This window comes from Mesorhizobium sp. B264B1B (assembly GCF_020165765.1).
Taxonomy (GTDB): Bacteria; Pseudomonadota; Alphaproteobacteria; order Rhizobiales; family Rhizobiaceae; genus Mesorhizobium.
Window position 1 is genome coordinate 1 of the sequence record NZ_JAIUIS010000012.1, and the last position, 56,635, is coordinate 56,635.

53 protein-coding genes and 9 pseudogenes (1 of these 62 cut by a window edge) are annotated in these 56,635 nt (G+C 60.5%); 52 read left to right on the plus strand and 10 right to left on the minus strand.

Annotated elements, in window-relative coordinates:
- Positions 1–149: 149 nt before the first annotated feature.
- The 3 genes and pseudogenes from LB547_RS22645 to LB547_RS22655 form a co-directional block, all read left to right on the plus strand.
- Positions 150–401 carry a type II toxin-antitoxin system Phd/YefM family antitoxin gene (locus LB547_RS22645; protein WP_140522731.1) on the plus strand — a complete coding sequence of 84 codons (252 nt, stop codon included), beginning with the start codon at positions 150–152 and terminating at the stop codon, positions 399–401.
- Between the two features lie 2 nt (positions 402–403).
- The gene (locus LB547_RS22650) at positions 404–847 is read left to right on the plus strand and encodes a type II toxin-antitoxin system VapC family toxin (RefSeq protein ID WP_140522733.1); all 444 of its coding nucleotides are present in this window, start codon (positions 404–406) and stop codon (positions 845–847) included.
- Positions 848–1,018: 171 nt separating this feature from the next.
- Positions 1,019–1,642, plus strand: a pseudogene (locus tag LB547_RS22655) (ISNCY family transposase); the annotation flags it as partial.
- A 361-nt stretch (positions 1,643–2,003) separates the two neighbouring features.
- Here the strand turns inward: LB547_RS22655 and LB547_RS22660 are convergent.
- On the minus strand, positions 2,004–4,628 hold the full coding sequence (locus LB547_RS22660; RefSeq protein ID WP_140523374.1) for an EAL domain-containing protein: 2,625 nt from the start codon (positions 4,626–4,628) through the stop codon (positions 2,004–2,006).
- 211 nt (positions 4,629–4,839) lie between these two features.
- On the opposite strand from LB547_RS22660, the pseudogene LB547_RS22665 reads away from it, so the two are divergent.
- From LB547_RS22665 to LB547_RS22705, 9 genes and pseudogenes are all read left to right on the plus strand, one after another.
- Positions 4,840–4,982 (plus strand): annotated as a pseudogene (locus LB547_RS22665) (IS630 family transposase); the annotation flags it as partial.
- Positions 4,983–5,385: 403 nt separating this feature from the next.
- Entirely contained in the window at positions 5,386–5,541 is a 156-nt protein-coding gene (locus LB547_RS22670; protein WP_181165398.1) for a hypothetical protein, read from the plus strand.
- Between the two features lie 21 nt (positions 5,542–5,562).
- Positions 5,563–6,459 (plus strand): LysR family transcriptional regulator, encoded by an 897-nt coding sequence (locus LB547_RS22675; protein WP_140501511.1) that lies wholly within the window; start codon positions 5,563–5,565, stop codon positions 6,457–6,459.
- 185 nt (positions 6,460–6,644) lie between these two features.
- Positions 6,645–7,243, plus strand: a pseudogene (wrbA, locus tag LB547_RS22680) (NAD(P)H:quinone oxidoreductase).
- A complete protein-coding gene (locus LB547_RS22685; RefSeq protein WP_224647543.1) occupies positions 7,195–7,869 on the plus strand; it encodes a DUF1003 domain-containing protein in 675 nt (224 codons plus the stop codon). The pseudogene wrbA and the gene LB547_RS22685 overlap by 49 nt, the downstream one beginning before the upstream one ends.
- Before the next feature lie 149 nt (positions 7,870–8,018).
- On the plus strand, positions 8,019–8,624 hold the full coding sequence (locus tag LB547_RS22690) for a sulfite oxidase-like oxidoreductase (RefSeq protein ID WP_140501506.1): 606 nt from the start codon (positions 8,019–8,021) through the stop codon (positions 8,622–8,624).
- Positions 8,617–9,363, plus strand: a complete 747-nt coding sequence (locus LB547_RS22695; protein WP_181165397.1) for a ferredoxin reductase — start codon at positions 8,617–8,619, stop codon at positions 9,361–9,363. The genes LB547_RS22690 and LB547_RS22695 overlap by 8 nt, the downstream gene beginning before the upstream one ends.
- Before the next feature lie 250 nt (positions 9,364–9,613).
- Positions 9,614–10,300, plus strand: coding sequence for an antibiotic biosynthesis monooxygenase family protein (locus LB547_RS22700; protein WP_140522735.1), 687 nt, complete (start codon positions 9,614–9,616; stop codon positions 10,298–10,300).
- A gap of 161 nt (positions 10,301–10,461) precedes the next feature.
- Positions 10,462–10,956, plus strand: coding sequence for an OsmC family protein (locus LB547_RS22705; protein ID WP_140522737.1), 495 nt, complete (start codon positions 10,462–10,464; stop codon positions 10,954–10,956).
- 183 nt (positions 10,957–11,139) lie between these two features.
- On the opposite strand, the gene LB547_RS22710 is transcribed toward LB547_RS22705, so the two are convergent.
- Positions 11,140–11,685, minus strand: coding sequence for a carboxymuconolactone decarboxylase family protein (locus LB547_RS22710; RefSeq protein ID WP_140501500.1), 546 nt, complete (start codon positions 11,683–11,685; stop codon positions 11,140–11,142).
- A gap of 113 nt (positions 11,686–11,798) precedes the next feature.
- On the opposite strand from LB547_RS22710, the gene LB547_RS22715 reads away from it, so the two are divergent.
- The 6 genes from LB547_RS22715 to msrA (LB547_RS22740) all read left to right on the plus strand — a co-directional run bounded on the left by LB547_RS22715 (position 11,799) and on the right by msrA (LB547_RS22740) (position 16,582).
- Entirely contained in the window at positions 11,799–12,746 is a 948-nt protein-coding gene (locus LB547_RS22715; protein ID WP_140501498.1) for a LysR family transcriptional regulator, read from the plus strand.
- A 192-nt stretch (positions 12,747–12,938) separates the two neighbouring features.
- Positions 12,939–13,529 (plus strand): peroxiredoxin-like family protein, encoded by a 591-nt coding sequence (locus tag LB547_RS22720; RefSeq protein WP_281405129.1) that lies wholly within the window; start codon positions 12,939–12,941, stop codon positions 13,527–13,529.
- A gap of 171 nt (positions 13,530–13,700) precedes the next feature.
- Positions 13,701–14,636: a LysR family transcriptional regulator gene (locus tag LB547_RS22725; protein WP_140522739.1), complete on the plus strand. Its 936-nt coding sequence runs from the start codon at positions 13,701–13,703 to the stop codon at positions 14,634–14,636.
- A complete protein-coding gene (locus LB547_RS22730; RefSeq protein WP_140522741.1) occupies positions 14,633–15,364 on the plus strand; it encodes a peroxiredoxin family protein in 732 nt (243 codons plus the stop codon). The genes LB547_RS22725 and LB547_RS22730 overlap by 4 nt, the downstream gene beginning before the upstream one ends.
- Before the next feature lie 250 nt (positions 15,365–15,614).
- Positions 15,615–16,067, plus strand: coding sequence for a peptide-methionine (R)-S-oxide reductase MsrB (gene msrB, locus LB547_RS22735; RefSeq protein WP_140501490.1), 453 nt, complete (start codon positions 15,615–15,617; stop codon positions 16,065–16,067).
- A 2-nt stretch (positions 16,068–16,069) separates the two neighbouring features.
- A complete protein-coding gene (gene msrA / locus LB547_RS22740) occupies positions 16,070–16,582 on the plus strand; it encodes a peptide-methionine (S)-S-oxide reductase MsrA (protein WP_140522743.1) in 513 nt (170 codons plus the stop codon).
- 630 nt (positions 16,583–17,212) lie between these two features.
- Here the strand turns inward: msrA (LB547_RS22740) and LB547_RS22750 are convergent.
- On the minus strand, positions 17,213–18,166 hold the full coding sequence (locus LB547_RS22750; protein ID WP_210239479.1) for an AraC family transcriptional regulator: 954 nt from the start codon (positions 18,164–18,166) through the stop codon (positions 17,213–17,215).
- A 672-nt stretch (positions 18,167–18,838) separates the two neighbouring features.
- On the opposite strand from LB547_RS22750, the gene LB547_RS32675 reads away from it, so the two are divergent.
- The 4 genes from LB547_RS32675 to LB547_RS22765 all read left to right on the plus strand — a co-directional run bounded on the left by LB547_RS32675 (position 18,839) and on the right by LB547_RS22765 (position 22,146).
- Positions 18,839–19,468, plus strand: a complete 630-nt coding sequence (locus tag LB547_RS32675; RefSeq protein ID WP_411908935.1) for a zinc-binding dehydrogenase — start codon at positions 18,839–18,841, stop codon at positions 19,466–19,468.
- A 65-nt stretch (positions 19,469–19,533) separates the two neighbouring features.
- Positions 19,534–20,451, plus strand: coding sequence for an NADP-dependent oxidoreductase (locus tag LB547_RS22760; RefSeq protein ID WP_140501484.1), 918 nt, complete (start codon positions 19,534–19,536; stop codon positions 20,449–20,451).
- Between the two features lie 523 nt (positions 20,452–20,974).
- Entirely contained in the window at positions 20,975–21,127 is a 153-nt protein-coding gene (locus LB547_RS32680; protein ID WP_411909456.1) for an N-acetyltransferase, read from the plus strand.
- A gap of 485 nt (positions 21,128–21,612) precedes the next feature.
- Positions 21,613–22,146, plus strand: a complete 534-nt coding sequence (locus tag LB547_RS22765) for a DUF1993 family protein (RefSeq protein WP_181165396.1) — start codon at positions 21,613–21,615, stop codon at positions 22,144–22,146.
- Between the two features lie 212 nt (positions 22,147–22,358).
- On the opposite strand, the pseudogene msrA (LB547_RS22770) reads toward LB547_RS22765, so the two are convergent.
- Positions 22,359–22,888, minus strand: a pseudogene (gene msrA / locus LB547_RS22770) (peptide-methionine (S)-S-oxide reductase MsrA).
- A 257-nt stretch (positions 22,889–23,145) separates the two neighbouring features.
- Here msrA (LB547_RS22770) and LB547_RS32520 point away from each other — a divergent pair.
- From LB547_RS32520 to LB547_RS22800, 6 genes are all read left to right on the plus strand, one after another.
- Positions 23,146–23,628: a hypothetical protein gene (locus LB547_RS32520; RefSeq protein ID WP_318013163.1), complete on the plus strand. Its 483-nt coding sequence runs from the start codon at positions 23,146–23,148 to the stop codon at positions 23,626–23,628.
- A gap of 350 nt (positions 23,629–23,978) precedes the next feature.
- On the plus strand, positions 23,979–24,485 hold the full coding sequence (locus LB547_RS22780) for a Dps family protein (RefSeq protein WP_140501480.1): 507 nt from the start codon (positions 23,979–23,981) through the stop codon (positions 24,483–24,485).
- A 562-nt stretch (positions 24,486–25,047) separates the two neighbouring features.
- Positions 25,048–25,755, plus strand: coding sequence for a glutathione S-transferase family protein (locus LB547_RS22785; RefSeq protein ID WP_140522747.1), 708 nt, complete (start codon positions 25,048–25,050; stop codon positions 25,753–25,755).
- A 1,108-nt stretch (positions 25,756–26,863) separates the two neighbouring features.
- Positions 26,864–27,046, plus strand: coding sequence for a hypothetical protein (locus LB547_RS22790; protein ID WP_224656240.1), 183 nt, complete (start codon positions 26,864–26,866; stop codon positions 27,044–27,046).
- Positions 27,047–27,437: 391 nt separating this feature from the next.
- Entirely contained in the window at positions 27,438–27,839 is a 402-nt protein-coding gene (locus LB547_RS22795; protein WP_140522749.1) for a hypothetical protein, read from the plus strand.
- Between the two features lie 153 nt (positions 27,840–27,992).
- Complete coding sequence (locus LB547_RS22800; protein WP_224656239.1) at positions 27,993–29,267, plus strand: MFS transporter; 1,275 nt, start codon at positions 27,993–27,995, stop codon at positions 29,265–29,267.
- 71 nt (positions 29,268–29,338) lie between these two features.
- Here the strand turns inward: LB547_RS22800 and LB547_RS22805 are convergent, their stop codons facing one another.
- Positions 29,339–29,752: a hypothetical protein gene (locus LB547_RS22805; protein WP_140501470.1), complete on the minus strand. Its 414-nt coding sequence runs from the start codon at positions 29,750–29,752 to the stop codon at positions 29,339–29,341.
- A gap of 341 nt (positions 29,753–30,093) precedes the next feature.
- On the opposite strand from LB547_RS22805, the gene LB547_RS22810 reads away from it, so the two are divergent.
- From LB547_RS22810 to LB547_RS22850, 9 genes and pseudogenes are all read left to right on the plus strand, one after another.
- Positions 30,094–30,336: a hypothetical protein gene (locus LB547_RS22810; protein ID WP_140522750.1), complete on the plus strand. Its 243-nt coding sequence runs from the start codon at positions 30,094–30,096 to the stop codon at positions 30,334–30,336.
- A gap of 269 nt (positions 30,337–30,605) precedes the next feature.
- A pseudogene (locus LB547_RS22815) lies at positions 30,606–31,211 on the plus strand (molybdopterin-dependent oxidoreductase); the annotation flags it as partial.
- 179 nt (positions 31,212–31,390) lie between these two features.
- Positions 31,391–31,861: pseudogene (locus LB547_RS22820) on the plus strand (cupin domain-containing protein).
- A gap of 461 nt (positions 31,862–32,322) precedes the next feature.
- On the plus strand, positions 32,323–35,256 hold the full coding sequence (locus LB547_RS22825; protein WP_140565795.1) for a lysozyme inhibitor LprI family protein: 2,934 nt from the start codon (positions 32,323–32,325) through the stop codon (positions 35,254–35,256).
- Between the two features lie 47 nt (positions 35,257–35,303).
- Complete coding sequence (locus tag LB547_RS22830; protein WP_140522756.1) at positions 35,304–35,996, plus strand: hypothetical protein; 693 nt, start codon at positions 35,304–35,306, stop codon at positions 35,994–35,996.
- Between the two features lie 796 nt (positions 35,997–36,792).
- On the plus strand, positions 36,793–37,143 hold the full coding sequence (locus LB547_RS22835; RefSeq protein ID WP_140522758.1) for a DUF2200 domain-containing protein: 351 nt from the start codon (positions 36,793–36,795) through the stop codon (positions 37,141–37,143).
- Positions 37,144–37,284: 141 nt separating this feature from the next.
- Positions 37,285–37,548 (plus strand): annotated as a pseudogene (locus LB547_RS32685) (Rid family hydrolase); the annotation flags it as partial.
- 12 nt (positions 37,549–37,560) lie between these two features.
- Positions 37,561–37,797, plus strand: coding sequence for a hypothetical protein (locus tag LB547_RS22845; protein ID WP_224656245.1), 237 nt, complete (start codon positions 37,561–37,563; stop codon positions 37,795–37,797).
- Positions 37,787–37,903, plus strand: a pseudogene (locus LB547_RS22850) (DUF4158 domain-containing protein); the annotation flags it as partial. The gene LB547_RS22845 and the pseudogene LB547_RS22850, both read left to right, overlap by 11 nt.
- Before the next feature lie 169 nt (positions 37,904–38,072).
- Here the strand turns inward: LB547_RS22850 and gcvA are convergent.
- The gene (gene gcvA, locus LB547_RS22855) at positions 38,073–38,987 is read right to left on the minus strand and encodes a transcriptional regulator GcvA (RefSeq protein WP_140522762.1); all 915 of its coding nucleotides are present in this window, start codon (positions 38,985–38,987) and stop codon (positions 38,073–38,075) included.
- 251 nt (positions 38,988–39,238) lie between these two features.
- Here gcvA and leuC point away from each other — a divergent pair.
- The 7 genes and pseudogenes from leuC to LB547_RS22890 form a co-directional block, all read left to right on the plus strand.
- Positions 39,239–40,645, plus strand: a pseudogene (gene leuC / locus LB547_RS22860) (3-isopropylmalate dehydratase large subunit); the annotation flags it as partial.
- Positions 40,642–41,280, plus strand: coding sequence for a 3-isopropylmalate dehydratase small subunit (leuD, locus tag LB547_RS22865; protein WP_140522766.1), 639 nt, complete (start codon positions 40,642–40,644; stop codon positions 41,278–41,280). The pseudogene leuC and the gene leuD, both read left to right, overlap by 4 nt.
- On the plus strand, positions 41,277–42,155 hold the full coding sequence (locus tag LB547_RS22870; protein WP_181165395.1) for an isocitrate lyase/PEP mutase family protein: 879 nt from the start codon (positions 41,277–41,279) through the stop codon (positions 42,153–42,155). Before leuD ends, LB547_RS22870 begins: the two co-directional genes overlap by 4 nt.
- Positions 42,156–42,269: 114 nt before the next feature.
- Positions 42,270–43,262 (plus strand): ABC transporter substrate-binding protein, encoded by a 993-nt coding sequence (locus LB547_RS22875; protein ID WP_181167710.1) that lies wholly within the window; start codon positions 42,270–42,272, stop codon positions 43,260–43,262.
- Positions 43,259–44,077, plus strand: coding sequence for an ABC transporter ATP-binding protein (locus LB547_RS22880; RefSeq protein ID WP_140522772.1), 819 nt, complete (start codon positions 43,259–43,261; stop codon positions 44,075–44,077). Before LB547_RS22875 ends, LB547_RS22880 begins: the two co-directional genes overlap by 4 nt.
- Complete coding sequence (locus tag LB547_RS22885; RefSeq protein ID WP_140522773.1) at positions 44,074–44,826, plus strand: ABC transporter permease; 753 nt, start codon at positions 44,074–44,076, stop codon at positions 44,824–44,826. Before LB547_RS22880 ends, LB547_RS22885 begins: the two co-directional genes overlap by 4 nt.
- Complete coding sequence (locus LB547_RS22890; protein WP_140522775.1) at positions 44,823–45,653, plus strand: ABC transporter permease; 831 nt, start codon at positions 44,823–44,825, stop codon at positions 45,651–45,653. Before LB547_RS22885 ends, LB547_RS22890 begins: the two co-directional genes overlap by 4 nt.
- 661 nt (positions 45,654–46,314) lie before the next feature.
- On the opposite strand, the gene LB547_RS22895 is transcribed toward LB547_RS22890, so the two are convergent.
- Positions 46,315–46,758: a hypothetical protein gene (locus LB547_RS22895; RefSeq protein WP_140522777.1), complete on the minus strand. Its 444-nt coding sequence runs from the start codon at positions 46,756–46,758 to the stop codon at positions 46,315–46,317.
- Between the two features lie 68 nt (positions 46,759–46,826).
- Positions 46,827–47,291 (minus strand): metalloregulator ArsR/SmtB family transcription factor, encoded by a 465-nt coding sequence (locus tag LB547_RS22900; protein WP_210239480.1) that lies wholly within the window; start codon positions 47,289–47,291, stop codon positions 46,827–46,829.
- Positions 47,292–47,452: 161 nt separating this feature from the next.
- Between LB547_RS22900 and LB547_RS22905 the strand changes: the two genes are divergently transcribed.
- From LB547_RS22905 to LB547_RS22930, 6 genes are all read left to right on the plus strand, one after another.
- Positions 47,453–47,962, plus strand: a complete 510-nt coding sequence (locus LB547_RS22905; RefSeq protein ID WP_140522779.1) for a hypothetical protein — start codon at positions 47,453–47,455, stop codon at positions 47,960–47,962.
- 10 nt (positions 47,963–47,972) lie between these two features.
- The gene (locus LB547_RS22910) at positions 47,973–48,512 is read left to right on the plus strand and encodes a hypothetical protein (protein WP_140522781.1); all 540 of its coding nucleotides are present in this window, start codon (positions 47,973–47,975) and stop codon (positions 48,510–48,512) included.
- Between the two features lie 470 nt (positions 48,513–48,982).
- Entirely contained in the window at positions 48,983–49,267 is a 285-nt protein-coding gene (locus LB547_RS32690) for a hypothetical protein (protein WP_264297145.1), read from the plus strand.
- A 47-nt stretch (positions 49,268–49,314) separates the two neighbouring features.
- Positions 49,315–50,283: a GAF domain-containing protein gene (locus LB547_RS22920; protein ID WP_140522783.1), complete on the plus strand. Its 969-nt coding sequence runs from the start codon at positions 49,315–49,317 to the stop codon at positions 50,281–50,283.
- Between the two features lie 142 nt (positions 50,284–50,425).
- Positions 50,426–51,943, plus strand: a complete 1,518-nt coding sequence (adh, locus tag LB547_RS22925; RefSeq protein ID WP_140522785.1) for an aldehyde dehydrogenase — start codon at positions 50,426–50,428, stop codon at positions 51,941–51,943.
- A gap of 41 nt (positions 51,944–51,984) precedes the next feature.
- Complete coding sequence (locus tag LB547_RS22930) at positions 51,985–52,344, plus strand: DUF779 domain-containing protein (protein WP_140675469.1); 360 nt, start codon at positions 51,985–51,987, stop codon at positions 52,342–52,344.
- Between the two features lie 46 nt (positions 52,345–52,390).
- Here LB547_RS22930 and hemN read toward each other — a convergent pair whose 3' ends face one another.
- The gene (gene hemN, locus LB547_RS22935; RefSeq protein ID WP_140675466.1) at positions 52,391–53,740 is read right to left on the minus strand and encodes an oxygen-independent coproporphyrinogen III oxidase; all 1,350 of its coding nucleotides are present in this window, start codon (positions 53,738–53,740) and stop codon (positions 52,391–52,393) included.
- 160 nt (positions 53,741–53,900) lie between these two features.
- Between hemN and LB547_RS22940 the strand changes: the two genes are divergently transcribed.
- A complete protein-coding gene (locus LB547_RS22940; protein WP_140522791.1) occupies positions 53,901–54,629 on the plus strand; it encodes a Crp/Fnr family transcriptional regulator in 729 nt (242 codons plus the stop codon).
- 2 nt (positions 54,630–54,631) lie between these two features.
- On the opposite strand, the gene LB547_RS32695 is transcribed toward LB547_RS22940, so the two are convergent.
- The gene (locus LB547_RS32695; protein WP_140523385.1) at positions 54,632–55,042 is read right to left on the minus strand and encodes a hemerythrin domain-containing protein; all 411 of its coding nucleotides are present in this window, start codon (positions 55,040–55,042) and stop codon (positions 54,632–54,634) included.
- Between the two features lie 231 nt (positions 55,043–55,273).
- On the opposite strand from LB547_RS32695, the gene ccoN reads away from it, so the two are divergent.
- Positions 55,274–56,635 carry the 5' portion of a cytochrome-c oxidase, cbb3-type subunit I gene (gene ccoN, locus LB547_RS22950; protein WP_140522793.1) on the plus strand. It continues 249 nt past the right edge of the window, so the window shows 1,362 of its 1,611 coding nt (coding positions 1–1,362); it begins with the start codon at positions 55,274–55,276; the stop codon falls past the right edge of the window.

Sequence of the window (56,635 nt, forward strand, 5' to 3'; positions counted from 1 at the left end):
CCCAGCCTCCATCCGCTGGCGATAAAACCGGACAACTCACGTGCTACCTAATCCGGACAACTCATCTGCTTACGACAGTTGGGCTACGGCCTTCTTGTCAAGGCTCGCTCCATAAGCTATATGACTACTTTGGTCACAGGGCTGTCAAGATGAAAGAGATTCAGCTTAAAGACGTGAAGGCGACGTTCTCGCATGTGGTCGACGAAGCGGTTGCAGGCGCACCGACGGTTGTCACCCGTCACGGCAAAAGAGAGGCTGTCGTAATCAGCTATGCGGACTACGAGCGCCTTTCCCGTGTGCCATCGCTGGGTTGGTTGCTTACAAACTCGCCCTTGGAGGACGGCGACCTGCCAGCGCGAAGCCGAAAGCCCGCACGGGCTCTGCGTGACCCGGCGTTTTGACGTTGTACCTTCTGGATACGAATGTCGTCAGTTTGCTCGCCCCCTCGAGACGCAGGACACCCTCCGATGAAAGACTAGTTGCCTGGATCGTCGACAGATCCTCCGACCTTTGGCTGTCCGTCATCACCTCGGCTGAGATCGAGGACGGTATTGCGAACGCCAAGCGAACCGGTGCCACCAAAAAAGCGGCCGCGCTCGCTGAGTGGTGGGGAGAAATTCGTCACTACTACGGTAGCCGCATTCTGCCTCTTGATCTCGAGACGGCAACGATAACCGGGCAACTTATGGCAGTCGCCCGCGGAGCTGGCATCTCTCCCGGTTTCGAGGATATCGCGATTGCTGCCACAGCCACGCAACACGATCTAATCGTGCTCACGGACAATGAAAAGGATTTCAGACCGCTCGGAGTTCGGTATCAGAATCCGTTCATCGGGCTTCCCGGTTAGCTTGTCCAATCGAAATATTGAAGTTCACATAAGTATATGAATAGTAATCACAAATGTTAGTTCCATAATACATGTTATGCGACTTATGGGTATTGCCGCAAAATAGAAATGTCTTGATTCCGCAAAGTAGGAATGTCGCCCTGCTCGCCGATGAGCGAGGGAGACGGCGGGTTGGGACTGATCTTAATGAGCGAGCGCGAGCTGCAACGCATCGAGGTGCTGTCGAAGGTTTTGGAGCGGCGCATGACGGTTGTCTCGGCGGCGCATGTCCTGGATATGACAACGCGCCAGGTCCAGCATCTGCTGAAGGCGTTCCGGACTGAAGGCGCCGCGGCACTTCGGCACAAGGCTCGAGGACGACCGTCGAACCATCGATATGTCGCCGGCATCGGTGAGTTGGCGGTTCGGCTGGTTCGGGAACACTATCTCGACTTCGGGCCGACCTTGGCGGCCGAGAAGTTGGCGGCGAACCACGGCCTGATCGTGTCGCGAGAGACGTTGCGCAAATGGATGGCGGAAGCCGGAATCTGGCTGTCGCGCAAGCAGCGCCGGACATTCCATCAGCCTCGTTTGCGTCGAGAATCTTATGGCGAGCTGGTGCAGATCGACGGCAGTGATCACCGTTGGTTCGAGGAGCGGGGCGATCCATGCACCCTGCTCGTCTTCATCGACGACGCCACGAGCAAGCTCCAGCAGCTTCGCTTTGTGAAGTCGGAGAGCACCTTCAGCTCCTTCGAGGCGCTGGAACTCTATCTGAAGGCACACGGCTGCCCAGTCGCATTCTACTCCGATAAGCCCCAGTCCCCTGGTCGATCATGAGAACCTGAAAGAACCTACCCGGCCTGTCGTATCCGAAGTGAGCCGCGAGCCTTCGGTTCTGCTTCCTTCCCTTCGAGAAGCTTAAGGATGTGACCAATCTCCAAAAGCTTGCCAGTGACGCCAGCGGCTATCGCCTGCGTCATGCGGCGCGAGGCATCAATGCGTCGCTCAATTGTAATACCTGGAATGGAGGCCACCGGGCTGGCGTGAGCCTCTGCCTTGTTAGAAAAGCCATTGGTCTGGCGCGTGAAATGGCGCTAGTACATCCGCTTGGTCATGCGCAGGGGCCGCAAACGGGGGTTGGCGGGCGCCGATGCTCGTCGCGCGCGCGCTGATCTCATGATGCTGCGAGCATTCGCCGGTTGTTTAACAACTTCGTGATGCCGTGTGCGGTCATTGGTCGGCTCAGCGCATAGCCTTGCAAGATGTCACAGCCTAAATTCTTGAGGACCTTGGCCTGCTGCATCGTCTCGACACCTTCGGCGATGACCTCCACGCCCAAGGACCGGCCAATCTGCACAATCGATTGTACGACCTCTCGCTGCTGGGCTGACCTGGCGATTGGACCAACTAGCTGGCGTGCAATTTTCAACCGTCGCGGTTGAAGCTTGAGCAAGCTGACAATCGACGCATGGCCGGTGCCGAAATCGTCAATTTCGATGTCGATTCCGAGTTCCTTGATCTGGTTGACGTTCCAGATCATAAGCTCATCGTTGTCGTCGAGGAAGATTGATTCTAGAAGTTCGAACGAAACGGTTCCTGGTTTTATCGAAAGTGACGTCAGGCTGGTGATCAGCTCCTCGTCCTGAAGCCGTCTCGCGGAGACGTTCACCGAAGCGCGCGGAACCAGGAGGCCGGCCCTCTGCCAGCGATCAAGGTCGTGGAGGGTTTGTTCCAGTACTAGTCGGTCAATAATTGAAACGACATTCAACTCTTCAGCAATCTTGAGGAACCCGGCTGGCGTCTGAAGTCCGTCGGCGGGATGGTTCCAGCGCGCCAGCGCCTCAACGCCCGCAACCTCCAGCGTTTTGGCATCGAACTGTAGCTGGTAATGTGGAACAAACTCGTTGCGTTCCAACCCTGCGAGGATCTCGTCGGCTACCCGTTTGGTCCGGATGATCTCAGAGTGGAGGTCCTGGGTGAAGAACTCATATCGATTGCGTCCCCGACTCTTGGCCCGGTAAAGGGCTATATCCGCGTTGACCATCAGGCGTGGGCCGTCGATGGGACCGTCCGCATCGACTGCGATCCCGATGCTAACGCCGATACGGCATTGATGGTCCTTGTAGGGAATCGGCTGCCGCAATCTATGTATGATGCGGTCGGCCAGCTGTTTAAGCTGATCAGTTGAGATATCGCGTCTGCAGACTACCACAAACTCATCGCCTCCGACTCGGGCAACGAAGTCTGATGAGCGAACAGTTGATGTCAGCTCCTTTGCGGTATGGATCAGCACGGCGTCGCCGATGGCATGGCCGAGCGTGCCATTTATCTGTTTGAAACGATCGAGATCAAGATGCAGAAGCGCGGCGCCGCTGCCAGGCGTTGAGCCTGTGACGGCGTAGCTATCGAGCATCGTGTCAAGGTGGCGGCGATTCGGAAGGCCGGTCAGTGAGTCGTGAAGCGCCGTATGCTCATTGCGCGCTGTCGCCGCCTCAAGCTCAGCACTCCTCGTTTCGGCGAGATCCTTTGCCCGTTCCAGTTCCCGTGTCTGGATCACATCCGCCGTCACGTCCCATTCCGCGCCAACCATTTTGTGATCGGTGCCGTCCCTGTAAGTCTTGGCACGCACGCGGACGTGTCGGACAACTCCATTGGGAAGCACCACACGATATTGCGAAGAGTATATGCCGGTTGCGATCCCTTGCGCGAAATCCCGCTTAGCCTCGTCGAGATCGTCAGGGTGGATCGATCTTGACCACTCTTCGAAGGTTCTTGGTTCGCCATCTGCTGACTTGCCATAGATTTCGTTCAGGCGGTCGTCCCAGAATATAATGTCCGAGTCGAGATCCTGCTCCCAGACGCCAATTTGCGAGGCGTCAAGCGCAAGCTCCAGCCTCTCTGAAAGCTGTGCCAGTCGTCGTTCGCCGCGGCGCAGATCGGCGTAATGCTTATACCGCTGATTGAGAAGCCGCCCCGCAAAGACGATCGGAACCACGACCAGGGCGCCGCCGATGAGCATTGTTAGTCGCAAAATCCAGGCGTTGCGGGGCGTGGTGTTCCAGCCACCCTTGGGAATGGCGGAAATTTGCCAAGATCCTGTCGGCAACCGCACCTCGGAAGTGACGGGATCTTGTTCCGTCACGTACGCGGGACCGTAAAATCGCGCCCCGCTTCTCCCGAGAGCGTCCTTACCTGTCAGAGCGATTTCGATTGGCAGGTTCTTGTCTAAAAGACCGCTGTCCGCGTACAGCTTCGGAACGTCGATCACGGCGGCCACTATGCCCCAGAACGTCTCGCGAGGGCCGTCACGGTCAAGGAAGACAGGAAATCGCCCGATGAATGCCTGACCTCCTTGTTTGAGTTCTACCGGCCCGGCTAACACCAGTTGCTTGTTATCGCGTGCCCGAAGTACTGCTTCGCGCAGCTTTTCGTCTTCGCGGAAGTCCAGCCCTATCGCTTTTTCATTGCCTTCCCTCGGATACATCAACGAGACGACCAGGTCAGGGGCGCCGGCAATGTTTCTGATCTGTGTCTTCTCGCGAAAGAGGCTCTTTGCCAGTTTGGCAAAGCGAGCTTGGCTCATGTTCGGTTCAGTAACGATCGTCGCGACCAGACCACGCGCCAGTTGAAGGTCTCCGTTGACATTACCCTCAAGTTTGGCGCGAACGAGGTTCATCTCCTTCGCAACGTCAACGCGCAATGCCTGCTCGGTTACAATGCTGTTTTGATGGTCCGCAAAAATTCCGGCAGTTAACAGCACCGCAAGGGCGATCACTGCCGGAAGACTGGTCCAGGTCATCAAGGTGCGGAAGCGCTGATGAATAGCAAATGGCAAGATGGAATCTCGGTCGCCCTGATTTCCAGTTGGCGCAGGATATCGGAGCCGACTTAATCGAATCTCTTCGCCTCTACTCAAAATTTATAAAAGACACCTGGAAGACTAACGCGTATCTGGCGTGCGCTGATCTCGCCAGCAGGCGCTTGCGTTTGGATCCTCGCAGACCGGGCCCGATCCCCAGTGCCTGTTCGATGAGCCGTGGATCAAGGCCAACATGGCTCGCTGTCATGTTGGCGGCCGAAGTGGAAGCGGCTGTGCGCCCTGGCTCCGCGCGGCCATTGGCGCACCCTGACCTTCCGTGGCGCGCTGCGCTGTATGGGTGCGCGGCTGCTCCACGAATATAAGGCGATCAGCGCGGCCGGCATGGACTAAGCGGCGCCCCGCGGCAAAAAGATAATCAGCGGCCAGAGCTAACGACCGCACCTGAGCGACGAGCGGTTGAATGATACCGGCGTTTCGCGGTTTGACACCAACTGCGCTGCGCGCTGAATGAAGAGGCGCGCTGAGATCAGAAGCGTGGGGGCGGCTCGTAGCGAGGGACCGTGACTTCCTAATCGCAGGGGATATTGCCGCCGACATCCCATAGCGCCGCCAGGAGCACGCAAACTACCTACTCTCATATGCCGAGAGGCGGTGTCTCACAGATAGACGATTATGTTGAGAGTCGATAGGCACTACTTCCCAGGTGTTGCAGAGCATGGTGCCGCTGAGGAGACCGATGAATGCCTGGAAAGCCGCACTCGCGACCGCAGTCGGCCTTTTTCGCTTCCAACGAGCACGGGGGTTTGGGGTCGCCGCCGTCTGCGCTGCGGTGGCGGTGGCCGCCGCGCTCGATACGATCCTGGCCCTCGTGCTGGATCCGACCTCCGTGTAGCCCGCCGCGAGCCACCAAGTGATGAACGACCGACTCTCAGCACTCAGACTGTTTGCTCGCGCCGCGCGCGTCGGCAACTTCTCCCGTGCCGGGCGCGAACTTGGCCTGTCGCAGCCGTCCGCATCCAGGCTGATCGCTGCGCTCGAGGAGGAGGTCGGCGCGACGCTTTTTAGCCGCACCACGCGAGCAGTGACGCTGACCGAGGCCGGCGCGACGTACTTGATGCGCGTCGAAACGATCCTCGCAGCGCTCGACGATGCCGACCACGAGGCGCGCGGAACAGGAGAGTTGCGCGGCTCGCTTCGCGTCGGCACGCCGACAAGTTTCGCGCTCAGGGAGATCATCCCGCGGCTTGGCGCGTTTACGAAGCAGCATCCGGCGCTGAAAATCGAGCTCCGAGTGACGGACCGCTACCCAGACCTCGTGACTGAGGGCCTCGACGTGTCGTTGCAGTTCGGCGCCCTCCCCGACTCCAGCGCGATGGCGCGCAAACTCATCCACCAGCCAAGGGTACTCACGGCCTCGGCAGGCTACTTACAGGAGCGCGGCACACCCACGATGCCGTCGGATCTCGTGCACCACTCGGTGATCATCAGTCCAGCGCATCCCTCGCCGACTTTCTCCTTCCGCAAGGGCGGCCGCATCACCTCCGTGCGCGTTGATAGCGCGCTCTCGATCACCACCAACGAAGTAGCCACGGCAAGCGCTGTCGCCGGGTTGGGGGTCGCCGCATCGAGCGAAAACAGCGCGCGGGCAGAGCTCGACGCCGGGAAACTTGTTCGGGTGCTGCCCGACTGGGATTTCGGCTCGATGGAACTGAATGCGCTCTTTGTCAGCGCAAAGACCATAAAGCCCGCCGCCCGTGCGTTTACCGACTTCCTTCTCAGGGAACTCCGCGCTGCAGACGATCGACCATAGGATTGCAGCGATAGCGCGGCATTCCCGGCAGTTATTGATACGATACGTTTACCCTTCCTGCCCCGAAACTTAATGCTAGCAAAGCAAGCACCCGACCGGACGCCCTCGCGCCGGAGGTTTTCTGCATGCTTCGAAATAGCCGAAGACGCGTAAGCGGGCGGCGGTCAATACGATGAACGGCTCCCATGGCCAAAGTGCTAGTACTCTACTGCTCCTCCTACGGGCACATCGAAAAGCTCGCACACGAAATCACCGCGGGCGCGCGCGAGGCGGGCGCGTCCGCCGACGTGAAGCGAGTGCCTGAACTTCTATTTCCGGAGGCGCGAAGGCAGCCAACGACAACCTCGACCAGACCGCTCCAGTCGCGTGCATCGACAACCTCGCCGTGTAGGACGCGATCGTCTTGGGCGCAAGCAGGCGCTGCGGCAGGATGTCGTCCCAAATGGCAAGTTTCCTCGACCAGGCTGGCGGCCTATGGGCGAAGGGAACCCTCAATCGCAAGGTCGGCGGCTCCTTCGCGTCATCGACGACGCAGGATGGCGGCCAGCAGACGACGCTGTTCACCATCATCACCAATCTGCCCCACTTCGGCATGACGGTGGTCGGAATGAACTGCGGGTTTGCCGGCCAAAGGAAAGTCGATGAGATCGCCGGCGGTACGCCTTACGGCGCCACGACAATTGCCGGCCCCGACGCGCAGCGGCCGCCGACCGAGAACGAGCTTGCCGGCGCCCGGTGCCGGCGACGAGCCATCGCGGATATCGCCACGAAATTTCACGGCTAAACGACGCGATCAAAAACGCGGTGGGGCGCTGGCGCGTCGACCGTGCAATCAAGCGGAACGGTGCTGGCAACGTGGAAGAGAAGGTGGAAGACCAGGACGGCATGGAACAAGCCGAGCATGACCTGCTCGCCGACCTCAGGCGAGCGCGTCGCTCATTTCGTCTCCAGGACATGGATGAGTCCGCGGCGGCTGCGTGCCTGACGCCCGGGCAAAGGATAGCTGACGCCGTCGCCAGCGTCATGGGATCGTGGAGTTTCATCATCGTGCAAAGTGCGATCCTGGTCGTCTGGATAGGGGCCAACCTAGTCAGCGCGATCAGGGGCTGGGACCCCTACCCGTTCATCCTTCTCAATCTCGCGCTTTCTTTCCAAGCGGCCTACGCCGCGCCAGTCATCATGATGAGCCAGAACCGGCAGCAGGACATCGATCGCAAGGCCGCGGAGAATGACTACCGCATCAACGTGAAGGCGGAGCTCGAGATAGAGTTGCTGCATGAAAAGATCGACCAACTACGTGAGCGCGAAGTCCTGAAGCTGACGGAGGCCGTCAGGATGCTGACCGAGCTGCTGGAGCAGTCGGCGTCGGGCGCACGCGAGGCCGATGCGGAAGGCGGACGGCGATCATAACGCCCGGCTATCGACTTCATGGCGTGACGTCATTTCCCATTCGCGGCGCGGAATACTATGTTACGCCGGTACCTTGCTCATCCGGCGCACTACGGCTTGGCGTTGCGCGGGACGACGCTCTTTTTACCTGCCGAGGAAGGATGTCCGCCATGGTTACTCGCGGTTTTACCGGCCGCCAATCCGGATCGGAACTATCGGATCGGATTCCCCCGGGACAGCACCTCGTCGACAATTTCCCGGTGCTTACGGCCGGTCCCACGCCGAGGATCGAGCCCGCGGACTGGACATTCACGCTAAAGGTCGGACCTCGTCCGGTCAAAGCTTGGAGCTGGTCGGAGTTCAACGCCCTCCCACGAACCAAGATGACGCGAGACATCCACTGCGTGACCTCCTGGTCGAAGCTCAACACCGCGTGGCAGGGCGTGGCCGTCGACGATATCCTCGCCGACGCCGGCCTCAGCGCACCCACTCCGTTTGCGCTCGCCCATTGCTACGACGGCTACTCCACGAACGTGCCACTGGCGGACCTCGCGACGGGCAAGGCGATGATCGCACTCGAGTACGAAGGCCAGCCACTGCCGCGCGACCACGGGGGGCCGGCGCGGCTCTTCGTGCCGCATCTCTACTTCTGGAAGTCGGCGAAGTGGGTAAACGGGCTTCAGTTCACCGAGCGCGACGAGGCCGGCTTCTGGGAGCTGCGCGGGTACCACATATACGGGGATCCGTGGCGCGAGCAGCGATACACGAATGACTGAAGCGATTGGCACAACCGCGCGATGGCAGAGCTGCGCGATTGTCGAGATCGCGACGAGAACGCCGGCTATAAAGAGCTTCTTTCTTCGCCTATCCGAACCGTTCGAGTATACGGCCGGACAGCACGTTGACGTGCGGCTGACTGCACCCAACGGCTACACTGCCATGCGCAGCTACTCGATCGCGTCGGCCCCGGGCAATTCCAAAGTGATCGAGCTGGCGATCGAGCGCCTCGCGGACGGCGAGGTCTCCCCGTTCTTCCACGACGTCGCTCGAGCAGGAGATATGATCGAGCTTCGCGGGCCGCTTGGCGGTCACTTCCTCTGGCCGGGACCGACAGCGAAACCGCTGCTCTTGATCGGCGCGGGCTCCGGCGTCGTGCCGCTGATGGCAATGATCCGGCATCGGAAGGCCAGCGGCGAGCCAGTGCCTGTCGCGCTGTTGCTCTCCTCCAGGACCTGGCGTGACGTGCTTTTCAGGGACGAGCTCCTCGAGCTCGAGAGGTCGCTTCCCGATTTCGCACTCGCCCTGGCCTTGACGCGCGAGCCGGCGATGCGCAGCAGCGACTTCAGCAGGCGGATCGACGCGGCGATGGTCGCCGACGTCGCGGCACGTCAGCCTGTCTCTCCCGGCAGCGTCTTCGTGTGCGGGTCGACTGCTTTCGTTGACATCGCGGCGGACGCGGCGCTCGCATTGGGACTGGAAGCGAGAGCGATCAAGGCCGAACGCTACGGCGCTTGAGGGACCGTTCCTTTCGTTTTGCGAGAGCATAATTTTCGCAAACGCCAGATTATCCGTGCGGCCTGCAGCGACTTTAGTGGTTGAATGCGAGGACCCGCGCAGTGAATGAACGGGAGCCACTGGGGTGCTGTCCAAGGCGACCGATGTCGACGGCTGGAACGTCTTCTGCCGTCAAGAATATGTGCCTTTGTCGGGCCATTTCGACATTGGGACTGACTGCGTCGAAGCACTCTAGAGACGGGATACGAACATGTTTTCAGTGATTTTCGAAGTCCTCCCCAATAAAGAGAACTGGGATGACTACCTCGACAGCGCCAAGATGCTGCGCCCCGAGCTGGAGCAGGAAGAGGGCTTCGTCGACAACATCCGCTACAAGAGCCTGATCCGCGAGGGCTGGATCCTTTCGCTTTCGAACTGGCGGGACGAGAAGTCGCTCGTGCGCTGGCGCACCCGCAGGCATCATCACGAACTCCAGCAGAAAGGCCGCGACGAAATCCTCGCCGACTACCACCTGCGCGTGGGTCAGATCACTGCCGACAATCAGCTGCCGACGGGGTACGCCCTCACGGAGCAAAGGCTCGATGAGACTGAATTTGGGGAGGGCACGACGGTTACGCTGATCAACGCGACTCGCCCCGCGCAGTGGAAGCAAACCAACAACCCGTACGATTGTGCCGAGTGGCTTGGCCTGAATCCGTGGGCCGCCGACAGCACGTTCTGGGACATCTTTGACGCCGTACTCACGCCCGGCGACCTGATTCTCCTCATATCGTGGAAGAACGCCGCTGCCGCGCAGGCTTATGAGGACGCTTCTGCGCCGAATAACAAGGCCAGGATCCGAAGAGTGCGGATCGTGCGCGACTACGGAAAGTATGACCGTCGCGAGGCGCCTCAGTACTACGCGGATGCCGAAGGTGGCGAGACCCTCCACGCCTGATACCCACTGTCGGGAACCGTCGACCCGCAGCGTGATAAACCCTACGTTCGCAAAAGTGCGGGCCGCGGGGGAGCCAGGTCGCGCTCGCGAGGCCGTAGCTACGATACCTGGTCAAGGCGGGCCTGCCAAAAGGCCCTGTCGAAACCTGAAAGGAAAGCACGATGACGAACTCGAATGATGGCGCTCCCCACCCGCAGGCCGTGGTAGGCGGCGATCTTGACGGCGCCGGCGCGCTCAACGGCCGCGCCGGCGCATCGGAATTCTCCATTGGCGGCCTCAATGGGAGGGGCGGCATCACGGCCGGGGCAAACCCCTACGAGCTGCTCAGCGCTTCGCTCGCCGCGTGCACAGCGATGACGATACGGCTGCAGGCGCGAAGGCGGAAATTCCCGCTTTCTCATGTCGAGGTGGCTGTTTCATATCACCACGGCATCGAGGGCAGCCGCGACTCCTTCGAGCGTTCCATCCGGCTCGAAGGAAACCTGAGCGACGAGGAACGTGCCCAACTGATGCAGGCCGCGGACATGTGTCCGGTGGGGCGGACGCTTGGCCTCAGCGCCGACATCCGCACGAACGACAACGTCAGCGTCGGGCGAGCGGCTAGCTATGACGACGACTTGCGCAAGCTTCCGATCCCGAACATCGACCCCGACTAGAGGCATAATGCCGAAGAATGTGAAGCGGTTTTCGGGCAACACCATGCTCAACTTCTCCGATTTAGAGACGAATTCAGATTTCAGGTCGATTCGACCTGAAATCATCTGCTAGCGGGCCGCGAGGTAGACGGCGAACGCATCGGCATCGTCGCGTCGAGCGCCGGAGAGCGGCGTCACCTGGCGTTAGACTGCCTTCGCGGGCCTCACCTCCGGAAAATCAATCGGGGTCCGCACTGCATTGTTCACGAAGTTGGTCAACAGGAACTGAGCAGTCAGCGCGATCATTTCGAGGGTACTAGCATCCGTCCAGCCCGCATCCTTGACCGCCGCAAACTGGGCGTCGGAGAGTTTGCCGCGCGTCTCGATAAGCGCCTTCGCGAAGGCGACCGCAGCTTGGCGCTTGGAGTCGCTCGATCGGCCCTGCCGGTTTAGATCGATTTCCTCCGGAGGGATCTTCGCGAGGTTCGTTGAGACATAGCTGTGCGCTGCAAGGCAATAGTCGCAGCCATTTGCCTCCGAAACCGCGAGCGCGATGCCCTCCCGGGTCTTCAGATCGAGGGCCTTGGACAGCGACCCCATCAGACCGGCCCAGCCGCCCAGAACGTTCGGACTGATGGACATGAGGCGATAGTGGTTCGGTACGAAGCCGAGCATCTTGTTGATGTTGTCGAGGATTGGCTGGGATTCGGCAGGCGCGTCGTCGCGACCCGGGATAGCGATGCGGGACATTTCTTCTCCGTTGGACTCTGGCCGGCTCGGTTTTTGAATTGCTGTGGTAGCCTCTGCCGTTCGGCGCCATAATTGCCTAATCGTGAGAAATGGCCTCTCGGAGGGTGAGAGAAATGGACCGGTTTGAAGCAATGTCGCTTTTGGTAAGGTCGGCGGAGGCCGGCAGTTTCTCCGCGGCAGGCCGTCAGCTCGGCGTCCCTCTACCGACCGTCAGTCGGAAGGTCGCCGAATTGGAGACCCACCTCAATACCCAGCTGCTGGTCCGATCGACGCGGAAACTGTCCCTGACCGAAGCGGGGCTCGCCTACGTCGCCGCCTGCAAACGCATCCTGGAACAGGTCGAGGAAGCCGAATCGCAGGCCTCTGGGGAGTACACAGTCCCGCGCGGTACGCTCACGATGACCGCGCCTATTGTCTTTGGGCGCTTCCACGTAGTGCCTGTCGTGAATGAATTCCTCGCGCGTTTCCCGCAGATCAGCATTCAACTGACGCTCACCGATCACACGATCAACATCGTCGACGAGCACATCGACCTGGCCGTCCGCGTCGGCATGTTGCCCGATAGCACACTCGTCGCGACGAAGGTGGGCGAGATCAGGCGTGTGGTGTGCGGCAGCCCCGACTATTTCGCCGCCCATGGCGTCCCGAAAACGCCTGACGACCTGGCCGAGCACATGTGCGTGACGTTCACGGCACTCGCAGCTGGGATGACGTGGGTTTTCAAGCCGCGCGGCAAGGCGACGAGGAGCGTGCGTCCCTACTGTCGGCTGAAGATCAACACGGCGGAGTCCGCGATCGACGCGGCGCTCGCCGGCGTCGGCGTGACGAACGTGCTCTCTTACCAAATCGCGAGGCCTGTGGCCGCGGGGAAGCTCAGGATCATCCTGGAGGACTACGAGCCTGACCCGATCCCGGTGCATCTGGTGCACACCGGACAGGCGATCCTGCCCCTCAAGCTGCGGCGCTTCATGGAGTTCGCCGCTTCTCGGCTGCGCAAGTCGCTTGCGGCCGACCTGGCCAAGCTCTCCGCGCCAAAGATATGCGCAAAAACGACGAAGTAGCCAACTCTCTCTCGGGCGATCATTCATGCATGAGAAAAATAACTCAAACTCGCGCGGCAAGACTACCGGAGCCACGCTGCACCAGCGATTATGCTAGTGGCATGCCGGGCCGCGCGCGACGAGCCGAAGATGTTACTCCAAGACGAATTGGACGCCGTTAGAGCCGAGGATTTGGCCAGGACCCCGCCGAACGTGACGCTGGTTCGGCAACGGGCGGTGGAAGCGCTTGCCACATCCGGATTGGCCGAGCGGGCCGCGCAGGCCGGGGATCAAGCCCCTCCGTTCCGGCTGCATGATGGGCATGGCCGGGCATTCTCATCATGCGAGGCGCTGCGTCGAGGCCCGATGGTTCTCTTCTTCTACAGGGGGAGATGGTGTCCCTACTGCACAGTCGACCTTCGCGCGATCGAGGCGTGCTCTCACGACATACGCAGCCTCGGCGCCTCGCTGGTTGTCATCTCACAACAGACGGCCCACAACAGCCTTGAGACGCAGAGGTGGAATGCCCTTTCATTCGCGAGCCTGGTCGACGCGGGTGGCAAGGTCGCGCACGCTTTCGGCCTACGCTGGAGGGCCTCCGACGAACTGCGTTTCGTCGAGAAGGAATGCGGCATAGATCTCGCGACCTTCAACGGCGATCCGAGCTGGACGTTGACTATGCCGGCCCGGTACGTCGTTGCGCCCGACGGAACGATCAAATACGCCGATATCAGTGTCGACTATACGCGACGCGGCGACCCGTGCGATCTGATTCCGGTCCTCGCCAACCTCGCTGCGCACTAGCCGCTTTCTGGGGCTCCAGAAAGCGTGTCCGGGCGTCCAAACGAATAGACCCGGCCATTCCAACGTGCGCCTGCAAGTGGCATCCATGCTCCGTTGTTACGGCGTGCCCCGCACGCCACCGGGTGCATAACCTCGCCATCATAATGGTCAGCCACTTGACGGAGAAAACACATGGAGCTTCATCAAGTCCGCTACTTCCTCGCCGTCGCGGCCACCCTCAACTTCACTCGCGCGGCCGAGCAGTGCAACGTAACGCAGCCCGCCCTGACAAAGGGGGTGCAGAAGCTTGAGCAGGAGCTCGGCGGCGAATTGATTTACCGTGAGCGCCAATTGACGCAGCTCACCGACCTCGGAAAGGAAGTCCTTCCGATGCTGGAACGCACATTGTCCTCGGCGGAGGCGGTGTGTCGCAGAGCCCAGGAGTTCCAGCGCAAGGAGGTCGCACCACTGAAGATCGGCCTCGCCCCCTCCATCTCGGCGTCGCTCGTGCTCGATCCGATCGCGGAGATTGCAAAGTTCGTGCCTGGACTTCACGTGGAGCTGTACGAGGGTGTAGCGCAGAGACTCGTCGATTTATTGCTTGAGGGGGAGATCAGCGCCGCAATCGTCGGTGACGTGCCCGACATGCCCGCCCGCATCGACGACTGGTTGCTATTCGAGGAGCGCTACGTCGCAGTTCTCGCGCCAACACACCGCTTGGCGAACCGTCTATCGATCGGTATCGACGACCTCCGACAGACCGTCTTGCTGGATCGCGCGGGATGCGACGTCGCCCCAAAAATCCAACAGACGTATTTTCCAAAGGGACCACCCCATCTCGGCCACTGCAGCGGTCATGAATTGCACCTGCAGCACATGGCGGCGGCTGGCTTCGGCGTGATGCTCGCACCAGAGCACATGCCGCGCCTTCCCTCACTCAAGACCATTCCGCTCGAAGGCGATCAGGTTTGGCGGGAAGTCCGGTTGCTGGCTGTGCAGGGGCGCCGCTACTCGCCGGCGCTGGACGCTTTTGTCAAGGTCGCGCGGCTTCGCGACTGGTCGATCGATGTCCCCCATCGCGGGATGCTGGACCCAACGTTTCCGAAGGCGGCGGGCGTGCCGGCATGACCGCGGCACGCACGCCGCCGGCCAACCGCTTCCAGCCAACCGATCCGCAGTTTGACGCCAAACGGATGCCAAGCCAGATCGACAAGACACTCGCCCAGATTCGTTCGGAGCTGTTGACGAGGTTCAGCGAAGCGGACTGGGCGTCATACAACCACCTCGTGGGCTGGCTTCGCGATATAGACGTGGTATCGTACGCGTTGAAGGTCGGAGATGCCGCGCCGGACTTCCTCCTTCCGGACGCGGACGGTCGTCTTCACTCCTCCGACCAGCTGCGCCGGGGCGGCCCCCTCGTCCTGAGTTTCTTCCGAGGAGACTGGTGTCCGTTCTGCACCGCCGAGCTGTGCGCCCTTCAGGCGGCGAAGGAGGAGTTTGAGAGCGTCGGCGCAACTCTCGCGGTCGTGACACCCGAGACGGGACAATTCCCGCGGCAACTCAAGCGAAGTCTGGGCCTAGACCTGAAGGTACTGTCTGACGTCGACTACGGCGTTGCGTTGTCGTATGGCATATTGTTCCGGGTGCCTGACGAAATCAAAGCGCACTATTCCGGGCTCGGTTTCGACTTCGGTGCGCGGCACGGTTCGCCAGTCTGGATGCTGCCCATTCCCGCGACTTACATCATCGACACGGAGGGCCGGATCCGCAGCGCGTCCGTCGAACCCGACTTCACGATGCGGGCGGAGCCGGCGCAAATCTTGGCCTCGCTGCGCCGTGCCGCTTCCACGTCTTAGCCGGAGGGGTCCGCCACCCAACACCACGACCTGTTGCGGACCGCGGCCGGTGGGCGCGTCGCCCCGACAGGGATCGACGGCTTTGAACAAGCATGTCGAGGACGGAATCACTCCGACCGACGGCTCGCCAAAGCAGTGCTTCTTGCCGCTTGCGCTGCGTCGATGGCATCGTTTCGATAGCCCGAGGTGATTAGACGCTCGCCAACCCGCTACCTATTCTTCCAGCCTGCGCGAGAAGGAGCTCCGCGAAATGCCGACCTATAGGAAAAACCCAGCGACGGTCTCGAAGCTGACTCCGGAGCAGCACCGCGTCACGCAGACTGACGGGACCGAGCGCCCTTTTGCCAACGAATACTGGGGCAACAAGGAGCCTGGCCTCTACGTCGACGTGGTTTCCGGCGAGCCGCTGTTCGCATCTTTCGACAAGTCCGACAGCGGCACCGGGTGGCCGAGTTTCACGCGGCCTCTCGAGGCCGCGAACGTCGTAGAGAAGGACGACAGCTCGCATGGCATGACACGGACCGAGGTCCGCTCCAAGCACGGCGACAGCCACTTGGGCCACCTCTTCCCGGACGGACCGCTCGACAAGGGCGGGTTGAGATACTGCATGAACTCGGCCTCCCTTCGTTTCATCCACCGCGATCAAATGGAGAGCGAAGGGTACGGCCAGTACGCGAAGCCCGTTGCAAAACAGGAGGTCTGACAATGGCAGCGAGTACAGAACGAGCGATCCTTGCCGGCGGTTGCTTCTGGGGAATGCAGCAGCTGATGAGGCGTTTGCCCGGCGTCGTGTCGACACGGGTCGGATATTCCGGCGGTGACGTCAAGAACGCCACCTATCGCAATCGCGGCACGCATGCAGAAGCTATCGAGATCATCTTCGATCCAAGCAAGACGAGCTTCCGCGACCTGTTGGAGTTCTTCTTCAAGATACACGACCCGACCACGCCCAACCGGCAGGGGAACGACCGCGGCACGAGCTACAGGTCTGCGATCTTCTACACCAACGACGAACAGCTACGCGTCGCGCAAGACACGATCGCCGACGTTGAAGCCTCAGGACTGTGGCCGGGCAAGGTCGTGACCGAGATTTATCCCGCTGGCGATTTCTGGCAGGCGGAGCCCGAGCACCAGGACTACTTGGAACGTTACCCGAACGGCTACACCTGTCACTTCGTCCGGCCGGGTTGGAAGTTGCCGCGAAGGAACGCCGCCTGAGGGCGGCTGCGGTACGTGTGACCTGCGGCGGGCACATCTTGACTGCATGTGCCTCACAAACCGTTTTGTTAAATATTCCCGCCGCCGCGAAGTCGCCCACACACGACAAGGCTGCGAGATTTGGACGGCCGGACACAGCTTTCAGATTCCAAGCGCGGATGCATCAGATGTTCGGCGACGCCTGGGAATGGACACGCACAGCCCGTCCTCGCCTCACCGGGGTTCCGCGCGGTCGAGGGCGCGGTCGGCGAATACAATGGCAGTTCATGTCCGGGCAGTTCGTTCTACGCGGCGGATCTTGCGTGACGCCGCCGGGATACCTCCGCGCGAGCTATCGCAATTTCTTTCCGGCACACGCGTTGGCAATTCTCAGGACTTCGCTTGGCGGCGGACAGCTCGGTCCGCCTGTTCGCGAACGACTTGAAGGCGCTCCGCCGGAGGATCGCCGAAAGCCTTCTGTGAGTTCCGCGACGTCGCCTCGGCTGAGAGAAAACGCGGAGCCGTGATGATCTTCGTGTACCACCTGAAAGCCTTGATGTCTCAAAGCGTCCCGTGGCTGCTGGGGGCGCTGGTGCGTCCAGCGCACCTTACCGCGGTCGCGCCTACGCAATCCCGGAGCGAACACCGGCGTCAGGCTGCGTCGGATTCCTCGATCGCGTCTTCGATCGGCGTAGCGCTGTTGGACCAGGCTCGCTGCGCCTTGGCGCGGTACTCTGATGGGTCGCTGCCGTAATATCTGCGGAAAGTGCGCGTGAAGCTGCTTCTACTCTGGTAGCCGGCGTTCAGGGCGACCTGATCGACAGACAGCGCATTGGCCGCGAGCAGGTCCGCCGCGTGACGCATCCTCACGCGGCGGAGCAATGACATTGGAGACTCTTCGAAGGCGGCGGAAAACCTAGCCATAAAAGCCGAGCGGCTGAGACCGACGGCATGAGACAAGCTCTGGACAGTGTGCGGCGCGGATGGGCGCGAGGCCATTTCGGCAAATGCCCGTGCGATCGGAGGATCGCTCAAGTTCGAAAACCGCTCCACCCACGCGTTCGTCGACACCAGGCTGCGCCGGAGCAATGCGAGGAGAACAAGTTTCAGCAGTGCCGCCGACATCGGCCCTCCACCAACCTCCTGGGCTGCGAGCTCGGCCATCGCGTAGGTCATCACTTGGTCGAGCTGGTCGTGCACGTCGAACCTCTCGACAATGGGCGTTGCCAAGGAGGCGAACAAGTCGAGCGCCGGACCATAAGTGGCCCGGAAGGCCCCGCACGCAAGCACCAGTGTCGGATCACCGTCTCCGACGGTGTGCCGCTGAGACGACCCCAGTGTGAAGCCGCCGTTGTTGTGTTTGCCGGCGTTCCTTAGTGCGATCGGATGCTCCGTTGCGGTGATCGTCATCGCTCGCCCAGGAGGGACGACTACCAGCGTGTGCGGTATCAGGCGTATGGGCGTTTCATGATCACGGAGAATGAACCCGGCGCCTCGAAAGCAGTAGTGGATGGTGGAGGTTGCCGCGCGGGCAACCGCCAAGTGGGCTCCCGCCGCAAGCGTGCACTCCGACAGGCTGACTAGGGTGACGTCCAAAGTGGTCATCAACTTGTCGAGGTCTTGTCGCGATATACGCCAGAACGGCTCGCCTGCCACGTCCAGAAGCCTTCTTTATGGTGCTCAGGCCCAGCTCGACTGCGAGACAGCGGGACGATGCCATCTCGCCCACGCCTTCGGCCTGCGCAACCGGGCGAAGGGCCATTCACGCTCCCACCTGATGTGGGATTGATCGGTTCGATCTTCACTGCCTTCAACTGAAGACGCTGAACAATCACTCAGTTGCAGCTGACGGAGTAGTGGCTGAAGTCGAATTAGATATATTCAGGCGCAACATGAATGATCCTGCTGAGCGTCTCAGCGACCGGCAAACTTTATAAATTCACACAAACCGATGCCCAGGCGCCTCAACAGGAAGCCCCGAGTCTCGGTCGCACGGCCGAATTCGCGACCGACCGATCGCGACGCACCAGTATCGGACGTCAGCGTCATACCTACACTGTGCGTGCCGCGCGGCCACGCGGCTCCTCGGTCTGCGACAGTATCCGGGACAGTCCGGCAATGAGCGTCCTTGCAACGGCCCTGGGCAATTGTGAGCATGGCACCTTTGGATGACGATACCTCGCGCCTATCGAAAGCATGTCCAAAGGGAATTTCTAATTTCGTCCGCCGCGTCCGATCTTTGAGTCTGGCTGGGCCGGCCGAGCACACGCGGCCGCCTTGACATCGATTGAATTTATTGCAGCGCGTCGCGCGTGGGCTGCAAAGGAGCGCTCTATGGACTCGCGATTATGCCGCGACCAAAAAGTGGTTTGCAACTTCCTGAGCAACGAACAGAGCGACAAAATTTTCCATACGTCCGTCGCGGCTTTCTCGACGTTGCCGCTCCCCGCGGGCGCTGCTTCGCTGGCGCCGGGCGTCCTGGCAGGAACGGCGGCAAAGATCGCCGCTCTCGCGGAAGCATCCCAACCCACCTCCTCCCAAGCCGTGGATGCTTCCGCGAGTACTATCGCCACCAGATTGCCATCGCCAACGCCCTTCTATCTTTCATTCGGCCGGAACGAAGCCGGCTTCGTCGAGGTAACGGCCAACGTGATGTTTCCTGCGGAAGCGCTGATACCGCGCCCGCTGACCATCGCCGGCCCGGCCGGAGCACGGCCCACCAATGGATTGGCGGTCGACTTTGTCGTCGAGTCCAATCGTGACCAACTGAATGAGATTGTCCAACGGGTGCGGGACGGACGATTGCGGACGAACATCGACAAAGTCGTAACCCTCGACGAGGCGATCGCCGCGTTCAACGTGACCGAGCGACGTAAGGGGAAGACGATCATCCGCATTCGTCCGTGAGCGAATCGCGCTCATCGATGAAGCATTTCCGCTAAGCAGACAAAAGACCCGAGGAGACAATTCCCATGAAAGCGATCGTAGTGACGGACCAGGCTGCAGGAACGGCCGGGATGAAGTTGGTGCAGCGGCCCGAGCCGCAGGCGGCGATAAACGATGTCGTCGTCGAGATCCATGCGTCGGGGTTCGTCCCGACCGAGCTGACGTGGCCCTCGACCTGGACCGATCGCGTCGACGGCGACCGGACGCCATCGATCCCCGGGCACGAACTGGCCGGAGTGGTCACCGCCCTGGGCTACGGTACGACGGGACTGTCGGTGGGCCAGCGGGTGTTCGGCCTCGCCGATTGGTATCGCGACGGCACCCTGGCGGAGTATGTAGCCATGGAAGCGCGCAACCTCGCGCCATTGCCGGGCGATATCGACTTCACGGTGGGCGCTAGCCTGCCGATCTCGGGCCTGACCGCGTGGCAGGGACTGTTTCAGCACGGCCGTCTTCAGGCGGGGCAGAGCGTCCTTGCGCATGGTGCGGCCGGCGCCGTCGGGTCGATGGTGACGCAGCTCGCACGAGAGGCCGGCGCCTACGTCATTGGCACCGGACGCTCTGCCGACCGCCAGAAGGCGCTCGACTTCGGCACAAACGAATTCGTCGACCTCGAGAACGACACCCTGGAAGACGTGCGCGCAGTCGATCTGGTGTTCGATGTCATCGGCGGCGACATCCAGAAGCGGTCCGCGGCGCTGATCCGAGCCGGAGGCACGCTGGTGACCGTCGTCGGCCCGGCCGAGACGCGGCCCGTGGAGGGCCTGGCGGTCGACTTCGTCGTCGAAGCCGATCGTGCCCAGCTGAGCGAGATCGTCCAGCGGGTGCGGGACGGACGGCTGCGGACGAACATCGGCAAAGTCGCGCCCCTCGACGAGGCGATCGCCGCCTTCAACTCGACCGAACGACGCGCGGGGAAAACGGTCATCCGCGTTCGCCCGTGAGAGACACGTGCCGATCGATGCACGCAGCCAGCCGACGCCTTAATCCTTACCGGTCATACCGTTCCTGTCGCCGTGAGTGCAGGGTGACGGTCGGGAGCCGATTCGTCCGCATGGGGGCCATACCGGACGATGCACCATTCGAGGGAGTGGCTCCAAACAATGCGGCTCCGCAAGCTTGTGGCAAGGAGTTCCTCAATGGGTCTTGATGGATAACGGCGCGATCCGAGATGTCCTAGAGCGGTCGATAGAAATTGCCTTATGAGCTGCGAAGCGTCTTCGTGGCCCGCGTTGCCAACGTCCTGACGGTGGGGCGTTGCGCCGCGTTATTCGATCGCCGTGCTTCCAGGCACACGCTTCGCTCGCCGTCTGCCGGCAGACCACCGCCTATTGGCTGCTAACTTTGTTAGGCTGATGAGCAAGGAGACAGAAGGTGAAAAGGGAGATCCGGGACAATCCGCCATGAGCCGGTTTGCATTGCCTCTAGATTCGAAGACGGCGGGGTCGTCCTGCACACATTGGTGTCATAAGAGCTGTCCGGCCTGGGTACGGATCGCGGCTGGCGCATGGCGTTTTCGAAGCATTGCAACGCGACGGCAAAAGAGCGATCGCGAAGTGCCCCTTCATGTCTTCCTACGCCGCGCCGCACCCTGAGTACGGTGCGTTCCTCGACGGCTGATCGAAGACCGACGCGACGCCGGTTGCGACCGGAGCTTTTGGACAACGATATCCCATTCCTATCAAATGCATATCCAAAAGGAATTTCTAATTTCGTCGGTTGAGTCGGATGCTGACGTCCATTCGCCCGGTCGCGATGCGTGGCCGCCTCCAAAGCGATTGAATTCGCCAGCCAAGTCATAGTGTCTTCAGCGAGCGACAAAGGAGACCTCCAATGAAGTTACCGAGGACTGTCAGCCTGGGCGTTGCCATTGCGCCGGTCGCCGGCACCGCAGTGGCGCTCGCACAGGTCAGCGGAGCGGCTCCAGCCTGCCGCACGCGTAGGCGCTCACCTGCTGCGGCGGTTTCTCCGAGCCAATGTCGAGTCCGGCAGACTGGCGTGGCTAAATCGGAAGATTGATGGGCTTATTGTGACCACTCGTTCCCGTCAGCGACCTTTCGGGTCCGACGGACGTTCAAAGTACAAACGAGCGCATGGAGATTGGCGTGTCCTTCTCGGTCTATGACATCACTGTCCCTGTCATGGTACATGGCCTGAACGTGATGGATGATTATCTCGACCACGCTCAAGCGCTCGAGCGGAGCAAGGGATTCGATCCCGGGAGGATCCTTGGCGAACGGCTCACGCCCAGCATGCTGTCTTTCGGAGGACAGTTCTCCGTAAGCTGCAACAAGGTCGACGCGCACATGGCGAAGTTGATGCAGCGCCACCCGCCGGCACCCCGCACCACGGCGATGATGTATCCAGCATTGAAGGGGCGGCTCGTTGAGACGCGCGGCTTTCTACAAAACGTGCAGCCGGAGGAAATTGCCGGCGCGCAGTCCCACACATACGAGCTGACGCCGCCTATCGTGCGCGGGTGGTACGGCGGCGACGACTATATCCGGCACCTGGTTCTGCCTGACTTCTTCTTCCACATCTCGATTGCTCACGCGATCCTCAGGCGGCTCGGTGCGGCTATTGGGAAGCGCGACTATCTCGGTAACCTCACTCAGCAGAGCGGCGGTGATTACTCGTGAGGTGGTGGCGCGACGCACGATAACAGCCGATGCCTTCAGGCCTGGAAACGAGCTCCAGGCACATCAGTAGTGAGCGAGTTGCGAGAGGTCATTGGCGCGCGACAAGGCTTAGTTGAATTTGAGGCCGATATAGCCGAGCTGGGAGCTGCGGGTATCGACCCTCTCGTTTAGGTTCGGGCACAAGGGGATATGGCAGGCTCCTGGAAGGCGCCTCAGTCCTCCGGTCCCTCGACGGTCCGCGTCGCCTGGCATGCACGAGCCGACGGCAGTCGCCAGTTTGGCCGGATAATGGCAGCTTTGGCCGCCCGGGTGCCGTTGCAGGTAGTCCTGGTGCTCGGCCTCGGCCTGCCAGAACCGCTCCTCGGAGTTGATTTCAGTCGTGACAGGACCGGGCCACAACCCAGAGACATCGATTTCTGCGGCCGTCGCGAGCGCCGTCTCCTTCTGCCGTTCGTCGGGGGTAGAAGATGGCAGCTAGCTTGGTCCAAAGTCGCTCCTGCTCGTAGGTTGTCGGGTCGTGAAACTGGAAGAAGCGTTCAAGGATGGCCCGGTAGCTTACCACCGCGGGATCGAAGATGATCTCGATTGCCTCTGCGTGCGCTTGATGGTTGCCGTAGGTCGGATTGGGGAGGTCGCCGCCAGTGTAGCCGACGCGTGTCGAGACCACGCCTCGCACTCGCCGGGACATGGCCTGCATGCCCCAGAAGCATCCACCAGCCAACACCGCCTTTTCCGTCGCCATGTTGGAGTTCCTCTGACCGGCCACACGCCGTAGTGAGAGTACCGGTCGCCGACATGGTAAGATCATAGAAAGCGGACATCCAATCGATAACCGGCCGGGATGAGGTCGTCACGGACAGTCCTGCTACCCAGCCTCCGACAGGGCGCCTCCACGACCGGCTCTGACGTGCAGCTCGCTACGTGGAAAGCGGAGAACGAACTTACAAGCGGCTTGGGCGGTTTTGAAGGCTGACCGCCGGTATCTGATGAGCGTGATCTTTGTCTGACATCATTTGCTTTTGGCGAAAGTGGAAGAATTCGTCGCCTACAATTCCCGACCGGCATGAAATCCATACAACGTTTTCATTGGCCTGGATTGGCGGCTTCGGGCGAAATCTGAGCGCGCCAGAAACAACGCAATTTTCGATCCTGGGCAAACACACATTGCAGAAGAACTCCCGCAAACCAGAAGGACACCTACTAATGAACCTGAGACCCATTCTGTTCGGAGCATTGGCTTTTTCAACGCTTGGTGGCGGGGCTTTCGCAGGCGCTCTCGACTCGCCAGCGATGATGGCGCCGTTTTTCAATGATGCAGGAATGAAAACGATGAAGCCCAAGGCCGAATTCGAGGCCGCGTGGAAAAGCATGTCGAAGAGCGATCAGGACGCGATGATGAAAGAGTGCCAAGATGAGGCAATGAGCAAGCCTTACGCGGAATTTTGTGCGAACCTAAAGCCGCTAGGCGGCGCGAACCATTAGGCCGAAGCCCTTGATCGGCGACGGGCCTCGCGCCCGTCGTGCATGACTTGGCTGCAAGCCTACATCGAACGGCAACACTCCGTCAGTGGAAGACGGCTCATCATAAGCTGCTCGAGTCGACTTGATCGAGGCGTTTGCGTCCCCCCGCCCTGGGATCGTCGCGTGCGGCGTGGCGCCTGACGAAATGCCGGACCTTCCACATCGCTCGAACAGGTCGGCGGCTATGCGCTCGAGAACGTCAATAAAGCGATCGTCGCTCTAACCGGCGGTTTGACGAGCACGCGCCCTCCCCGCTCGTTCCACGCACGCCAGGGACTCCCACGTACAAAGACAATGAAAGGGCTGCCAACATGACAACAAATGTCCAAGAGCTGCCGAACGGCGAGCGAGACGAGCCGGCGGTGCGAAACTCGATTGCGACCTTCGCGGCAAAAATCAACCAGCTCCTTGCTGACGCTCTGTCGCTCTATCTCAAAACCAAAAACTTCCACTGGCACGTGAGCGGCCCCCATTTCCGGGATTACCACCTCATGCTGGACGAGCAGGCGAGCGACATTCTCGACCTGATCGACCCACTCGCGGAGCGCGTCCGCGCGGCCGGCAGCAGGACGATCCGCTCGCTTGGGCAGGCGGCGCGGCTGCGAACCATTGCGGACAACGATGCCGATGGCGTTGCACCGGTCGCTATGCTCGCCGAGCTCATGGAGGGCAACTTGGCCTTGGCGGCTTCGATGCGGCTGGCGCACAAGCTCTGCGACGAGTTGGACGACGTTGCGACGGCAAGCCTTCTCGAAGGGTACATAGACGCCGCCGAGAAGCGCGCGTGGTTCTTGCGCGAGGCGGCGCAGCCGCACTGATCATCGACGGATGCACTGAGCCGAAAGTTCAAAACACGATGGCGCGAGTCTGAAGCGGCGGCGTGTTCGCCAGGACTCACATTCGTTCATATCCAGAGTGAGCTCTGGTCTAGGCGGAAATCGGCGTGCGCGGACAAATACGGTCAGCGCACGCATTTCGACCGCCCACAGAATGGATCGGATGCCTGAGTTGAGCGACACGGACGAATTGCAGTGACCTCCAGCCGCGTCGAGACTGGCGCCCGCCGCTTCAGCGCCTTCCGGTGAAGTGGAATTCGATGTCGACCTTGTTCGTGATCGGGGGCGGGTCAGGAGACGTCCGCGCCGCGGGCGTGGCGTCGGGACCCGGCGCGAAGGTGATGCTCGCCGAGGGCTGCAGGTCGTGGTGCCGGTCGCGATCGAGTGTAGGCGTCAGGCGGTCGGGAATGAAATCGATAATGCAGCGGCACTTCCGTAGGGACGAACGCATTGGCAATGTGGCGTCGGCGGCTTGGTCCAGTGGCTCCGTCGACCCGGCGCCCGGCCCTTGTGCGCAGTCTGTGAAATCCTGAAGGTGAGTGCGATGATCAGCTTCTATTTCCACCCTACGCCCAATCCAGCCAAGGTGGCCCTGTTCTTGGAGGAGTCTGAGCTAACGTATGAGCTGGTGCCGGTCGACACCAGCAAAGGCGAACAACACCAGCCCTCATTTCGCGCCGTCAATCCCAATGGCAAGGTCCCTGTGATCGTCGACCCAGAAGGCCCAGGCGGAAAAAAGGTGCGGGTTTTCGATTCCAGCGCAATTCTGCTGTACCTGGCCGAGAAAACAGGCCGCTTCCTTGGTCAGCCCGCCGACCGGGGTGAGCTTTTGTCATGGCTTTTCTTCCTAGCAACAGGCCTGGGGCCCTTCTCGGGACAGGCTGTGCATTTCCAGTTTGCGGCTCCCGACGGCCTGGACTACGCCGTCAACAGATATCGCCGCGAAGTGGAGCGCCACTATCGCGTACTCGACAGTCAACTCGTCGGCCGCGACTATATCGTCCGGTCCGACTACACGATCGCCGACATGTCCGCCTGGGGCTGGATAGACCGTGCCTCACGTGTGATGAAGGGCGCCGACGATCCCTTGGCGCCGTTCCCGAACGTCAAACGCTGGTTCGCCGCAATCGATGGTCGGCCCGCCGTCGCGAGGGCGCGTGCGGTCGGAACGGATCACGAGTTCAAGAAGGTGAACGACGAGGAAACGATGCGTGCGCTCTTCCCGTCGAACTACGTCGCGGCCGACGGCTAGACCAGAGGCGACCGGATCTCATCCGGCCGCAATTGCGAGAATGGAAACCAGAACAGTACTGCATTTCCCAACGTCTGTTACGAAACTTAGCGTTCGGTGCGGGGTGTCTAGGGACCACTTGTCGTGTGGTGTCGCGTTCGCGGGTCTGTTCCTGTGACCGATATATTTTGCCGCCTGAGCGGCGAAAATCTAGGAGGATGTAGATGAACCTCGACGCGAGGGACATGGTCGTGGCTGTTTCAGATCTCTTGAGACGCGGCTACGACCACAAATACCGGATAAGGATGGCCAACTCTACGACCTGACTGCCGAGAAGCCCGTAGGTGGCGGCGGCGCCCGCGTTGATGGCGCGATAAGGTTCGAGAGCCCGCCCGAAGCGGGAGACGGTTCCAACATCTATGCGATCACCGACAGGGGGGGCGGCAGCAAGGGCTTGTTGATCGATACCTTTGATGCCTTGGACCAGGAGCGCTCGCGGGGGCTTGACGAACAGCTAAACGCGAACCGCCCCACACGTCACGACAACGGAGACTAAATAGCGAGCCGATATGGCCTGCGAAAGATATTTAAGGAGGAATTCGATCGGGATCCCGAGCGGTTTGTGCTGCGCATCGGGTTTCCTGACTTCCCCCCGTGTCCGTTAGGGCAGTCATCCTCCATGCTCGGGTTCGACACGGTGAAGCAATCCTACGTCTGTCTGGTCGCCAGCATCCTACGAGATTCCAGGGTTGAGAGAATCCCTTACCAGGGGGCTGACGTTCCCGACAACGAATGAGCGCGCAGTGGTCGGGCTTGCCGACACTGTCACCACAGCGCCGGCCCGCGGCGCCTCCTTTAAAACGACGTGAGATGAATAAGCAGATCGTGAAGCAAACAATGCTGTCGCTCGAGGCGCGCGACCTCGAGAGCGCGAGAGAAAAATACCTGGAGTATGTCGCGAGCGCCCGGCTGGATAGAAGTGAGCCGATCGAATACGATGAACAAGCGCAGGCGGAGCTCGCAAGCGACCTGTCTGAAGCCTTCGACGACACTGTTCACTCGCACTCCGACAAGATCGAGAAGCTCGACGATAGACTTCGGACCAAAGAGCAAGGTCGAAGAAGGCGCAATGCTGAAGCTACACGGTCGGTTTTTCGTTGTTGCCGTGCCGACGGCCAAATTTGCGTGCGACGGCAACGAAATTATGGGCATCTCCACGCAAGCGCCGATCTATGCTGAGTTGGAAGGCAAGCGCGCCGGTGACACGGTCTCGTTCAATGGAAGGGACCTCGTGATCGAAGAGGTCGCCTGACGGCTGCGACGCCGAATGTTGAAGGCAAGCACCCCGGCATAACGCGCGGCAAGTGATCCGGCTCTTGTGGGGTGGCTAGGGAATAAGCTGATGACGTAAGGTCTGAAGCACGGTCACGTCGTGCGCCTGAAGTGCACTCCGCACTTACTGTCGGCCGACGCTCTACGCCGCATTAACGCTTCCATGGCGCGCCGGGCGACTGGAATGGAAACGATAACAACCCGGCATTTCTAATGGTCAGCCTTTCGGGATAGCTCTGTGCAATTAACCGAGCTGACCCGAGAGACGCATGGAGTGGCCGCTAGCGTAAGGCGTCGTGATCGCCCTCTTAGATGATGCGCTATCCACGTCGCAAGGACCCGCCCAAGCAAACAAGCCATAGGAGTCACCAATGTCGTTCCGCTTCATCACCAAGTCTATGCACGCCTACCTCATCGATTATCCCGTCGCTGTCGTCTTGATCGCAGCACCGTTTGTGCTGAAGCTCGGCCAGAGCGGACCGATCGCGGTGTGGCTTTCGGTTGTTGTCGGTGTCGCGGCGCTACTCTTGCCCGCCCTTACCGACCATCCCACCGGGCTCGTCCATATCATTCCCTACTGGCTGCATCTTTGGGTCGACCGGGCCGTTGGCGTCGTGTTTGTCATCGCACCGTTCGCCTTCAAGTTTGCTGGGCTCGACGCTTGGTACTACTGGGTCCTCGCTGCCGCTGTCCTACTCACCACGTCGGTCTTTAACGCGCCTGAGGAGCCAGCCGCGACGCATTTGGGAGCGGACAGGCGTAGGGCGGCTTGAGGGCGACGATTGTCGCAGCGCTCTTCTGCGCCGCTAAGAAAACCATATGCACCGGCTAGTGGAAGGTTTCGTTCCTCGCTGCAATCGATGCCTATCGCTTCCGCAGATCTTCTCGAGTGACGCGCAGCGCAGCCTGGAACGGACAAAGCTCAATTGCGTGAGGCAGAAATGCACGGCTCGGTGCAAGACGTGCCACCAGTGATCAATGAGGCTCGCCGGGGCGGAATGCGCCAGCTGGCTTTCATATCCGCCATGGTGTCCCTGGTCGCTTCCTTTGCCGTAGCGGCCGCTCCAATCCCGCTCTACAACACCTACCGGGCGGAGGACGGGTTCACCAACGCCGGCATCTCTATGGCCGTGGTGGCGTACGCCATCGGCACTATCGCCTCACTGTTGGTGCTGGGACGTCTGTCCAATCATCTGGGCCGCCGGCTCACTTCGATCGCTAGCCTCGGTCTGCTGCTGCTGGGCTGTCTGCTGTTGCTGAATGTGCGCGACATCGAAATCCTGCTGGCCGGTCGGCTCCTGGTGGGTGTCGGCACTGGGTTGGCCAGCAGCAGCCTGACTTCCTACATCGTCGACGCCGCGCCCAGCAGGCCAGAATGGTTGGCCTCCGTCGCCTCCAGCCAGGGACCGATGCTGGGCCTCACTGTCGGCGCCATCGCCTCCGGTGCTTTGGTCCAGTTCGGCCCTTGGCCACGCGACCTCATCTATCTGGTTTGCGTCGGCTTTCTATTGCTGTCTGGTGGACTCATCTCAATCAGCCCGGAAACCGCAACTCTGACCCCGGGCGCTTGGCGATCGCTGTTGCCTCGGGTGGGCGTACCGGCCCACGTTAGGCATCTGCTCCCTGTGGCGGCAGCGGTGTTCCTGGCCACCTGGGCGACCGGAGCCTTCTACCAAGCGTTCGTGCCTGCGCTGGTGGAAGATCAACTCCAGACCCGCAGCCCGCTCATTCTCGGATTGGTGTTCGCCGCCTATATGACGCCCAGCGTTCTCGGCGCTCCTATCGGCGGCCGGTTCACATCGGCGGTCGCCCAACGCGTCGGAATGGTCATCTTCCTGACCGGAATGATCGGCGTCATCACGGCGATCGCCGCCGGCACACTTGTGTTTTTCATCATCGCAACCATCCTTGCGGGCGCCGGCCAAGGCATCGCCATCAGCGCCGCGACACGCGGTCTGTTGCGCGGCAGCACGCTAGCCGACCGCGCACCGATCTTCAGCGCGATCTATCTCCTCTGCTACAGCGGCGCCGCCTTCCCCAGCCTCATCTCCGGCAAGCTGTCCAACACTTTCTCGCTGCCGCAAATAGCCGTCGGGTACGGAGGGCTTGCCCTCCTCGCCACCTTGTTCGCGGTCATCGGTGCACGCAACCCGCACGCTTACACGACCGCGAACGACGGCTCATCGCGGTCGATAAAATGACCCAGAAAGAGAACGCCAGGACGGAAGCACAGTTGGCTGTCGCGCACCATGCTCCGCGCCGGCAAGCCGCTCTAAGTCTCCCGCCAGCCGGTCGAGCAAATCGCCACGCATCGCCAATATTCGCCCTGCTGCCTCTCCTCCCATTTGCTCTCATTGGCGACCCGGTGGTCCTGCTGGATGGGACGGTCGTTACTGATCACGAAAAGCAGGTTTACCGCGAGGCTCCGGGCGTAGATGCGATAATTATCCGGCGTGATCACGACGTCGGGATTGGTGTTGCGCTCCTGGAGCCATTCGATCGTTTGATCGACCTTGCCCTCGGCGGGCTCTTCCCAATTTTCGATATCCTGGTCGAGCGTTTGCTGGACCCTATAGGTGTACTGCAGAAACTGTACCGTCGGCTGATCACTGGCGTGCTTGATCAGACTCGCCACAAACTCCGTTTCCGTGACTGGGTAGAGGACCGGTTTTCCGACGGCGGTCATCCAGGTACCTCTTTCGCAACCGCCATTCACGTCTCCCTTTAATCCAGTAGTTTCGCGCGGGCGAAGCTTTTTCTTCACCCTTGAAGAATTTGACCCGACCGACAAGGCCTGGCTTGAGCCATTCGGCCTTTTCTTTTCAGGCCCTTCGACACCGGTCCGCCTATCTGCCCCGTTGCCGATGCTCCCAATAGGCGGCGGGCTTCTGTGGACGCACCACTGGCGGCGCGGTGCGGTTTCGGCAGCGGACGAGCTTAGCGTAAAAGCCATCGCGAAATGGAAGAGCAGCCCGCCTTGACGTAATGTTTGGCATCTCGGGGATGCGCGACCGGTGGGGAAGTCCGATGAGAGTAGCAATATTTTTCGCGGCGATCGTGATCGCTGCGACTGGTGGTGCCTTTGCCAAGGAGAAGAAAGTGGTGGTCGGTGATGCTGCGGCCCTGTGTTCTACGAAGCATTCGACCAAGAAGCCGGTGAGAGATCTGGACTGCGGTTTGACTGGCACGGCCAAATTGCCGGATGGAACAACGCCGGAAAAGCCGCGCCTCGGATACGACACCGATCCGTGGATCCTAAATGGCTTTTAAAGCTGGCTTCAGATAGCCGCCAACTTGCAGCGTGGCCGGATGGAAGCGTTTTCAGGTACTTGGAACGACACTCGCATGAAATTCCAACACAACCACACGAGTATCCCCTTTTACGCGAAATGCGGGGTCCGATTCCACGGTCATTGCCGTTCAATCGTATCCGTCCTGTCCATTTCGCCTGTGGCGGAGCTTGTTGAACCGCAAACCGAGTGTAAGGCGTGATGCGGAAGATTCCGAGCCGCAACCCTCGCCACGACAACAAATGGGGCGCCCGCAGCATGTCGCTGGCCGACGCCATGGATCCCAAAAACATCCTTTGTTACGAGATGAACGGGACTCCCTTGCCGCCTGATAATGGCTTCCCGTTGCGGCTTATAGCGCCTGGCTGGTATGGGATCGCGAATGCGAAATGGCTACAGCGTATCGATGTGCGCGACCAGCGCTTCGAGAACCGTTTCATGGGACGCGACTACGTCACACGGCGCGAGGAGGACCACAACGGCGAGACTGTATGGGTGGAGACTTCTGTCGGGCGGGCGCGGCTGAAATCGGCACCGGCCCGGGTCACTCATATCGGCAATGACTATCGCATTGTCGGGGCCGCCTGGGGCGCGCCGATCGACCGGGTTGAGGTGAAAGTCGACGATGGGCCGTGGATGCTGGCGGCCATCGATGAGACGGACAAGGCGGACTTTGCTTGGAAGATATGGTCGGTCAACTGGCCCAAGCCCTCCGCCGGGGAGCACAGCGTCACCTCGCGGGCGGTCAGTACAGAGGGGCAAGTTCAACCGGCTATGGACGATCCTTTGATTGCAAAAAAGCACACATACTGGGAGAGCAATGGCCAGGTAACGCGGCACGTCAATATCGTTTGAGAAGCGTGCTCGAAAATTCCCTTGGGTGAAGCGCATGCGCGAGACTCGCATGCGCTTTCGCCAAGGGCAGCGGTTATACTGAGCCGACAAATCGCTTGCCTAGGTGTGACGCGCGGACCTTGGCGAGCCCAACCCGGCACGCCGCCGGAATGGGTAGCCCGCCTAGACGGGAGGCTACCATGAAAGTTGCATCGCTACTTGCAGTCGGCTGGATCATATCCTGCGCAATCGCCCCCTTTGCTTCGGCCGAGGACGCGCACACTGTGACCACTCCCAGCGAGGTTAAGTGGGGTCCGGGCCCCAAAACGCTTCCTGCTGGAGCAGAGTTGGCAATCCTGTACGGCGATCCGGCCAAGGAAGGTCCGTTTGCCCTTCGGCTCAAATAGCCGGCTGGGTATGCGATCGCGCCCCATACGCATCCGGGGCTTGAAGTTGACACAGTAATATCGGGAACCATTAATCTTGGCATGGGCGAGACCGCCAACCGTAGCGCCGTCAAAGCAATTCCTGCGGGCAGCTACTTCGCTTTGCCGCCAGGCATGGCGCATTTTGCATATTTCGACGAAGAGACGGTGCTCCAGCTCACCACTAACGGCCCGTGGGGCATAAAGTACATCAATCCGGCCGACGATCCTCGAAAGACGAAATAGCTACGAAGGCTCGAAAACGACAGGGTGGTGTGGACCCAGACGAGGTCGCCGCCGGCACTGACGAGACTAGCCAAGATAGTCTCAAGTGCACAACTTGCGCGCGCTGGGCAAGCGGGCATTTTTGGCAATGAGACGAGAACTCGCGCGGCTGCGGAGAAGTCAAGACTAGCTGCAAGAGAGCAGGGTTTCCGAACGCAGATCAAAACCAAGACAAGGGAGCTTGCCTCGCTCGTCGGACAGAGTCGCTCTCCGAAAGGCGTACTTGTGTCGATACGTGAGATGACCGAGGCTATCCTGCCTTGCCTATAATCGGATTTGTACGTCGATACTGCGGGATTCTGGGTATCAGGTGGCGCGGAGGTTTGGGCGGGAGCATCCTTCTGCAGGCAACCGATCCCGATCTGCGGCATGGCGGTTGCGGCAGTGGTTGTGCTGGAACGACACTTTTCCGGAGGGCGGCTATGCGAATTTTTATGACGCTCTGCGTCGCAGCCGCCGCTCTCCTTTTGGATGCGCCACAAAAGGCTGCAGGAGCAAGCTTTGATTGTTCTCGTGCGAGACTTTCCGTCGAGCGCATGATCTGTGCTGATGCATTGCTCTCCGATCTGGACGAGAAACTGTACGCGGCTTTTCAAGCGATTGACGGCCGGAAGGCACCGGAACTCGTGGCTGCTCAGAAACGTTGGATCAAGCAGAGAAACAAATGCACCGCTCCGACATGCGTTTCCACTTTGTACAGGGAGCGGATTTTCGAACTGTCCCAACTGGGTGCCACCGCGCAGGCAGTTCCAGGCAGCACAGCGGCATCTGCGTCTACGACACCTGCTGCAAGACTGGCGGGGGACGCTCGCAAGCAGGTTCTGAAGCTTCCGAGCCAAAACGATATTTACGTTCAGAACGCCGACGTGCTTGTTCAATTGATTCAAAAATTGCCAAGGGACATTCGTGATCTCCGATTTTTCCAGAATTACGACATAAGGTTAAGATCGTATTTTCAATTCCTTACCGCAGATCAGCAGCAAAGATATTCCAAGGTAATGGACGATTGGTGGCAGACAACCTTGAAAGAAATCGGCGGGCATCCCATTGCTGTTAGCGACATCACTCTCCTACAACTTATCGCGCCCAATTTCCCTCCTGAGCGTCAGGCGCAATTGCGCGAACTAGTGGGCAGTGCTCTTTCCTCTGGTCCCGGTCCCGCCCTTACGAACGCGGACACGCTATCGATCGAGGACGGAGTTGCTGTCGAGCCTACGGATCGGGAGATTTGGGAAGGCACTGCGCCGTGCGCGCCGAAGAATACGACGTATGACTTCGTTGTCCTTGGGTCGATCGATAAGGCGAATTCCGCCTATGTGATGTCGCGGGGAGATCAGCAGACGATCGTGCGATACGCAGCAAAATACGACCTGACCATCGGCACCATCGATCTCTCCGAAATGAGCATCATCCGCAACAATGATTTCGTCACGCTTCCCAAATCCGCGAACGTGGAACTTGAGGATGGCGGATCCACGCTGGCGATGCATCTTGCGCCATCCTGTGAGGTGCGTTTGCAGAGAAAGAAGTTTCCTGAGGCGGTCCTGCAGGCGATCTCGCACGCTAAAGCCGATCCGGCATATGTACCGGCGCAAGGCCTTCCGTTCTGCGTGAGCATGTTGGCGTGGTCGCATCAGATTCAAACTGGCGCGCCTAAACTCGACCTGACCAAGAACATTACGACAGACCCCCCCATGAAGCTGCTGATCGCCAGCGCATTCCACGATTCGATGACCAGGAAGTTCCTGGGGCGTCCGCTGACCACACTGGATACGCGACAGAAAGGAGACCAGGAAATCTGGTTCAGATGGACGGAGCTTGCGCGCGAGTGCCTGGCTCATCCGCTCTATTTCGACGACAGCCCCGCGCTGGTGAAAATAATACTTCCGTACTTGAACCATCTAGGTGACGAAGATGGCGAATTGGCGATCATCTCCACCGTGGAGAACCGCGTCAAACAGGTGGCCCAGGCTGGGGCAAATTTCAGTGCGACGGCCGATGGCTTCATGAAATTGCGGGCATATGTCTCGCCGCTCGAGATGCAATTGGAGCCGGTGCTGATGCAGGTTCGCCAAGCCGTGCTCAAGCCCCTGATCGACCGCGAGGCGGAGATCGCAATCGTCGCCGTGCATGCGGAGCCACCGGCAAAGCAAGGCAGTCCAAGACCGCTCGACAGGTTGAGCGTCATTGCGGATATGATCGACGCCCTGAGAAGTGCGGACCAAGCCGCAGAAGTCGCTTCGGCTGAGACCGTCGCTATCGGGATCGTCAATGCGGATTTGACGGAGATAATCGCGCTCGGCCGCACCCATGTCGAGTACGTCGGGGCGGACATATTCTCGCTCAGCCACCTGCAACAGTGGAAGAGCAAGACCGAAAACGAGCTCGGGAGATTTTCAGAATTCGCTTCCTACAAGACCGCCATGCAATCTGCCTCGCAGGAGATAGACGGCGTAATTCCGCAAGTCGTGGCCGGGCTGGCGAGCGTCGTGACCCAAGCCACGGACATCGGCGAGATCGGGACCATATCGAGCGCCGTCGCGGAGCTCCAATCCGGCCATTCCGACGTCATGACATCTCCCATGTGGCAGGCTTACATGCGCGGCCTCGACGGATGGTTTGCGGCCCATACGACGGGCAGTGCCGCGGTCGCCGGGACATCACCAGCCAGCCATGGCCAGAATGTGGCTTCGATCTTCCACTCCCCCGAGTTGAAGAATCGGCAGCTTGTGGGGGCGATTTTTGATCACGATTTCTTAGCGCTCAGAAACGATCAGGCGGACGCCTTCGCCGCTATCGTGGGGATGGTCAGGCCGATCAATCAGGCCTGCCCGGGAACCCTCACGGAAAAATTATTGCGAGCAGTGCTTCAGCGAGGACTGGGATCGGGCGTATTCGGGACCAGCGAAGATGCTCAGAACAACAATGCAGAGTTCCTGTTGCAGGAGGGGCAGTGGCTTGGAAAAGCCCTCAATAACCCCGGGCAGTTCATGAACGACATGGTCCGAGACGCGGCCGCTCAGGATCGCGCCGAGGCCGATGGACAACTCGTCACCGACATTTCCTGTAAAGACCCCGACATGCAAACCTTTTTTGCAAATGCCGAGGAATTCCTCGCAGACCCGACAAGCGGAATTCCAAATGATAAACTGGGCGTAGCCGAGATGTGTACGAAGGCCCTACCTGCAAACCAACCCGAGACGGCGCCTTATTGTGCTTGCGCAGGTCCTATTCTTGAACAGCGGTTGACTGCGGTTGAAGGCGCTTACCTGAAGTCCGATCCGCGCCGGAACTACTCGACCGTGGTCAACCTTCTGCCGAGCGTCAGTGAGGATCTAAGAAAGTGCCAGCAGTAGCACCACCTTGTTCTTCTGGTACATTGGCCGCGCGACTGATAGTTGCCATGCTGTCGGTTGGCATGTCGCTTGCGCCGGCACGGGCGACATCCCTCTACGACTTCTTTGTCAACTACCGCAGGCAGGATACCGATCTTCAGATCGCATTCTCTACAGAGGTTTTGCGCAGCGCGCGGCTCCAGAACGGAAAGCTGGCCGGCTGTATCGAGAAGAACTTTGTGAAGCACGGCCCGGCCTTCCTGCCCGTCTACGATGCCTTCAAAATCAAGCTTTATTCGACAATCACCCCCGCAAAAACCGGCGTCGAACAGTCCATCGTTGAGGCGATTTCCGAAACGTGCAATCCGGCCGCGCTGGCGGCATACCCCGACCTGGCGCGCGATAACGTGAGCGTTCATCCTACCGACGCTTTCCATTCCGAGTACCAGGACGATGCCGCCAGGCTGGGTGCTGCCACGATCGCGGTGAATACTCAGCTGGCGCGCGTCACTTCCGAGGGCGATGACGCCTATGCTGGCTGTCTGAACGAGAAGCTCGTTACCACTGACGGCGCGATCCCGGACGCGTTGGGTGATGACAAGACGGCATGGGCCTTGGGTGCGGAAGGACAAATTCTTGGAGCAATCATCTATTTCTGCAAGGAGCAGACGAATACTGCGTCCCGGAGAAGCCGGGGCAGTACCGTCCCACCGCCGAATCCGACTTCCACGACCCGATCTTCCGGAACCAACTGCAATTGATCGAAAGCGTAGCTGTTCAGCCGGGCATTGCAGCGGTTCATGCCGGCCCGGACAAACCAGCCGCCGATTCCCGTCGGCCATCCCCGCACCGGATCATAGGGCAGTTCCTCTAGCCGGAGCAACTCCGCTTTGCCCGATCGGTCCGATGAGAGCACCTCTCCCGCCAGTGGGCCACAACGTCCGAACACCGCAATGGTTATCGTTCTGATGAGAGGGCGCGCTTCGGGCTTGTTATCTTTTGAAAAGCCTCGAGGGTGGCTCCGCAAGAATGATGCGACTTCCGTCCGGGTCTGAAAACTGAGCGATTCTTCCGTCAAGGTGAAATTAGGGGCCGCAAGCGAGAGGTCGGCTGTCGGCATCGAGCAGCTCATCCACGCTCCACTTGACGGCGCGTGCCACTCCAGCCGATGTCGGGCTTATCTACGTCGATGGCGGGACCTGCCCCTGACCACGCTTTATGCGCGGCCTATGCAAGACCAGATGCCCTTCGCGTCGGATTTGATTGGTAGTCGCGCATTCTCACCGCAGCTGCCCAGAACAGGGCGGGGGGAGAAGCTCAAGATTTTGTCGAAACACCGCTGCTTTACATTCGCGGCGCGGATGAGCCTGGCGACATCAATCGTTATATCGACGGCTTTTCGTAGCGTTGGCATTCGCAGCATCCGCTGCGCCACTATTAAGGATTGCGGGCACCTTGCGCCCGAAGAACAGGCTGCTACGACACGCCGTGAACTTATCGTTTCCTGCGCCTCGTCGGGATGATCTAAAATACCACTTGGCACCAAGAGGGCGATGAATGACGAAACACCGCATCTATTCGATGAGCTTCGCCAAGGTGTATCCCCTTCTCGTCGCCAAGGCGGAGAAGAACGGCCGCACAAAGGCTGACGTCGACGAGGTAATTCGTTGGCTGACAGGTTACTCGCAAAAAGCGCTCAATGGCCAAATTGAGAAAAAGACGACCTATGAGGACTTCTTCGCACAAGCGCCCAAAATGAATCCATCGAGGTCCATGATAACCGGCGTCGTTTGCGGAGTCCGGATCGAAACTATCGAAGAACCCACAATGCGGGAGATCCGATATTTAGACAAAATGGTCGATGAGCTCGCCAAGGGCAAAGTGATGGACAAGATACTCCGCGCATAGTTCGCGCAAAGCGGTTTTCGACCCGACGCAGATCAAACCTCGGCGGATGCGCAAGGGGAATGCCGTCTCCTGCGGCCGAGCCCCACGTCTCGGCCGATGGGGAACCCCGCAACGGCCCAAGAGTGAAGTGCCGAGCATGCGTTCTTCAATATAGAAGGCGCGCTTGCTTCGGTCGGGACCTCTCCGAAGGATGTCGTCGTCGTACACGTCTTTGTGCCCGATCGTCAGGACAAGGAGATCGTCAACCGGCTTGTGGCCGAAAAGTTCCGCGGTATCCATCCAGCAAACACGACACTGTGTATGCCTTTGGGAAAGCCCGAACTGAAAGTCGAGATAGAGATCACAGCCTATCGGCGTCGGCGACCGGAAGAGCCGGAAAATAGACTGGCAGTTCACCTCGGCTGACGACTACATGGGGTGCGTGCATCGATTGCAGCAGGCATGAGGCCATCCGCCAACGTGCCGCTGCTTCTTGCGGTTATTAGCTTGCGAGAACAGCCGACTCATCAGTTTGATGAACATCGTCACAGCATCGTCGGTGAGCTTCTGGCCCAGATTCATGCGCCCGATCAGCGAGTCGCGACGGCTGGCATGATCCGCCACTATTCTCTTTCGCCCGGCCGATTTGCTGGAAAACCAGCTACGGCGCCGTGAACCCAATCAACTCGGCTTTGCCATCCAACTTTGCCTAATGCGCTACCCCGGCCGGCCACTGGCCCCTAATGAGGTTCCACCGAAAGCGATGCTCGACTATGTTGCCGGCAAATAGATGCAAGTCCGGTCGGCTACGCGAGCGGCTTTGGAAATGTTCGAGCCAGCACAAATCCGGGACCGACAGCCACGGGCAAACGGTGCGATTGATCGGGTCGCGCCACACATTTCAAAACCCCTGCGACCGGCGCCACCCAACCTCAAGCAAGTCACCGACTTCAACGAGCTCCATCGGCGGCCTCTTCCAACTCGGTCGCCTGCTGCACAATCCAGTTTTCGAAAGTGCGGATCAGGAGCGTCCGCCGCGTCGCGCGCGGATACACCAGATAGTAAGCGCCCTGCGTCGGCACTCTCAAACCGAAGGGTGCGATCAGGCGTCCCGTGCGCAGATCGTCCTCGACGAAGGCGCGCTGCGCCATCACGATGCCGAGTTCATCGGTAGCCGCCTGGTAGGCGAGCGCCGAATTCTCGAATTTGAGGCCGCTATTGCCGTCGACCGTCGTCACGCCAGCGGCATGAAGCCAGGCAGGCCAGTCATCCGGTCTGTGCATCGAACAGAGCAGGACGTAACGGACCAGATCCTTCGGCTCGACGAGAGGCGATGAGCTGCCAATCAGGCCAGGGCTGCAGACCGGCAGCACGATCTCCCCGAACAATCGCCTGCAATAGAGGCCCGGTGGAGGCTCCGAGCCGGAATGGATGCAGACGTCTATCTCCTCGCGATCGAAATCGACCTGCTGGTGCGAAGTAGTGATCTGCACGTCCACATCCCGATTGAGTGCGTGAAAACGGGCGAGCCGCGGCACGAACCAGCGGATGGCGAAGGTCGGGGGCAGCTTGATGCGCAATCTGTTGCCTTCCGGTTTTTCCTGAATGCGCCGCGTCTGCGCCTCGATCTGGTCGAAGGCGACGCGCAGCACAGCAGCCAGAGCCGCCCCCTCGGACGTCGTCTCTACTCCGCGCCTGAGCCGTAGGCACAAGGTTGTGCCGAGCCAGTTCTCAAGCTGGTGCAGATGGCGGCTGACCGCACCCTGGGTCACTGAGAGTTCCTGGGCGGCGCGTGTCAGGCTGCCGTTGCGCGCCGTCGCCTCAAAGGCGCGCAAGGCATTCAAGGGAGGAAGTCGGCGCGACATGTGCTATGCCTTTTCCTGATGGCAAAAGAGTAAATTGTGGGTGTACCCTAGGGCCGGAGGAGGTTACCGTCAGCAGAAATCTACTCTAACGGACGCATTATTGCGCGAACACCGGGCGGAGCCAAAAGCCAGAAGTCGCGGGTTTCACGACTCATGTGGGAGGAAAAGTCATGCCAGTTCACGCGCCGCCGACGCAAGCAGATGGCTTAGCAGCCGTTGCAACGTCTTCGGCGCGAGCTTCGGCCTCCTCCACTGGGCCGAAGACCGTCTTCGAGAAGATCTGGACCGCCCATCTCGTTCGGCAGTTGGATGACGGGCGCGACCTCATCTTCGTCGACCGGCACGTGCTGCAGGAGACGACGTGCGCCGCCGCTTTCGCGGGTTTGGAAAAAACCGGACGGCAAGTGCGTCATCCGGAGCTTACCCTTGCAACCCAGGACCACATCATCTCCACGGCGCCGGGTCGTACCGAGAACACCAATCCGGAAGGCCGCGAGCTCCTTTCCCTGATGCGGACGAATGCGTATCGGCACCACATCCGCCACTTCGGCGTCGGCGATCCGCGCCAAGGCATCGTGCACGTGATTGCGCCGGAACTGGGAGTTGCACTGCCGGGCAGCGTGCTGGCCTGCGGCGACAGCCACACCTCCACCGTCGGAGGGATCGGCGCGCTTGGCATCGGTGTCGGCACCAGCGAGGTCGAGCATGTGCTCGCGACGCAGACGCTTGCGCTCGCGCGGCCGGAGACCATGCGTGTCTCCTACGAGGGTACGCTCGGGCCGGGCGTAACCGCCAAGGACATGATCCTGCGCACCATCGGCGAATACGGCATCGCCGCAGGTCGCGGGGCGGCGGTCGAATACGCGGGGCCGGCGGTGCGGGCGCTCTCCGCAGAGTCGCGGCTGACACTCTGCAACATGTCGATCGAGTTCGGTGCGCGCCTCGGCCTCATAGCCCCTGACGAAACGACCTTCGACTATGTCCGTGGCCGCGAATTCGCACCCGCCGAGGCGGATTTCGAGCTCGCGCTGGCCTATTGGCGAACGCTGCGGACAGAGGCGGACGCCGTCTTCGATCGCGACGTCACCATCGATTGCGACAAGATCGTTCCACAGGTTACCTGGGGAACGACGCCGCAAGACGTCACGGGCATCGACGGGCATGTCCCCTACCCCGCCTCCTTTGCCGATGTGAAGCGCCGCGAACTCGCTGCTGCCGCAATTCGCTACATGGGGATCGAGCCTGGCAGTTCACTCGAGGGTATCCCGATCGACATCGCCTTCATAGGCTCCTGCACGAACTCACGTCTTGCGGATCTCGAAGCGGCGGCGGCCGTCGTGCGCGGGCGGAAAGTCGCTCCGAATGTTCGCGCGCTCGTCGTGCCGGGCTCCATGTCGGTGAAACGCGCAGCCGAAGACAAGGGCCTGCACCACATCTTCCGTGAAGCGGGCTTCGAGTGGCGCGATGCGGGTTGTTCCATGTGCGTAAGCATTAATGAGGATGTGGTCGGTCCGGGCCTGCGCTGCATGGCGACCAGTAACCGCAATTTCGAGAACCGGCAGGGGCCGCGCAGTCGCACCCATCTTGCGAGCCCCGCCATGGTCGCCGCTGCGGCGCTCGCTGGTCACATCACCGATGTCCGTAAGGGGAATGCATGAGAGAGCCCTTCGCCAGTGTCAATGGCGTGGTGGCAGTGATGCCGCTGAGCAACGTCAACACGGACGCGATTATCCCGTCGGCCTATCTGCGGTCCGCGATGGCCGACCTCGGCAAAGGCCTCTTCGGCGGCCATCGCTATGATGAGGCCGGCCGCGAACGGCCGGATTTCGTGCTCAACCGGCCGCCGTTCCGCGCTGCAAGCATTCTCCTGGCGGACGAGAACTTCGGCTGTGGAAGCTCACGCGAGGCGGCCGTCTGGGCATTGCAGCAGTTCGGCATCCGTTGCGTGCTGGCGCCGAGCTTCGCCGACATCTTCTACGAGAACAGTTTTCGCAATGGCCTGCTTGCCGGCTTGATCGACGCAGAGACATTCGCCGCGCTGGCCGCAACGGTCGAGAGCCGTCCCAGCAACCCAGTGTTCACGGTCGATCTGACGATGTCGGAGATCGCTGCGCCGGACGGGCACATCTACGCTTTCCGGGTGCCGGCGATGCGCGCTGAGGCGTTGGTGCGTGGCGACGATGAAATCGACACGACGCTTCGCCACGCCGCCGAGATCGAGGCTTATTATGCCGCCGGCAAGACAGGTCGCGGCTGGATCTACCGGCCCGTGGAAGGGGAATGGAACACATGACGCGTACGACCATCCGTGAGGCGCTGGCACAGGAGACGCCGCTCGTTACGCCGCTAGCACATGACGCGCTCTCCGCCAGGCTGATCGAACAGGCCGGCTTCAAGGCCTTCGCCATAGGCGGATCGGCGTTGCTCGCCGCCCGCCATGCCTATCCCGACATTGGACTGATCGGGCTGACCGACATGGTCGAGGGCATTCGCGATATCGCGGCTGCATCATCGCTGCCCTTCTTTGCCGACGCCGATGACGGTTATGGCGACGTGAAGAGCGTGGCGCGTACGATCGCCGCTTATGAAGCGATCGGCGTTCGCGGACTTCTCCTGGAAGACCAGAGTCGTGACCATAAGCAGCAGCGTGCCGACAAGGCGGCCGCGGTGGTCGAGGAAGCGGTGATCGAGGCGAAGCTTCGTACCGCCCTCGGTGCACGGAGGTATCCCGAGACTTTTATCATTGGCCGCACGGACGCCTATGGCCCGCTCGGCCTCGACGCGGCTATGCACAGGGCGGAACGCTTTCTTTCCGTGGGAGCTGACGGCATCTTCATCGCGGGGCTCCGCACCGAAGCGGATTACCGGAAGGTTGGTGCCGCCTTCAAGGGCGCCTATCTGTCGGCTGCCATGTTCGAGGGCGGCGATACGCCCTGGCTAAGCCCCGCCGAACTCGGCGCCATGGGCTTTACGCAGGTGTCCTTTCCGGCAAGCATCATCTTTCGCGTGGTCGCGGTCATGCAGCAGGCAGTCTCCGCGCTGCGGCGCCATGCCGAGGGGACGGAAACACTGCAGCCGCTCGCCAACGGCGTGGCCGTGCGCGGGATCCTGGATCAGGCAGTCAATCTCGACCACTGGCGGGCGATCGAAACTCCCGGGGCGAGGTAGGACGTACTGGAGTCGCCTTTCCGAGGGTATGAATGCCGCGCAAGCAGTGGCCTTGGCATGGCAAAGAGAGTCACGGGCTTAGCGACGCCCGGAGAATTGAAAAGGGAGGAACTTATGAAAGTATCGAATGCATTCTCGCGTCTAGCGGTTCTCGCTGCGGCCAGCCTGGCGCTGGCGGGCACGGCGCAAGCCGAACAGATCGTTGTGAGCAACTACGGCGTCTCGGCAAACGGAATGCCTTTTGCCGTGGCCATGGAGAAGGGCTTCTTCAAGGAAGAGGGCGCCGACGTTACAGGCATCCTTTCCTCGGCCGGCGGCGGCACGACGCTGCGCAATATGCTCGCTGGCGACGCGCCATATGCGGAAGTCAATCCGAATGCCATCATCGCGGCGATCCAGCAGGGCGCCGATATCAAGATCATCAGCGACAACGTGCTGACAGTTGCAGAATTCATCTGGGCAGTGAAGCCGGATTCGCCGATCCAATCGGTCAAGGACCTGAAGGGCAAGAAGATCGCTTTTACCAACCCTCGCTCCACCAGCCAAGGCTTGGCAGCGCTGGTCTTGCAGGCTGGCGGCCTCAAGACTGAAGACGCCGAGCTCGTGAAGACTGGCGGTTTCGGCGAAGGCGTTGCGGCGCTGGACACCGGGCTTGTCGACGTCGCGCCCATTCCAGAACCGCTGTGGTCGAAGTTCAAGGACAAGTATCGGCCTATCGCCAAGGCCTCCGATCTGCTGCCGCCCATCGCCAATGTGCTCGGTGCCGCTGCTGGCTCGGCGGCCGAGAAAAAGGGCGATTTCATCAAGGCGGTGATCCGCGCCCGCCGTCGCGCGGTGGAGTTCATGGCGCAGAATCCCGATGAGGCAGGCGACATCATCGCCAAGGTGTATAATCTCGAGCCAGAAGTAGCGCGCAGCGCGGTCAAGAACCTCGTGGACAGCCGTACCAACGGCATCGAATATTGGGGCACGGGGCAGATCCACCTGGACGGGCTAGAGAAGTCCGTCGAGGTGCAGAAGATGATCGGCGCCCTGAGCGGCGACGTCGACCTCAAGGCAATAATCGATACCCAGTTCCTGCCAGACGATATCAAGGAATTGAAATGACCATTTCGCAAAGCGCACAGGTCGCGCTGCGCGGCGTAGACAAGGTGTTCACCCGGCCGGGACGGCCGGGTGACACCGTTCACGCACTCGGCGCGATCGATCTTGAGTTGAAGCAGGGCGAATTCTTCGCCGTGGTGGGGCCGTCCGGCTGCGGCAAATCTACCCTACTGGAACTCGTCGCGGGACTTTCGACCGCGACCCGCGGCGAAGTCACCTTCGAAGGCCGGCCGATCGCCGGCCAGATACCGGATGGCGTCGGCGTCGTCTTCCAGGAAGATGCCTCCTTCCCCTGGCTTACGGTCGCCGACAATATTGCCTTCGGGCTGCGGCGCATGAAGATTTCGCATCAGGAGCGCGAAGAACGGATCGCGCGGGCGCTCGCGATGATGGGGCTCACATTCTTTGCCAAGAGCTATCCTGCCCAGTTGTCTGGAGGTATGCGCCAACGCGTATGCATCGCCCGGACGCTAGTGACGGAGCCGCGGCTCATTCTGCTTGACGAACCGTTCGGCGCGCTCGACCAGCAAACCCGCCTCCTGATGGGCGATGAGGTGCTGAACCTCTGGCGCAAGACCGGCGCGACGGTCTTCCTCATCACCCATGCGCTCGATGAAGCCGCCATGCTTGCCGATCGCATCGGGGTGATGTCGGCCCGACCCGGACGGCTCATCGATATCGTTAAAACGGACTGGCCGAAGGATCGCGACAGCCGCATCGTGCAGGAGGAGCGCTTCGGGACAATTACAGCCCGGCTCTGGCGTTCGCTGCGCGAGGAATCGCTCAAGGCGATCGGCAAGATGGAGGGGGCGGCATGAAGAGCGCCACATTCTGGCGGATCGGTATCGTCGTCGGCTTCGTCGGCCTGCTCGAAGTCTTGTGCTTTGTTGGGGTCATCCCCCACCTCACGATGCAGCCGCCGCACCGCATCGTCATCGATCTCGTCAAGATGTTGGCCTCGGGCGCGCTCAATGCCGCGATTGCCAAGACGTTGGGCAACGCCGCAATCGCCTTCGTCATTGCCGTTGTCACCGGGGTCGCGAGTGCTATCGTCATCCATCAGTTCGAGCGTGTGCGCGACACACTCGACCTGGTCTTCGCGACCTACTATGCGATCCCGGTCTTTGCTTTCTACCCGCTCCTGATTATCCTCTTCGGGCTTGGTGACGCACCGCAGATCTTCATCGGAACCATGCTGGGCGTCGTCGCTGTCATCGTGAATACGTTGAATGGCCTGGACCGGGTGCCGCGGGTGTTCCTCAAGACCGCCAAGATGGGCCATATGTCTGCGGTCGAGACCGCGTGGCGCATCACCCTGCCTTGTGCAGCACCTTATATCCTCACGGGGGCCAAACTCGCCGTCGCCTATTCGCTGATCGGCATCATCGGCGCCGAATTCATCATGTCGACGGGGGGGATGGGCTACGAGATCAGCTTCGCCTACAACAACTTCGACAATGCGATCATGTATCCGCTCATTCTGCTGATCCTGATCGTTTCGATCACCATCAACGCGCTTCTCGCCCGCTGGGAGAAGAAGCTCATGAACCGGCGGGGGCTTCGATGAGCAGCAAACTGCCTCTCAACGCGGTCGTCTCCGGCAAGGTCGATACGGTTGCGTCGACCGAGACCCGGTCAGCCGCACAGGACTTCCATATTCCCGACGGCCTGCGCAACGGCGTCACCCTCGTTGTCGCGCTGCTCGTCTTCTGGCAGATCCTCTATTGGATCGTGGGAGAGGTCGCGCTGCGCTCGCCGCTCGAGACGCTCGGCTTCACGGCCCATCTCGTCACAACCGGGCAGTTCTGGGTTCATCTTACCGAGACCGCCCAGGCCTTCGGCCTCGCGCTCCTGTTGGCGGTCGTCATCGGCCTCGCGATCGGTTTCACGCTTGGCCTGAACGGCGCCATCGCCGAGGTTCTCGAGCCCATGCTCGTCGCAGTCTATTCGATCCCCAAGATCACGCTCTACCCGATCCTGCTGCTCGCCTTTGGGCTTGGCATGTCGGCGAAGGTCGCATTCGGCACGATCCACGGCGTCATTCCTATCGCACTCTTCACGATCAATGCAGTGCGAAACGTCAAGCGCGTTTACGTCAAGACCGGGCACGTCATGCGCCTGAACCCTGCCGACATGATCGCGCGCATCGTCCTGCCGGCCGCCATGCCGGAGATCTTCGCCGGCATCCGGATTGGCTTTTCGCTGACGCTGATCGGGACGCTGCTCGGCGAGATGTTCGCCTCACAGCGCGGCCTCGGTTTCCTCCTGATGAACGCAATCGGCTTGCACAACATAGACCTCATCATGGCGCTCACTTTCCTGCTCGTCGTCATTGCGGGCGTCTCCAGTAGCCTGCTGCTTTATCTCAACCAGCGGCTTTATGGACGCGCCTAGCTAAGCCCCGGATCTTTTTGTTTTGAGCGTGCAATCTTTGTCGAGCTTGGCTCTTCAGAAACGACCCGGCGCAACCATGGAAGTGCTCGCCGATAAGACAGCCGAAACGCCGCATTCGAGACGGATGAGGTTGTAGCCAGGATCGTACGGCTGGTCGTGCCGCGAAGGCTTCACCGCGCCCGCTCCAAGGCGGATATACTGCCTCCATCACGGCACGGTGTCTGTGCTTGTGGCCGAAGAGGTGCAGGATTGCACGAGAGGTCAAAGCATCGTTCACAGCGCCTCCGTCAAAGAGCCAGTCGATTGGATGATGGACGAGCACAAGGCGACTGTATTCGGCACCAGCCGTTTGTAGGACTCAGAAAGATGTCGCTGGCCCTGTCGTCTTCAGTACGGCCAAACGGTGCCATGACCCGAGAATCTCTCGCCGAAGAGCTTGAGAGTGCGGCCGAGTGCCATTGCGGACATGTCGCGGCCGGATCTTCAAATCATCCTTCGCCGCGGTGCCTTGATGTTCCGAAACCTCGCTGGCTTTCCTTGAAGCCGGCGACGGACGATGCGCTCGCCTTGATCGCCTCTGTGATGAGGATCTGGGCTTGGAGATTACTTCTCCACAGTTCTCCGGGCAAGGGCGGTCAGGCGAAGCGCAATTTCATCCGGCTCATCGCGCGCGGCAGCGCTGGAATGTTTCCGGATCATCGGACGACCAGGAAAAGCCGTGCAGGGACAGGCTTATCCTGTTGGGCTCCGAACGCGAGAGCTCGACCGTGCCTGCGCTCATCGGGCTGCCGCCCTTGTAGCATTGGGCGGCAACGCGCAGCGTTTTTCCGTCAACGTGCGGTTCGCCGAATTCGCAGCCGACCTCATAAAAGGTCAATCCCGACGGCAGAACCTCCAGCACATCGACTTCCCCGTTCTCCTGCTCGCAGCGCAGCGGATCGGTCGACCATTTGCCGAGGAAGTCGTTCGGCATCTTGGCTTGGACGGCTGCCGGCAGGAACGACGCCAGTGCGACAAGGACCGCGAGCGAACGCTTAGCCCCGGCGCGGCGATGGCTGTCCGAGCTGGATTGCCTTTTCAGCATGACCGATCTGGTCATAAGCATGGTTCTCTCCTTTCTGCTGCCCGCCCATTCACAGCCGCGCCGGCCCTATTCAGGATTGACAGCGGCAATCAGGCAGTCCTTTCCTTGACCTTGTTGGTTCTGGGCCTTGCGCGTTTCGGCGGCGCGGATGCCGTCGCCTTGGCCTTTGCAGCCAAGCTCTTCGCGGCTGAGGCCTTTGCCACCGGGATTTTGGCGACTTGCTGATCCTTGGCGCCGGGCGCCTTTGCCTTCCTGGCCAGTGCCTTGCTCTCGCGGCGGATCGGCCGGCCTACCGGGCAGATCTCCTGCACAAAGCCGGTTAACGTCGAGGCCAGCGTGTTAGGCGCCTGGCGGTAATAGACGAACTTGCCGCGCTTTTCGCTCAACACCAGGCCGGCATGCTCAAGCAATTGCAAATGCTGCGAGATCGACGGCTTCGACATGTCGAAGCGCCCGGCGATGTCACCCGCGCTTAGTTCGTGATGCGCAACATAGGCAAGGATCTTGCGGCGTACCGGCGAGGACAGCGCCTCAAAGATGAGTTGGATGGACATACGACAATGCTACACGACAGCAAGTCGATTAGGCAATCAATTAATTGTTGACGCATTGACGATAAGCTGATTACCTAAATGACGAAACGAATTCGATCGGGGCTACAGGGGCGGGAGACAAGGCTGACCGCCGATGGCGGACGGCAAAGAAGGATGGCGAGATGCGCCCGGCCCTGAAAACCTTGCTCAAGATCGCCTTTGACATAGTCGCCACGATCGCCTTCTTCTACCTGGCCATGCTCACGGTGCCTTACGCGGTCGGCTTTCCTGTCGCCGGGCTGATGCGTCTCTTCTCATTAGGTGCTGGGTTTGTGGCGAACACCTGGATCGGCCACCAGTCCTTCCTGACGGATGCCCTGCTCGACACTTTGGGCATCACGTATCTGATGTTGGTCTTCGCCGTCGGCATTGAGATCGTGCGCCGGCTGGTCGGGTCCCGATCGATCTGGCTCTATGTCGTCGGCGCCTTCGTCACGATGGCGGTCTATATCGGCCCCGCATCCACAGCACCCCGTCCGGCTAGTGCCTTCGCGCTGGCACTACCGCTGATGATGGCCGCTGGATACGGTGCCGGCTACTGGCTGGTGACCATCCGTCTGCGCGCCGCTGTCATCCAGTTCGCCAGGCGCCTGATCTGCGGCCCCGACGCCAAACCCTGCGTGTTCTCCTGAGGATATCAAAATGTCTGCTTTGCGCCTTACATCTCTTTTGCGTTTTTCAACTCTGGGGTTCTTTACGCTGTCGGCATTAGCGTTGCTCGCCATCGCCACCGGCAGCGCTATGGCGGCGCCGGCGAAGGATCTCTACAAGCTCTGCCGCCAAGTGAAGAACGACGACGAGGTCCTCCCCTATTCGCACGCGCTTTACGCCGGCACGGTCAGGGCGTTCAAAAAGCTGTTTCCAGATGCCAAGATCGTGCCGGAGGAACCGGAACTCGAAACCCAGGTTCACTATCGCTGCATGAATGGCAAGCTGCTGGCCTGCTTCGTGGGCGCCAATCTGCCCTGCACCAAGATGAACGCCTCACGCGACAATCCTGGCGCTGACGAATTCTGCAAGGCGAACCCGAATGAAGACTTCGTGCCGGCCGCGGCGAGCGGCCACGATACCGTCTATTCCTACAAATGCCAGGACGGCAAAGCTGTGGTCACGGGTGATACTTGGGCACTCGACGAGCGCGGCTTCGCCAAGAAGCTTTGGGCCGAGGTAATTCAACATTGAGTTTGGTTTTGGCGCCTCAACGCTCTTCACCTCACTTGGGCCGAGACAAAGGGGCGGCAATTCCAGAGCATCAGTCAGGGCGGCTTCGGGAGGGGCAACGACACTGCATGCCCGTTACAGATTTGATCTCGCACGACGTCTGGTCGTGAGCTCGAATGGTAGAGACTCGCCTGTGGCTCTCAATCTCCTTATCGGTACCATCGTGATCAGCCTGACGGTACTGATTCATATCTTTGGCCTCATCGAGGTCACACACCCGGTGGGGGGTGCCTTGTGTCCCGTTTTCGCATGCACGGGCGCCGCAGCCGCATCGTCGCGATGACGCGTGGTGATGGGTCTCTTTGCCGTCATGACGGCAAAGATCTGGCTTTGGGCGGGGTTGTACCGGATGCTCAACATCTTCGCCGACTTTGAAACTGCATTGTACTTTTTCCACCATCACCTTCTCGACTGTTGGCTACGGCGACATAGTGCCTGCCCTTGCGTGGCGTGTCCTGGCGGCACTCGAATGCGTTAACGGGTTCTTGCTCATCGGCTGGTCGACCGCCTGTCTCATCGCAGCCGGCACCGCATCGGACCGTCCAAGGCGGGCGAGCATTTCTGACCAGTTGGTGCTCAGGTTTGCTCCCGATCAATACTGTACGGGCATTCTGTTGGTACGCTCTTACGATCGGGTCAGCCATGATTTGGCCGACGATCAGCAGGAGGGAGAGATCTGCCTTTCTGCTTCTTTGGACGAATTGACTATGACCTGATCGAACCGCAGACCGGGAGGAAAGACATCAGAGTTGGGAGGATAAGCATGGGAGAAGATCTATTCGGTCATCATGCCGACCGCATCCAGGCGGCGATTGCGTCGGACGCTGCGGCGAAATCCGCCCTGGTTGCCTCCTGGCGACGGTCTTCCAATTTGCATCGACTCGAACCAGCCGATTGCAGGCCTCCACATTATCTGACGGAGGCCGAACTGGGACAGGCCCGGCAACGAATCGAACCTCTCATTTGCGCTGCCCAAGCGAGTCTCGACCGTCTCTATCTCGCAGTAGGCGGCGTGGGATGCTGTGTCCTGCTCGCCGATCGCGACGGCGTGCCTGTCGAACGGCGCGGCGCGCTCGTGGACGACGAGACGTTTTATTCCTGGGGTTTGTGGACTGGCTCCGTCTGGAATGAGGAAAGGCAGGGCACCAACGGGATCGGCACCTGTCTGGTTGAGCGACGCCCGCTGACAATTCACCGCGACCAGCATTTCCATACGCGCAATACGCTGCTCAGTTGCACCACCGCTCCGATCCACGATCATGAGGGGAATCTTGTAGCCGTGCTTGACGTGTCGTCCTGCCGGGCTGATCTGACCGAAGCCTTTGTCAATCTCATCTCGATGGCTGTGGTCGACGCGGTGCACCGGATCGAGATTGAGAACTTCAAGATGGCATTCCCGAAGGCGCGAATTCTGCTGGCGCCGGTGACCAACAAAGGCTCTGGCGCGCTGATCGCCGTTGACGCGGACGATCTCGTGGTCGGCGCGACCCGTTCGGCCCGCCTGGCGCTTGGCATCACACAGCAGTGTTTCGACAAACCAATGCCTGCCGCCGATCTGCTCGGCTGGGCTGAGATCGGCCCTAAAGTTCTCGCTGAGGCAGAGCGTGGAGCCCTCCAGCGTGCGCTCGCGCGCGCTGACGGGAACGTCTCAGCCGCAGCTCAGGCGCTTGGGATCAGCCGGGCGACGCTTCACCGCAAGCTCAACCGTCTGGATGTCCGCCGGTCACACTGACGCCCAAGCTCTCATAACTGTCGCAATTCTGCGACACATCCTACCCGACCAGCGTGACCGGCGCGGTGACAAGCACCGCCGAAAATCGCAAGTGTCTTTCGAAGCGTCGCATCCCGCGACGTCAGCTTTGGGAGGAAGACGCATGAACAAGGTTGAATTCTCACGCTCGGTCAAGGCGCCCTTCGACAAGCGCTATGGCAATTTCATCGGTGGCAAACGGGCCGAGCCCCGCTCTGGCCGCTATTTCGAGAACTTCTCGCCGGTGAATGGCCAGCTGCTATGCGAGGTAGCGCGCTCGGACGGCCAGGACATCGAGGCGGCCCTGGACGCCGCCCATGCCGCCAAGGACGCCTGGGCGCGCACCAGCGTGGCCGAGCGCTCCCTTATCCTCAACCGCATCGCCGATCGCATGGAGGAAAACCTCGATCTCCTCGCATGCGCCGAAACGTGGGACAACGGCAAGCCGATCCGCGAAACGACCGCGGCCGACCTGCCTTTGGCCATCGACCATTTCCGCTATTTCGCCGGCGCGGTGCGTGGCCAGGAAGGCAGCCTTTCGCAGATCGACGACGACACTGTCGCCTATCATTTCCATGAGCCGCTCGGCGTGGTCGGCCAGATCATCCCGTGGAACTTCCCGTTGCTGATGGCATGCTGGAAACTTGCTCCCGCGTTGGCGGCCGGCAATTGCGTCGTCCTGAAACCTGCCGAGCAGACCCCGGCTGCCATCCTGCTCTGGGCCGATCTCATCGGCGATCTTTTGCCGCCGGGTGTGCTCAACATCGTCAACGGCTTTGGCCTCGAGGCCGGCAAGCCGCTGGCTTCGTCGCCGCGCATTGCCAAGATCGCCTTTACCGGCGAGACAACGACGGGCCGGCTGATCATGCAGTATGCCAGCCAAAACCTGATCCCGGTGACGCTCGAGCTCGGCGGCAAGTCACCCAACATTTTCTTCAAGGATGTCGTCGCCGAAGACGACGATTTCTTCGACAAGGCGGTCGAAGGCTTCGTCATGTTCGCGCTGAACCAGGGCGAGGTGTGCACCTGCCCGAGCCGCGCGCTCATCCAGGAATCGATCTACGACAGGTTCATGGAACGCGCCCTCAAGCGCGTCGAGGCGATCGTGCAGGGTGATCCGCTCGATCCGGCAACGATGATCGGCGCCCAGGCTTCGTCCGAGCAGATGGAAAAGATCCTGTCCTATATCGATATCGGCCGCCAGGAAGGAGCCGAGTTGCTGACCGGTGGAGCGCGCAGTCTTCTGCCCGGCGATCTGGCCGGCGGCTACTACGTCCAGCCTACGGTGTTCAAGGGTCACAACAAGATGCGCATCTTCCAGGAGGAGATTTTTGGGCCGGTGGTATCGGTCACGACCTTCAAGGACGACGACGAAGCGCTCAGCATAGCCAACGATACGCTCTACGGCCTCGGTGCCGGTGTCTGGACACGCGACGCCAACCGTGCCTATCGCTTCGGCCGCGCGATCCAGGCTGGCCGCGTCTGGACCAACTGCTACCATGCCTATCCCGCGCATGCGGCCTTCGGCGGGTATAAGCAGTCCGGCATCGGCCGAGAGACCCACAAGATGATGCTCGACCACTACCAGCAGACGAAGAATATGCTGGTCAGCTACAGCCCGAAGAAGCTTGGCTTCTTCTGATCGGCTCAAGGGCGCGGCTCCGCAGGGGACCGCGCCCCAAGCTGGATCGAAAACCTAATGCATACCAGGTCACGGCAACGCCGGCAGCGCTTGAACTGATCGCGGAGATCGTTGCCGAGCACGGTCCAGTGCTGTTCCATCAATCCGGCGGCTGCTGCGACCGCTCTTCGCCGATGTGCTATCCGCTGGACGAATTGATCGTCGGCGATCGCGATGTCTTGCTCGGCCATATCGGTGATGCGCCGTTCTACATCGGCGCATCGCAATTCGAGGCCTGGAAGCATAACGATCTCATTATCGACGTGGTGCCAAGCCGAGGCGGCATGTTCTCGCTGGACAACGGAAGGGAGAAGCGGTTCCTGACGCGGTCGACGATCTGCGCTGTCCAGATCGGGATGTAGGCCTTTCCATACGATTTGGGCGAGCATTTCTGACCGCAGCCGATGTTCAGACCGCCACGGAATGCCTCGCCTTGCCGGTTTCGAAATACTTGTCGAACTTCGCCGCGACGCTTCTGACAAAGGGGCGGCTTTCCAACGGCACGACGAAGCGGTCACCGTCAAGTTCAAGCAACCGGGCAGGGTCAAGAAGGGCGGTGGAACTCGCTCTGCCGAGAAGCCTTTGGCCAGCTTCGCCAAAGCGCTCGACCAGGTCGATCGCTGAAAAGCCGGAATCGCACATCAGCCGCTCGATGATCCACCCGCGAGCGCGGTCGTCGTCGGACAAAGCAATTCCGCGGACCGCAGCCAACCCACCGTCATCCACCATGCGGCCATACTCGGCGGTCGAAGGCATGTTCTGTACATAGCCTTGCCGGAATTGGCTGATGGATGACGGGCCGAGGCCGATCAAGGTTTCGCAGCGATCCTCGGTGTAGCCCTGAAAGTTACGACGCAACATCCCCGCGTGCGCAGCAAGCGCCAGCGCATCGCCCGGTTTGGCGAAATGGTCGAGCCCGATTGCTTCGTATCCCTGGTCGAGTATGGCGCGAGCTGCCAGTTGCGATTGAGCGAACCGCTCCTCCGGGCCTGGCAACCAGGCCTCGTCGATCATTGTCTGATGTTTCTTGAACCATGGCACATGGGCATAGCCAAAAAGGGCGATCCGATCGGGTTCGAGCGTCAGCGCCTGCATGACAGTGGACAAGACACTCTCCCTGGTCTGGTGCGGCAAGCCGTAAAGCAGGTCCAGGTTGACCGACTCGACGCCGCGTGACCGAACGCCGTCGACGACTGTCTTGGTCTGCAAGAAGGTCTGTTCGCGATTGATGGCCTTCTGCACCTTCGGATCGAAATCCTGGACCCCGAGGCTCGCCCTCGTCATGCCGATTTCGGCAAGTGCGTCGAGGCGGGCTTCGTCCATATCGTTGGGTTCGATTTCGACGCTGATCTTGGCGCCGGGAAGAAATGAGAAGCAGTTGCGCAGAACGGCTCCCAGCGCGACCATGTCCTGTGGTTTGAGCATCGTCGGTGAGCCGCCACCGAAATGGACGGCACGTACCCGGCCCTTGCCTCCGGCGAGACTTGAGACGGTGGCGATCTCCGCATGCAGTGATCTCAGATATTTGGTGACCGGTTCGTAATGGCGTGTCTGCTTGGTGTGGCACGCACAGAACCAGCAAAGCTTGTCGCAATAAGGGGTGTGCAGATAGAGCGAGATCTCGTCGCCCTTGTTGAGCGCCTTCAGCCAGTCGCGACAAACGGCGGCATCGACGCCCGGATGAAAATGCGGCGCCGTCGGGTAGCTCGTATAACGCGGCACGTTTTCACCAAGCCTGGCAATTAATTCTGGCCGCATCTCGATATCTGCTCCGATGTGTATTGCACGATCCTGCTCACATCGGACAATGGCAGCCTTGATCTCGGTCAATGATATCTCGCCGCGGACAAACTGCCGCAACGGATTTCTCGGGCCGATACTATATCCTGCCAGTACTTTGGGTTCGCGGACGACCACGATGACAGTGCGTCAGGATGTACATAGCGCCGGCATTCCCGTGCTTTGCCAGTCATGCGAAGCGCGGCATCATGGCGTTTGCGGCGCGCTCGATCCGGACCAACTGGTGGGCCTCGCCAAGACCTCATCGAAGCATACCGTTGAAGCGGGCGTGGAATTGATCGGTGATGCCGAGGCCATCGACAGTTACGCGAATGTGCTTTCCGGCGTGGTCAAGCTGACGAAGAGCCTTTCGGACGGACGCCAGCAGATTGTCGGGCTTCAATTTGCTCCCGATTTTCTGGGCCGGCCCTTCAAGGTGGAAAGCGCGATCAACGCCGAAGCCGCAACCGCGGTCTCCCTGTGCTCGTTTCCAAGGGCCGTCATCGAACGGATGATGAAGCAATCGCCGGGACTGGAGCATCGTCTCTTCAAGCAGACGCTGAACGAACTCGATGATGCCCGCGACTGGATGGTGATGCTGGGCCGCAAGAGTGCTTCGGAAAAGGTGGCGAGCTTCCTTCTCATGATCGCCAAGAACATCGACCCCACGCTTGATCCGACCGCCCAGTCGACACGTTTCGACCTGCCTTTGACCCGCGCCGACATCGCCGATTTCCTCGGCCTGACGATCGAGACTGTCAGCCGTCAGCTGAGCCGGCTGCGATCAGATGGCGTGATCCGCATCGAGAACAATCGGCATGTTAGTGTCGATAGCTTGAATCGGCTGCAGAGCCGCTCCGGCGCCTAGGCTCAATCGACAAACCCGATCATCGGCAGGACATGCTCGCGCTCGAAGGCGATATGCCGGCGCAGGCTTTCGAAGAAACCGCGCAGCATGAACCCAACCGCCTCGGCGTTGTCGATCGTCTTGCCGTGGCCGATCGCCAGCAACATTTCGGTCACCTCACCGGCAAAGCACTCGTCCTCGATATGCTCGGCGCTCAATCGCCTTGCTGAACCAAGGTCGGCATCACTGCTGGCCAACGCGGCCTCGTAGGCGGGAAAGATGACCGTCTCTTCGTATCGATGACTGTCGCGCAACAGCGGAACGATTGCGTTGGCTACGCTCAGGCACGCCAACGTGTCGACCTTGGGCAACGTGTCCGCGATCCTTTCCAAGACGTCGCAGAGCTGCAGTTTTTCTAGGTGTGCACGTTTCATCACCGCAGCAAACGCTGTCGGTATCGAATTTTTGCCGGCTGCATGCGGCGGAAATGGTCCCCCTGCTGTCTGCGAGTTCAACGGCAATCTCCTGATCGTTCGCAGGACCAAGCCTGCCCACTCCAAATGCAAATGACTTTGACATGGATCAAGGCGGCGACGTGCCGGCTGCGGAATTGGTGTTGCCGCGGATTGGCGCCCGCGCAGGGAATCCGAGGTCGGGGATATGTCATGAAGTTCGGCACACAAATCTTCGCGTTGAGCCTTTTTACATTCGCGGCTTTGGTGGCCGCCGGCTTCGGCGTGGACCAGCCATTCCGGCAGCACATGTGGGTGCTGTTCTTCGTGCTGCTCGGTTTTGTCGCCATCCTCATTCGCAACTCAAGCTTCGAAGTGACCGCACCGATCGACCCTTCCGCCTACATGGACGGTCCGATCCGCTACGGGGCCATCGCCACAATGTTCTGGGGCGTGGTTGGCATGCTGGTCGGCGTGGTTATCGCGCTGCAGCTGGCCTACCCCGATCTCAACATTCAGCCTTGGTTCAATTTCGGCCGCTTGCGGCCGCTGCACACTTCCGGGGTCGTCTTCGCCTTCGGCGGTAATGCGCTGCTGTGCACCTCATTGTACGTCGTGCAACGCACTTGCCGCGCCCGCCTGTTTGGCGGCGATCTCGCATGGTTCGTCTTTTGGGGCTACCAGCTTTTCATCGTAATGGCCGCGACAGGCTACTTGCTCGGCATCACCGAGAGCCGCGAATACGCCGAACCCGAATGGTACGTGGACATCTGGCTGACTATCGTCTGGGTCGCTTACCTCATCCTGTTCCTTGGCACGATCCTGAAGCGTAAGGAACCGCACATCTACGTCGCCAACTGGTTCTACCTGTCCTTCATCGTGACCATCGCGATGCTGCATGTGGTCAACAACCTTTCGATGCCGGCCTCTTTGCTCGGTTCCAAGAGTTACTCCGCCTTTTCGGGGGTCCAGGATGCGCTGACGCAATGGTGGTACGGCCACAACGCGGTCGGCTTCTTTCTCACCGCCGGCTTCCTCGGCATGATGTATTATTTCGTGCCCAAGCAGGCGAACCGGCCAGTCTATTCCTACCGGCTTTCGATCATCCATTTCTGGGCGATCATCTTTCTCTACATCTGGGCCGGGCCGCATCACCTGCACTACACCGCCCTGCCCGACTGGGCGCAGACGCTCGGCATGGTGTTCTCGATCATGCTGTGGATGCCGTCCTGGGGCGGCATGATCAATGGTCTGATGACGCTGTCCGGCGCCTGGGACAAGCTGCGCACCGACCCGATCATCCGTATGATGGTGATGGCCATCGCCTTCTACGGCATGTCGACCTTCGAAGGCCCGATGATGTCGATCAAGGCGGTCAACTCGCTATCGCATTATACCGACTGGACCATTGGTCACGTGCACTCCGGTGCGCTCGGCTGGGTCGGCATGATCTCGTTCGGCGCGATCTACTACATGGTGCCGAAGCTCTGGAACCGTAACCGGCTCTATTCACTGCGGCTGGTTACCTGGCACTTCTGGCTGGCGACCCTGGGGATCGTCGTCTACGCCGCGGTC

What these genes read in the sequence shown, in the direction of transcription:
- msrA (WP_140522743.1), top strand. Translation starts at nt 16,070, where the DNA reads ATGGCAGCGAGTACAGAACGAGCGATCCTTGCCGGCGGTTGCTTCTGG.
- LB547_RS22675 (WP_140501511.1), top strand. Translation starts at nt 5,563, where the DNA reads ATGAACGACCGACTCTCAGCACTCAGACTGTTTGCTCGCGCCGCGCGC.
- LB547_RS22870 (WP_181165395.1), top strand. Translation starts at nt 41,277, where the DNA reads ATGACGCGTACGACCATCCGTGAGGCGCTGGCACAGGAGACGCCGCTC.
- LB547_RS22910 (WP_140522781.1), top strand. Translation starts at nt 47,973, where the DNA reads ATGTCTGCTTTGCGCCTTACATCTCTTTTGCGTTTTTCAACTCTGGGG.
- hemN (WP_140675466.1), bottom strand. Translation starts at nt 53,740, where the DNA reads ATGCGGCCAGAATTAATTGCCAGGCTTGGTGAAAACGTGCCGCGTTAT.
- LB547_RS22700 (WP_140522735.1), top strand. Translation starts at nt 9,614, where the DNA reads ATGTTTTCAGTGATTTTCGAAGTCCTCCCCAATAAAGAGAACTGGGAT.
- LB547_RS22920 (WP_140522783.1), top strand. Translation starts at nt 49,315, where the DNA reads ATGGGAGAAGATCTATTCGGTCATCATGCCGACCGCATCCAGGCGGCG.
- LB547_RS22835 (WP_140522758.1), top strand. Translation starts at nt 36,793, where the DNA reads ATGACGAAACACCGCATCTATTCGATGAGCTTCGCCAAGGTGTATCCC.
- LB547_RS22795 (WP_140522749.1), top strand. Translation starts at nt 27,438, where the DNA reads ATGTCGTTCCGCTTCATCACCAAGTCTATGCACGCCTACCTCATCGAT.
- LB547_RS22780 (WP_140501480.1), top strand. Translation starts at nt 23,979, where the DNA reads ATGACAACAAATGTCCAAGAGCTGCCGAACGGCGAGCGAGACGAGCCG.
- LB547_RS22895 (WP_140522777.1), bottom strand. Translation starts at nt 46,758, where the DNA reads ATGCTTATGACCAGATCGGTCATGCTGAAAAGGCAATCCAGCTCGGAC.
- LB547_RS22790 (WP_224656240.1), top strand. Translation starts at nt 26,864, where the DNA reads ATGCTGAAGCTACACGGTCGGTTTTTCGTTGTTGCCGTGCCGACGGCC.
- LB547_RS22825 (WP_140565795.1), top strand. Translation starts at nt 32,323, where the DNA reads ATGCGAATTTTTATGACGCTCTGCGTCGCAGCCGCCGCTCTCCTTTTG.
- LB547_RS22830 (WP_140522756.1), top strand. Translation starts at nt 35,304, where the DNA reads ATGCTGTCGGTTGGCATGTCGCTTGCGCCGGCACGGGCGACATCCCTC.
- LB547_RS22750 (WP_210239479.1), bottom strand. Translation starts at nt 18,166, where the DNA reads ATGACCACTTTGGACGTCACCCTAGTCAGCCTGTCGGAGTGCACGCTT.
- LB547_RS22875 (WP_181167710.1), top strand. Translation starts at nt 42,270, where the DNA reads ATGAAAGTATCGAATGCATTCTCGCGTCTAGCGGTTCTCGCTGCGGCC.
- LB547_RS32695 (WP_140523385.1), bottom strand. Translation starts at nt 55,042, where the DNA reads ATGAAACGTGCACACCTAGAAAAACTGCAGCTCTGCGACGTCTTGGAA.
- LB547_RS22690 (WP_140501506.1), top strand. Translation starts at nt 8,019, where the DNA reads ATGGTTACTCGCGGTTTTACCGGCCGCCAATCCGGATCGGAACTATCG.
- LB547_RS22890 (WP_140522775.1), top strand. Translation starts at nt 44,823, where the DNA reads ATGAGCAGCAAACTGCCTCTCAACGCGGTCGTCTCCGGCAAGGTCGAT.
- LB547_RS22880 (WP_140522772.1), top strand. Translation starts at nt 43,259, where the DNA reads ATGACCATTTCGCAAAGCGCACAGGTCGCGCTGCGCGGCGTAGACAAG.
- LB547_RS22785 (WP_140522747.1), top strand. Translation starts at nt 25,048, where the DNA reads ATGATCAGCTTCTATTTCCACCCTACGCCCAATCCAGCCAAGGTGGCC.
- adh (WP_140522785.1), top strand. Translation starts at nt 50,426, where the DNA reads ATGAACAAGGTTGAATTCTCACGCTCGGTCAAGGCGCCCTTCGACAAG.
- msrB (WP_140501490.1), top strand. Translation starts at nt 15,615, where the DNA reads ATGCCGACCTATAGGAAAAACCCAGCGACGGTCTCGAAGCTGACTCCG.
- LB547_RS22670 (WP_181165398.1), top strand. Translation starts at nt 5,386, where the DNA reads ATGAATGCCTGGAAAGCCGCACTCGCGACCGCAGTCGGCCTTTTTCGC.
- LB547_RS22805 (WP_140501470.1), bottom strand. Translation starts at nt 29,752, where the DNA reads ATGACCGCCGTCGGAAAACCGGTCCTCTACCCAGTCACGGAAACGGAG.
- LB547_RS22710 (WP_140501500.1), bottom strand. Translation starts at nt 11,685, where the DNA reads ATGTCCCGCATCGCTATCCCGGGTCGCGACGACGCGCCTGCCGAATCC.
- LB547_RS22900 (WP_210239480.1), bottom strand. Translation starts at nt 47,291, where the DNA reads ATGTCCATCCAACTCATCTTTGAGGCGCTGTCCTCGCCGGTACGCCGC.
- LB547_RS22760 (WP_140501484.1), top strand. Translation starts at nt 19,534, where the DNA reads ATGAAAGCGATCGTAGTGACGGACCAGGCTGCAGGAACGGCCGGGATG.
- LB547_RS22725 (WP_140522739.1), top strand. Translation starts at nt 13,701, where the DNA reads ATGGAGCTTCATCAAGTCCGCTACTTCCTCGCCGTCGCGGCCACCCTC.
- LB547_RS22810 (WP_140522750.1), top strand. Translation starts at nt 30,094, where the DNA reads ATGAGAGTAGCAATATTTTTCGCGGCGATCGTGATCGCTGCGACTGGT.
- LB547_RS22905 (WP_140522779.1), top strand. Translation starts at nt 47,453, where the DNA reads ATGCGCCCGGCCCTGAAAACCTTGCTCAAGATCGCCTTTGACATAGTC.
- leuD (WP_140522766.1), top strand. Translation starts at nt 40,642, where the DNA reads ATGAGAGAGCCCTTCGCCAGTGTCAATGGCGTGGTGGCAGTGATGCCG.
- LB547_RS22660 (WP_140523374.1), bottom strand. Translation starts at nt 4,628, where the DNA reads ATGACCTGGACCAGTCTTCCGGCAGTGATCGCCCTTGCGGTGCTGTTA.
- LB547_RS22645 (WP_140522731.1), top strand. Translation starts at nt 150, where the DNA reads ATGAAAGAGATTCAGCTTAAAGACGTGAAGGCGACGTTCTCGCATGTG.
- LB547_RS22730 (WP_140522741.1), top strand. Translation starts at nt 14,633, where the DNA reads ATGACCGCGGCACGCACGCCGCCGGCCAACCGCTTCCAGCCAACCGAT.
- LB547_RS22705 (WP_140522737.1), top strand. Translation starts at nt 10,462, where the DNA reads ATGACGAACTCGAATGATGGCGCTCCCCACCCGCAGGCCGTGGTAGGC.
- LB547_RS22940 (WP_140522791.1), top strand. Translation starts at nt 53,901, where the DNA reads ATGACAGTGCGTCAGGATGTACATAGCGCCGGCATTCCCGTGCTTTGC.
- gcvA (WP_140522762.1), bottom strand. Translation starts at nt 38,987, where the DNA reads ATGTCGCGCCGACTTCCTCCCTTGAATGCCTTGCGCGCCTTTGAGGCG.
- LB547_RS22715 (WP_140501498.1), top strand. Translation starts at nt 11,799, where the DNA reads ATGGACCGGTTTGAAGCAATGTCGCTTTTGGTAAGGTCGGCGGAGGCC.
- LB547_RS22885 (WP_140522773.1), top strand. Translation starts at nt 44,074, where the DNA reads ATGAAGAGCGCCACATTCTGGCGGATCGGTATCGTCGTCGGCTTCGTC.
- LB547_RS22695 (WP_181165397.1), top strand. Translation starts at nt 8,617, where the DNA reads ATGACTGAAGCGATTGGCACAACCGCGCGATGGCAGAGCTGCGCGATT.